Here is a 57,671-nt window from a genome sequence, read left to right as displayed (position 1 = left end):
CGCCACCAATGCCATCGGCCATATCAGTCAAACCATCTTCATGGAATGCGCCAGTGAGCATCAGGCTAAAACTCATCATCAAAAAGATCGCTACTGCACTCGGCAGTACCACATCAAGTAGCAAGAACACACCGCCACACAGAACACCAAGCAACAAACCAACCGTTGAAAAGTAGCGACCAGAACGGTTCATTCGCTCTGTAGAATAGGGCGTGTTTTTCGGCATTGGCAAGCGAGAAAAGAAACCCATCGCCAGCGCAAAAAGCTCCCACTGATAAGTAACTCGACCTTTCAACGATCTTTCTGGTGCATCACTCATTAAACCGTGACTCCAGCACTTTCGAAGCTCGCCATGTTGTTATAGAACTCGGCTGCCGCACGAATGATTGGCATAGCTAGCGCAGCACCTGTGCCCTCGCCTAATCTCAATCCAAGATCGAGCAGTGGCTCAGCGTCGAGCAGCTCTAACAGAATTTTGTGTCCTGACTCTTCAGAGCGATGGGCGAAGATCATATAGTCTCGGCAACTCGGTTCAATTAAAGTCGCGACATACGCCGCAACCGACACGATAAAGCCATCGACTAGTACAGGAGTTCTGTTTTGGTAAGCGCCAAGGAAAGCACCGACCATTTGCACTATTTCGTAACCACCGACTTGAGCTAAAATCGATTTAGGATCGAGTCCTGTGCAGCGTGCAACACCTTGCTCAACCACCTCGACTTTTCGTGATAACTGTTCGTTGTTGATACCAGTGCCTAAGCCTACACACTCTGCAGCAGTTCGGTTTGCTACCGCACTTAAAATCGCTGACGCGCTACTGGTATTGCCGATGCCCATCTCACCAAACATGATGATATTGGTGCCATTCGAAATAGTTCTAGATACAAGCTCTGAACCTAGTTCAATCCCACGTTCGACTGTTTCTAAACTCATTGCAGCTTCGTTGGCAAAGTTATTGGTTCGTGTACCCAAACGCTGGGAGATCAACATTGGGCTATCAGATTCGACTGGTAACAATATTCCCGTGTCGACTACCGTAATATCGATGTTGTTCACCGCACAAAAACAGTTAATCGCCGCGCCGCCGCTTAAGAAGTTCAATACCATCTGTTGTGTGACAGCACTCGGGGCAATACTCACACCTTCATCTGCAATACCATGATCACCTGCAAAAATGATGATGCTCGGCTTGTTCAATTCGATATGTTCAACCGCAGACTCTTTACCTTGGCTTTGAATCAGAGCCAGTTGATGGGCAATCTTTTCCAGTAAACCAAGAGCGCCTAACGGCTTAGTTTTTTGGTCAATGCGATGTTGGATGTACTGTGAGTATTTTGTATCTAGCATAAAATTAGTGGCACTTAGATTAAGGAGCGGGGTTTAACGATCTTATTCGCTGAAGTTAAATTGTTAACGCTTACTTAGGACGAGCGACAGAGAACACATTGGACAGCGTGGCGTATTCGCCTCCGCCTAGTCGAGATAAAGGATCAAGTGCTAGTGCATCAATCTTCAAGCGTTCGCTCTCTTTATCGATCACACCTTCAGAGATATACACCTGTTCAACTTGAGCAAAAATAAGGCTTTGCGGTACCTCACCGACTTCTTTAACTTCATACAATGTACAACCAAAAGCCACAGCGCACTCCTTCACTCTAGGTAAAGAAAAGCCTTCAAACTCAACCAACTCGATATTATTCGCGGTTACTTCAGACTCACCATGGTCGAGCGTGGCTGCTGTCGCCGTCATTACTTCTGCAGAACTTGCTGACGCGATATGAATGACCAACTTACCCGTTTCAAGGGCATTACGAGTGGTGTCTTTGATTTCGCCCGATGGCTTTTTCCCGACCGATAGCATCAGTAGCGGCGGATTGCTGGAAACAGGCGTGAAATAAGAGAAAGGCGCTAGGTTGTACTCTTGGTCAGAAGATTCCGTCAATGCCCACGCTATCGGGCGAGGAACGACGGTTTGTGTCATCAGGTGATAAATCTGAGTGGGAGCAAGAGTATCAAGCTTGAGGTTCATAGCACGTCCTTGGTCTATGTGAATTACGACTCAGTTTACGTGTTAAGCAAGGCTGTATCTATGGCTATGTGGCAGAAACCGCAGAGAGTGTTCTTAATTTAAACAGATCACACTGGTTTTTTCTCAGATTGACAGTCAAATTGACGAACCCTAAAACACAAATAATACTGATAATAGATTTATCAATAACTTACATTTTGGCATCGTTTATGCCTTATCTAAATTACTTATTAATCTCTCCATTGATAAGTACCCATACAGTGAATGCCCACAACACTGACGCTACACGAAGAAAGACAATCGATTGAAAGACAAAACAGAACAACGATTTAGGAGGTGTAATGATTCCAAATTCAAGTAAAAGAAAACCAAATAAATCAAGTAAGAAAGCTAGCAAAAAGGTAAGGAAAATCCCACTGTCCTTTACCTAGTAAGAAGCAAGAAAAGTAACAAAGCCCGTCGCCCAGCGGGCTTTGTTATGTTTAACGCCTAACTTAAGTTTCAAACCGCATTTATCTTTCCCACCGCCATTATGTTTCATATCGTACTTATGCTTCAGACCGTACTTATGCGTCGAGCCAAACTAAATCATCTCTTTTTCCATAAACAGGCGACTCCCCACATACTACTGACCACTCGTTTAACAAACTTTTATTCGCTTAAAATTCAAACACTGTTTATATTAAACAAGCACTTGTGGAGTGAAGAAGGGATTAAAATGAGCATTTCTGGAGACAAAACATCGGTCGTGGTGGCTGGTGCAACCGGGTTAATTGGTCATCATGTGATGAAGTTGCTCATCGATGAACCCGCCGTTGATCATATCTATGCCCTATCTCGCCGAGCGTTAGATTCACAGTTTGATTCCAACAAGCTCCACACACTCATTCACAGCGACCTGCAAGTTACCAGTTGGGATGACACGAATGCGACGCCTAATCTTGGCGTTATCTGCTTAGGTACGACTAAGAAAAAGGCAGGATCAAAAGAAGCGCTTCGCAAAATCGATGTGGAACTGGTTAGCCAAGTCGCACAGTCGATGAAGTTTCTTGGGGTTCAACGCGTAGCGGTCGTTTCTAGCTATGGCGCTTCACCAGATTCCTATTCGCACTACCTTCGCTGTAAAGGACAAATGGAACAAAATTTAAAACGTATTGGCTTCAAGCAGCTTTTCATCGCACGCCCTGGGCCTCTGGTGGGTGAGCGTGATGAACCTAGAGCTGATGAAAAACTCCTGCAAAGTGTCTTTCCTCTGCTGTCTCCATTTATGCTTGGTAAGTTCAAAAACCTACGCCCTATTCAGTCGGAAGACGTAGCCAAAGCAATGTTGTTCCGGTTATTCGAAAATAATTTCCAAAATATCGAAATTTACTCGTCAAGTGACATGCTCAATTTATTGGCAAAATATCGCTAAAAAGCTCACCTATTCATCACAATGTTGAATATCCACCCATCCTATTGAGTGGATATTACTAATCGTTCTAATAAATTACTTTTCCTTATTTTACGTTTTGTTACAGGTCGCTACTGTAGCTAACAGTATTTGCGCCCATATATCTAAGCGCCCTATCGATTTAAAGAGATTCATAAGGAAAACAAATGTCATTTTCAGCTATCGCTGCCTTAGCGGTATTCACTGGTATCCTCTTTTTTCTCTACGGACAGCAGAAAAAAGAAAACACACTTTCTCGCCTCGTTTTACTCGGTTTAGTATTTGGTAGCGCATTTGGTCTTGGTCTACAGCTGTTATTTGGTGAAGGCAATCCGGTCATCAACGAAACACTAGACTGGGTAAATATTGTTGGCCGTGGTTATGTTGGCCTACTGAAAATGGTGATCATGCCATTAGTATTGGTTTCAATGATTGCAGCAGTAGTGAAGCTTGAAAAAGGCGGCTCACTGGGCAAGATTTCTGGTATCACCATTTCTGTACTGTTAGCAACAACCGCGATTTCTGCGATTGTTGGTATTGTTGTAACGCAAGCATTCGGCCTGTCTGCTGAAGGTTTAACAGAAGGCGCTCGCGAAACAGCACGTATCGCAACACTTGAAAGCCGCATCGGTAGTGTTTCAGACCTAACAATTCCACAAATGCTGATCAGCTTTATTCCGACTAACCCATTTGCAGACCTAACGGGGGCTCGCTCTACGTCTATCATCGCGGTTGTTATCTTTGGTGTGCTAACGGGCATCGCTGCTCGTAAAGTGATGGCAGAGAAAGAAGAACTAGAATCTCCAATCCGTACTTTCGTTGAAGCGTCACAATCTATCGTTATGCGCTTAGTTAAGATGATCATGGCACTAACGCCATACGGCATCGCAGCGTTAATGGCGAAGGTAGTTGCAACATCAAGTGCTTCTGACATCCTCAGCCTACTGGGTTTCATCGTTGCATCTTACGTTGCGATTCTACTGATGTTCGTCGTACACGGTGTGTTGGTTTCTTTTGTTGGTGTAAACCCGAAAGAGTACTTCCAAAAGATCTGGCCTGTACTGACGTTCGCTTTCACGTCTCGTAGTTCTGCAGCAACAATTCCACTGAACGTTGAAGCTCAAATCACTAAGCTAAACGTGCCACCAGCGATTGCTAACCTGTCTGCCTCTTTCGGTGCGACGATTGGTCAAAACGGTTGTGCGGGTATCTACCCTGCAATGCTAGCAGTCATGGTTGCGCCTACAGTTGGCATCGACCCAATGGACATCAACTTCATTCTGTCTCTGATTGCTATTATCACAGTGAGCTCATTCGGTATTGCTGGCGTAGGTGGCGGTGCAACGTTCGCGGCGCTTATCGTACTTCCTGCTATGGGCCTTCCTGTAACGATTGCAGCACTGCTTATCTCTATCGAGCCACTTATCGATATGGCACGTACGGCGCTTAACGTATCTGGTGCTATGACAGCCGGTACGATCACAAGCCGCCTATTAGGCAAGAAAGACAAGCAACAAGATCTGGAACAAGCGAACGCTTAATGGGTTCGATTGATTCAAGCACTTGAGTCTCGTTAAACAAAAAAACCGATGCACATGCATCGGTTTTTTATTATCTGTTACTTCTAACTTCCATTACTTCACGAGCAACAGCTTAGAACACAAGTTGAATGACTTTTTCGGCAAGTGCTTCATCGTCGTCTTCACTTAATCCGCTGACACCAATAGCGCCAATCACCTGCCCATTTAATTCAATGGGAACACCGCCTTTAAAGCCAGTGATCTTTGGGTCAGTCCAGTAACTTAAGTCTTTACCAGTTTCTCTCGCCCAAGCACCTAAGTTACCGCTTGGCTGTCTATCTCTTGCAGATGTATAAGCTTTGTTCTGTGCTAACAATCCGGCTTGAGCACTCACATTATCCATGCGAATAAACGCCAGTAATTCACCGTGCGTATCACACACGCTCACCGCGATTGCTTGCTGATTACGCTCAGCAATATCGAGAGCATTAGACACCAATTGTTGCGCGATCTTTTGATTCAACATACTCATTCCTTATGGCAGTGCTTGACCACGTGAGTACACGTATAGGTTGTACCACTCTTCACGAGACAGGTTTATCTGAGTCGCGACTGCCGAAGCTTTGATTCGCTCTAGATTTGTGGTGCCAATTACAGGTTGGATACGAGCAGGGTGACGAAGCAAAAATGCCAACACAATCGCTTCACTTTCTACGCCATATTGGTTCGCTAACTGAGCCACGTAGTGCGCTGTCTTTTTCACGTTTTCATGTTCTGAATACAAACCTTGCTCAGCAAATCGGCCTTGTGCCAAACAGCCCCAAGCTTGCAGTTGGATTTTATTCAATTGGCAATGTTCAAGAGTGCCTGCGGCGAAGTCTGATTGATGGTGCCCTTGCGAGTTAATCATCACCCCATCATTCAACCAATCCAATTTGGCTAAGCTCATCTCAACTTGATTCGCGACGATGGGTTGCCCAAGCGCAGATTGCAGGTACTGAATTTGATGGCTGTTCATGTTCGACACACCAAAATAATCGACCTTACCTTGCGCTTTTAAGTTCTCTAACGTTCTTGCTAGCTCATCGAGTTCCATCAAAGGATCAGGGCGGTGCAATAACAGCACATCAAGCTTTTCAGTATTCAATCGATTGAGAATACCGTCTACCGATTGGCCTACCCAATCAGCCGAGAAATCATAACGACCAACATTGCCCTCGCCTTCAAAACGAATCCCACACTTAGATTGAATGAACATCTGTTCACGCAGATCAGGCGCTTGTTGTAATGCTTGACCAAAGGCTTGCTCAGCTTTGCTGAAGGTATAGATATCCGCATGGTCGAATAAGTTAATGCCCGATTCTAGTGCGGTGCCGATTACGCTTCGTGTTTGAGCAACATCCGCACTCGTCACTGGATTATCATTCCAGCCACCACCTAACCCCATGCAGCCATAGGCAATTTGCCCAACATTCGGTAGATAATTTGATAATGGGATACGTTTTTTGTCATTCGTTTTGTTTGTAGATTCAGTGCTGTTCGTCATATCGATTCTCGCTTAGAAGATTTGCTGACCAGAAATATGCCTCTATCATATTGTTCTTTTTAAAAAACAGAATATGCTAGTTACGAAATGATTGTTTGATATGACGAACAATAGATTGGTAGGAACGCGCGAATGAACGAACACAAAAGAATAGAACGACTGATCCTGTTTGTAGAACTTGCTCAGCAACTCAACTTTACCAAGGCAGCCGAAAAGCTCGGTATCTCTAAGAGCTACCTTTCTGAACAGATCAAACGTTTAGAGAACGATTTACAGTGCCCGCTTTTGGTCAGAACCACTCGCAGTGTTCGTTTAACCCAAGAAGGCGAACGCGCGTTACAACAAGGCTTAACGATTCGCTCGCAAGTCTTACAGCTTGAACGCAGTGTTTCTGAGCAACACGACATCGTCAAAGGCCTATTACGCCTCACTGCGCCAAAGATGTTTACTGAGGTATATCTATTCGATATCTGCCAACAGTTTAGGCAGCAATACCCTGAGATTCGTTTCGAGATAAACAGTAGCTACACCAACTTTAATCTCAATCAAGATGATATCGATATCGCGTTTCGTGCCACCAATACGCCACCTGACAACATGGTGGCGAAACACTTGATTAGCTATCAACATGATTTAGTCGCGACTCCCGGTTATCTTAACCAATTTGGTCGCCCTACCAATGTGAGTGACTTAAGTGATCATCAATGCTTAGCAACTCTGCACCAAACCGAGTGGCCTTTAAAATCGGTAAATATTGATGTGTCCGGCTGGCTTTCAAGTAATGACAACCACCTGCTTAAGCAACAAGCTATGGCAGGCAGTGGCATCATCCGTATTGCAAGTTACTACGTTGCGAAAGAGGTCGAACTGGGAGAATTAGAGCGAGTGCTGCCTGATGAATGTCTGCAACAAGGCAACAGTATTTATCTGTTCTATCCGCAAGTTATTTATCCGGCAAAGAAACACCAAGTGTTCGTTAAATTTGTTCAGCATTACTTTGAAAACTTGAGAGCTTGAGAGCTTGAGAGCTTGAGAGCTTGATAGTTTAAGATCTTGAAAACTGGAGAGCTCGATCATTTAAGAGCTTGAAGATTTGGTAGTTTAAGAATATGAAAGCTGAGTTAACGAGTTGAAGAAACGGAAACCGATGAACAGATAAATCAAATAACACGAAATAAGGTTTAAATAACCCTCTTGATTTATATACCTATATTTAAAATGGGATTATCGAACAATAATAAAGCGATTTTTCGAATGCTCTCATCGATGATTGTTCTTGATAGAAAGAAATCGTGCATTTGTTCAATAATACAATGAGTTACCTATGAATGATTAACATAACTGATATATGATGCACCGCTTCAGTATGTCACATCATCTTGGCACCAGTTCGATAACAGGATCCTCATGAGCTTTATTATATTATTACTTCTTCTGCTATTCGTAGGCTTTACACGTTTACTTCAGTGGCGAAAAACCTCTCTGTTTTTATCTCTTGTTCTTATATCGTCATTTGTGCTGATTGGTTCAGGTTTAATTCCTCGTTATTTACTGAACGATCTGCAAGCCGATTACGAAAATAAGCCTGATATCCAATGGTCTGACAATAACGCCATTGTTCTTCTGGGTGCGGGAACGCAGTTAATTAAAAGCACGCAAGAGTTTGAGCCAGCCTTTTTCTCTTTTGGCCGAATCAGTGAAACCGCCAGCCAATATAAAGATTGCGCCAAAACCCAAACCACATGCAAAGTGATCATCAGTGGTGGCGATGCACAAAATAACGGTGTTGCCGAAGCAGAAGTTTATCAGCAACAATTGCTGAGACTTGGCGTTCCGATGGGTGACATCATTCAAGAGCCAAATAGCGTCAACACTTGGAAGAACGCTCAGCTCACTAGTGACCTAATGAAGCATCATAAATTCGACAACATTGTGTTGGTTTCATCTGGCCTACATATTCGTCGTAGCGAGCTCTACTTCAACCACTTCGGCTTGAATGTTATTCCAGTGAGAGCCGACTATATGGCTGCTCAAATTTCATGGTTGCCATTGTGGTACAACTTTGCGGTCACAGATTTTGCTTTGCATGAACAGATTGGCTTTGCTCGTTACAACATTTACAACTTTATGGGTTGGAACAGCAAACGCGAAAAACCAGGTGATGCTTAATCTCTTCCAATTAAGTTAACTCGAACAATAAAAAATGCAGCAGCAATCGAACGGTTGTTGGCTGCATTTTTCGATCTTGCTTATCACAACATCCCTCCTTATTTGGCTTACTCAGTACTTCCCCCTCCTTTAAACAATAAACCTATCTAATCCATCTTGCTGGCCTAAATTTTCCAAGCCAACATACCAAATAACGAGGCTTCAAAAACAGAAACGTTCAACAATTAATCACCCATAGATTGGATTGTTGAAACTAATTGAAATCATCAAGATAAGTCTTTATCAAACAACAAGTTGATCAGTACAACCTCCTGATATCTATAAGTATTTATTTTCAATTCATTTCAGTATTTTTGGCATTGTTTTATATGACAAAGTACACCCCGCTAGAGCCCCTCGGCTTTAAATAATATCAATAAAATCTAATAACTCGATTCTAATAAAAAGAGCCAAATAATGGCATTTAGGAACTTATTCATGCTTAACGTCAGTAAAACCGTTCTATTTAGCTCTGCCCTCTGTTTCATCTCTTTTGCCACTCATGCCAAGATATATTCAGACCAAATCGTATTGGATAACCTCGGTGAAGATATCTGCCGTTCCGATTATCGTCCGCTCAGTAATACAGAAGCTCAAGAACACAAAACCGCCCTACTATCTCGCATGAATGTGTGGGACATTGCTGGCCTTAAAAATGACTGGGTGATCATGGGGTCTGGCTACCACGGGCTCATCAAACAAGGACAACCAAGTGACAATACTTGGTGCTACCCCAATACCCCAGACGCAGGCCTGCCTTACTACGAAGCGCAAGCTATCGAAACGAACAATAACCTTGATATTCAACGCGCCTTAGTCAGCGACAACACGAACTTTATCAGGCCACTGAGTTACTTGGCCCATAACCTCGGTTACGCTTGGGTTGGAGGCGATAGCGCGCGTTACGTCGGCCAAGACATGGCAATAAAACCGCTTAACAATGGTTGGGAGATTAAAGGCAATAACGATGGAAGCTGTGCCGGTGATCGCTGTGATGAGAAGACAAGCATCACTGTTGATAACTTCGCTTACACGCTCGATAACACATCGTTTTTACACGGTTCTATGACAGAGACCGACCAAGAACTGATTGAAACCGTCTCGGCTTATGCAATCAATGACGACGATCAGTCTAAACAAATCGTCGTTGACCTTCATTTTGAGCAATCCACACAATGGAGTAAAACCCAACGCTTCGACCTTGCTGATTCAGTCGTCATTGATGAAACCTTTCATTGGCCACAAGTTGGAAAGACAGAAGTAAGAGTAGCGCTAGAAGATGGCCAACGTTTCTCCGATACCAACAGTGGTGCTCGTTTTGAACCAACAGAACTGGAAGCCATCATCACCGTGCCTGCTCACTCAGTACTTCCTTTTCAAGTAGAGTTCTTACGCTCTACCATCACTTACCCATACCGTATCAAAACCAGCATGAGTTACGACGTGAACTTCACAGGTTTCCTTCGTTATAGCGGCAATGCGCTAAGCTCACACCCAACAAACCGCCCGACGGTCTCTCACACCTTTACCATGGGAACCACCAGCGAAGATCAAGCCAATATCCGCTACCAATGGGATCACCGTTATATTCCTGGAGAGATGAAATGGTGGGATTGGAGCTGGGCAATCAACACCAATGGTTTAAGTAGCATGCAGTACGCCGCAGGTGCCAGTGTCCGTCCTTTCTACACCTATGTTTCAGGCCAGTTTAGTGCGGAGTCACAATATTCTGGAATGATCGATATTGGTACCGAGCACTCTATTGATTCATTTAACGCCATGACACCTTCAGGCGATTACACACCCTACTACGCTGGTGACATCAAGGTTCTGACTGACTTCGACCCTGCAGCCCTAGCGCAACTGGGTTATAACAGCGCTCAGCTAACGCTTACCCCAATGCAGCCATAAGCCCATAGAAAGTTTCAGCTGTTATTCCAAGCCCGTTGCGTCTGCTCTGGGCTTGATTCGTCTTACATTTTCTCAGTCATACATCTGCATTAGCCGCTAAGTATTCACTTTCTGAATCGTTTTTCATTGACTTAAAAATGAAATCATAACGACACACTAATTTGCGTAACTTAGGGTGCAAATAGGCAATCAGATTACAGTGCCTATCAGGAGGGTGTATGAAACCAAATCGATCTACGGTACTCACTGGACATGTAAAACACTGCCCATGCTGCTCTACCGAACTGGTCATCAAAGACCACATTCACGTTTGCCCGCGCAATGAAATTGGCGACTGTTACTTCGATGGCTACGACCAACACGAACAGCGCGCTAATACCGATTTTATCGATCATGCAAGTGCCAATGATAGCCTTGTTTACGGCATGTCAGAGCACTGAACGTTAGATAAGATTTGCAGAAGTCATTTCGCGCAAAAAAAATGCAGCGCCAATCGAGTGATTGTTCGCTGCATTCTTAGATCCTGTAAACTTAGCTAACCATTAAAATGGAGCTAGGCAAAACGGATTACCACATTAGATCATCTGGGATCACGAAGTCTTTGTACGGGTCATCTTCGTCTACTTCGTCTGTGCTACCTGCCTGCGTATCAACGATAGATTCTTCGTCGCGCATAGCAATCTTGTTCGCTACTGCTGTTGGAATAACAACGTAGCTCTCACCTTGACGAGCAATACTTAGAATGCCTTTACTTAGTTGCTTTTGAGTCAGCTCTTCTACGTAAAGGTATTTAACTAGCGTACCGTCGGTGAAGTTGTATTTGATCTCACCGTTCTTCTGTTCGATCTTGTTCATCTCAATCAGTTGCTTCACTTGAGCTTTAATTTCTTTGCTCAACTGTTGTTCTTTCAACTGTTGGTTTAACTCTTTGTCTTTCGCTTGCTGCGCCAGTTTAGTTTCTTCTGCTGCCGCTTTTGCTTCACGAGACTGAACGCGAGACTTTTTAGAGCCTTTCTTCGCCTTCTTTAATTTTTTCTCATTTACCAAGCCAGCTTTAAGCATCTGCTCTTGGAGTGTTAACTTTGCCATGACTTTCCCAGTTCAGGATTAAAAACGGCACTATCATACCTGTTTTTGAGGTTTCTGTTTACTGAACAAGAGTAAATTACAGAACAATCGCAAAATTTATGCTGATAGCTCTAAGCTGTGTCCATATTCCCTTCTTGTTGCTCACAACCTCCACTTTACCGCGACACACAGTTTTCACTTAAGCACGCCAATATTGGCTGTTCCACCGACTCGAAAGCATTAACTGACCTTATTATTCGCGCGCGTACCACTTATCATTCCGATAAGACAATATGTTAATTTTCAATGGTTAATCAATTTTATAAAACCTTGGCATATATCTCATATTTGAATAAATGCCATAGAGTTATAACTCCAATGTCATAACTCTTGACTACGTTATTCTAGACATCAATCAATAAGGATAACGTAAACGATGAAAACTCAATGGACTTGGTTAGCTGCACTTGTGGCATCCACATCAATCGCTTCGACCTCTGCGATCGCAGACACCGACGTGTATCTCACCAATAACACCAATCAAGTGATGACCATTCAAGCCAACCACACTGGTACCGACCTGCTTCAACTCGGTGATGAGTGGCAACAGCATGTTGAACAGATTGGTCCTTGGGAGACGAAGAAGCTGATAAGTTTCAACCGCTGGACTGGTGTGAAATCTGGGAAGACCTATGAGTTTGACACTGTGGTATCAAACGCTGTGGGCGAAAGTGTCACGCTCAACCAAACCATGAAGGGACATTGGTATAACTCGACACTGCAACATGGTTTGAGTGCCGCAGACGTCAACCTAACATTGCATGACGATCGTAATATTCATCGCAGCACAACCGATGCGTTCGGGGTCAATGCAGAGCTAGCCCTCAAAGCCGATTCTACAGCGCGCTATGATGATATTTATTACACCATCACCCCACCAAAAGTGGATGAGCAACCAGAGCCGGATGCCAATACACTCAAGGTCATGACTTACAACATCTGGGCGCTGCCTGCCATCGCTTCACATATTGGTGACCGCTATGACCTACTCCCTCAATATGTAAAGGGCTATGACGTGTTGGCGCTTCAAGAGGTGTTTGCTAACGGCAGAGATGAGTTCTTGCGTGAGCTTGCGAAAGAGTATCCTTATCAAACTAAAATGCTCGATAAAGATGGGATTAACATATACGACGGTGGTGTGATCATTGTCAGCCGCTATCCTATCGTTAATGAAGCGCAGTATGTTTTCCCTGATTGCACGGGCACAGATTGCTTTGCTGATAAAGGTGTTAACTACGCGGAAGTTATCAAGAATGGTCAGGCTTACCATGTTTTCGGTACCCACACGGCATCATTCGATACGGACACCGCTCGTGATTACCGACAACGTCAATTCAAGCAGATGCGTGCACTGGCGCAGTCTCTGAATATCCCGGCATCAGAAACTGTGGTTTACAGCGGTGACTTCAACGTGAACAAGCTCAAGTTCCCAAGCGACTATCAACAGATGTTTGCTAACCTGCAGGCTGATGAACCAACATACTCAGGTTACACCGCTTCTACCTTTGACCCACGCATCAACAACTTTGCGGGAGAGCCTATGTCGGGTGGCGAGAACGTTGAGTATCTCGATTATGTGGTAGTGAGCTCAGAGTATGCCGCTAAAGCGCATAACTACAATCGCGTGGATGTCCCAAGATCAACAAGCAGTGAGTTATGGAAGCACTACAACCTTTCAGACCACTTCCCTGTTAGCGCCGTGATCAAGTAACTCGGTGAACCAATAATGCATCGAGTTATATTAATCCTAATGCTCGTCTTAACGGCGAGCATTATTTGCTATTCGTGGTCATCAAAAACGAACGAAACAGCGCTATCTTCTGCTCAACACACAGAACCTAAGCCGCGTGTTTCTACGACAACTAATGACGATAATTCCACGCCTACTGCAACCGCTAGTTCGGAAAACTCCGCATCGCACAGCAATCAAGCCCAAGCCGGAGCACTGGACGGTAAAATTCTTGCTGAAAACTTGAGTGAGCTTGAAGGCAAGGCTTTGTTCGATGAACTCGATGGGTTCTGGAAGCTTTGCCAACAACGCGATGACTGCGCAGAGCAACTCGCACGATTGAAATCAGAATTGCCGGGCATATGGTTTGAGTTACTGAGCGACTATCCGCAGCTATCGGCTGACTGGCAATTAACACAAAGCACTATCCCACTTGAATCCATAGAGACTCTTGAAGATCGTGTTGCCTTATTCAAGCAATCTGCACAACAAGTATGGGGAGAGTTGGCCCACCAGCTATTCGCTGACCAGTTTGCTCATCTGGATTTTACGCTTGACGCTAACACCCTTGAAAAGAACGAAGCGAGCCAGTTTTTGGCCAACTATCAAGATTTGCTTAGTGAATGGCAAAACAATACGGGCACGTTAAACGCCGAAACACAGCTTCAAAAATATGAACTGGCAGTATCTTTGATACCCAGCAGCTATAGCCCTGCTGAAGTAGCATCAGTCAAAGCCGACCTTCAAGATGCCTACTTAGATGAAGCGCAGGCCAGCAACATTGCCGCGCGAGAACAACAAGTCGCACAACAGCAACAAACCGTGATGAGTTATCACGAGCAACTGGATCAGCTCAAAGCGACCTTAGACTCTCAGCGCTCATCAAGTTATGCCACTTGGACTCAACAAGATTGGGACAGTTATTATCAACAGCAAGTCACCGATTTCAGGGAGCAGTTCTTTAGCAAGTAACGCCTTAACTTAAACCATCACGAAACTGAGCGGGCGTTTTATTGAGCCAACCTTTAAACGCCCTTCTGAAATTTGCAGGGTCGCTATAACCGAGCCTTTCACCGATGTCATCAATGCTCATGGTTGTGCCGAGTAATAGCTCTTTGGCCAGCTCCACTCGAACTTCGGTAAGCAATATTTGGTAACTGGATTCATGGGTCACTAGCTCTCGCCTGAGTGTACGAGAGCTACAACCAAACTCATCCGCGAGTTGTTCAATATTCGGGAAACTGCCTGCGGTTTGATAAAAGATCGTTTTGATCTGGTTAGTCAGCAGATGCTCAGAGTCCAACGTTTCCATTATCGACTGGCAAGACGCAAGATAGCGCTTCAGTGTCGCTGCATCATGAGTCAATAAGGTTTGCGACAAAACCGATACATCAAAACGCAGTTCACAATGGCTCTGCTCAAAAACTACAGGGCACTGGAAACGATCGTCATAGAGCTTGGCGTAATTAGTGCGTGTATAAGGCAAAGCCAAAGTATGAATATCCAACTCATGACCAGTCAGTTCTTTGAACAAAGAGACGATTGAACTCAAGAAATACTCACTGCAGAAAGGCAGCAGATCGCCCACTTCCAAGGTGTTCTCAATCTGAATCACTGCTTGATCGGAATCTAGAAACAATTTAACCGAGAAAATAGGACCGTTCAGGCGCAAATACTTGAAGCCCGACTTGATGGCCTCCCCGACATTTTGACTGGTCGATAGCGCATAACCCAACACACCAAAGTGGCTCAAGCTAGCGTGTTCCCCCAGCCAAAGCCCTAAGCCATCGTGAGGAAAGCTCTGATTCGCCACGCTAAATAACGCTAGTTTATCAGCGTAAGTCAGCTTTCCATTCGGGTCTCGCCAATCTATGTTCGGCAAACCCACATCATTGAGTAGCCTTTCAATATCGATACCTCGTTGCTCTAGCGTATTCAACAGCAGCGCGATATCTAATGTACCCAACTGGTGCCTATGTCCGGTTGGCTTATACTCCGCGATAATCTCCAATCGTCTCTCCTTATATCGAGCCCTTTCCCATCAACATGACTACTCAGCCTTAACAACACATGCTGACAAAATCGTGATTGGTAACGCGCTCTTGTCCGAATATGACCTCCCAATTCTACGCTACTCATCGCACAATGGCTTTAGTTGTTAAAATAATGTGAACCATCGCAATGATAAAAACCAACCCAGCCCCACACAGTTTGATTAATTCTAATGGTCAGCCGATCATTGGGCATTTCGATGGCATCCTTAAACACCTAAACATCAAGAACTTTGACTACCGAAACTCGATGGATTCAAAAGCAAACCCTTGGCAGAAGCACTTCCACTATAAGCAATTCCAGTTTGTCAGCATCGTCACCGACACACACATTATCGGCGTCGCTATCGCGGATATTCGCTACTTAGGCTCGGCATTTTGTTATCTGTACGACATAGAAAACAACCATCTGCAAGAGTCATCTTGGTTGAGGCCATTAGGGTTTGATAAGCATGTAACGCCTTCACCATTTGAAGGAAAGACAAGCATTGCAGATCAAAGCATTGCTTTCTATATCGAGGGCGGACAATGGCGAGTTCGCTTGAATACGAAATTCATCAAGGCCGATATTTCTTTAGAGCCTGAAACCGACAGCTTGCCCATGGCGATGTGCAGCCCAACGGGTTATTCAGGTTGGACTTACACCCAAAAGCACAATGCTTTGCGCATCAGCGGTGAAATCCAAATAAAGGGAGAATCACTCGTTCTCGAACAAGCTCGTGCCGGTTATGACTTTTCAGCGGGTTACATGAGACGTGAAACCAGTTGGCGCTGGGCAAGCATCAACACGCAATCCAATGGGACAGATATTGGCTTGAACCTCGCAGCAGGCGTCAATGAAACCGGAGGCTGCGAGAACGTTTTATGGATCAATGGAACTCGGCACTTACTTAACCCGGTACAGTTTGCGTTTAGTCGCCAAGACACCAATTTACCTTGGCAGATAACATCACAAGATGGACGTATAAACCTGACCTTTACGCCCTTAAATAATCGCAGCGAAAAGCTCAATTTATGGCTGTTAAAAAGTAACTTTCGTCAGTTCATTGGTCACTTTTCTGGCTCGATTGAAGACAACAATGGAGTGACACATCAACTCGATGGTGTTCTTGGCCTAACAGAAGATCACTTTGCTCGCTGGTAGCGAAATTCTGCTGACTGAATCTCAGGCGAGCAAGTCTAAGTAAACTTGATACTAAGAACGCGTATGGCGTCTCAACAAGGATAAAACATGAATATCGACGCATTAATCAATCACCCAGAATGGCTACTGCTGGTATTAGCGCCCTTATTCGTGGTGTGCATGTTGGCTGAGTATTTTATCGGTCAGAAGCAAGGTCGATTGCCAGATAATTCCAGCTATAAACTTTCAGAAGTGATGTGTAACTTCACGCTTGCAGGAATGCATCAACTCTCCGATTTGATCACCGGGTTATTGGTCGTGCAGTTGTATCTCTTGATGTTTGGTTGGCGTTTAATGGACATTGAAATGGGCGTGCTGAGTTTCATTGTGTTGATGGTGTTGCAAGACTTTTGCTATTACTGGTTCCATAGAGCAAGCCATCGTGTTCGCTGGATGTGGGCAGCACACGTCGCGCACCACAGCTCAGAACAGATGAACTTCAGTACGGCTTTCCGTCAAAGTTTAATGTACCCCATTGCGGGAATGTGGCTGTTCTGGGTACCGTTAGTCATCATAGGTTTTGACCCTAAATGGGTCATCTTTGTGGTGCTTCTGAATCTAGGTTTGCAGTTCTTTGTCCATACACAATGGATACGAAGCTTAGGACCACTTGAATACATCTTTAACACCCCATCACACCACCGTGTACATCACGGCAAAAACCCGCAATACATTGATAAGAACTACGCCGGCGTTCTTATTATCTGGGATAAGTTATTTGGTACATTCGAACCTGAAGTTGAAACTGTACGTTATGGCGTCACCAAACCCGTGAACAGTTTTAATCCGATAGTGGTCACCTTTCAAGAATGGAAGGCCATATTCAAAGATTTGAAGAACCGAGAGTTAACCATGAAGCAGAAAGTCCAGTTGATACTCTCGCCTCCATCGGATTAAACGGACGATAGACAGATTGTATTAACTAAGAAACCGCCTCAATTGGTTTCAAAACCTTCCCCACTGACTCGATTGAATAGTAAAGCACCGTTTTCCGGCAATTTATTTGTGATCTGGGTTGCACGCGTACCGCATACTATCAGATACTGAACAAAACTAACCTTCAGCCACAGTAAACGTTCCGCGCTTGCTGTTCAGGAAATTCAATGAGTTCAGATAATCAGCCAACCTACTTCTTTTTCGATTACGAAACATGGGGCGTTAGCCCAGCAAAAGACCGTCCGAGTCAGTTTGCGGGTGTTCGTACCGACCAAGATTTCAATGTTATTGGAGAGCCTCTGGTTATCTATTGCCAACCTCCCGCTGATTACCTCCCTGCGCCTGAAGCTGCACTGATCACCCGTATCACACCACAAAAAGCGGCTTCACAAGGTCTCCCTGAGCCAGAGTTTATCGCTAAGATCCATGCTGAGTTAGCGAAACCTAACACCACAAGCCTTGGCTACAACAGTATTCGATTTGATGATGAAGTAACGCGTTACACCTGTTACCGAAACTTCATCGACCCATATGCGTGGAGCTGGCAGAATGGCAACTCTCGTTGGGATTTATTAGATGTAATGCGCGCTGTTCACGCACTGCGCCCTGAAGGCATTGTTTGGCCAGAGAACGAAGAAGGTTATCCAAGCTTCAAACTGGAACACCTATCTGTGGCAAACGGCATTGAACATGAGAACGCGCACGATGCGATGGCCGATGTTATTGCGACCATCGAGTTAGCGAAGAAGCTGAAAGCTGCGCAACCTAAGATGTTCGATTACCTTTACAACATGCGTCATAAGCGTAAGCTGAATGATCTGGTTGATATCGTAAACATGACACCATTAATGCACGTTTCAGGCATGTTTGGCCGTGACTGCAACTACACCAGCTGGATTGTGCCTATGGCTTGGCACCCAACCAATCAAAATGCGGTTATCGTGGTTGATTTAGCCAAAGATCCAAGCCCACTGTTAGAACTGGACGCTGATGAACTCAGAGAAAGGCTCTATACCAAACGCAGTGAACTGGGTGAAGACGAACTACCCGTACCCATCAAATTGGTTCAGCTAAACAAGTGCCCTATTCTTGCTCCAGCCAAAACGCTAACGGCTGAAAATGCTGAAACCATCGGTATCGATCGCCAACAATGCCTGAAAAACTTGGCACTGCTGCGCGAACACCCAGAGATCCGCGAAAAACTGATCGGCCTGTATTCACAAGAGCGCGAGTACGAAAAGAGTGATGATGTTGATACACACCTTTACGACGGTTTCTTTTCACCTGCTGATAAAACAGCGATGAACATCATTCGCGAAACTGACCCGAACAACTTGGCGGCTTTGGATATCACCTTCAGTGACGAACGAATTAAACCGTTACTGTTCCGTTACCGTGCGCGTAACTTCCCATGGACGCTCGACGAAGCTGAGCAATTGAAATGGGCGAACCATTGTCGTGAGTTTTATGAGTGCCGTTTAGAAGAGTACATGCTCAACCTTGAAAACCTCGCGCACGAACATGAAAGCGACGAGAAGAAAATGGCTATCTTGAAGGCGGTTTATCAATACGTAGAAAAGTTAGCTAGCTAATTCCACTATCAAGAGACGTAACACTTTGAAAGAAAGATTGATCCAACTGGTTTACTGCTTAATCTCCTTCACCTTAATCATAGGTGCTCTTACAGCAGGTAACGCGTTACAGCACTTTTTGGATACCTCAATCCCAGGCAGTATTTTTGGCATGTTGATTCTGTTTGCCGCCATGGTGATTGGTATTGTTCCTTCGCACTGGGTACAACCCGGTGCAAGCTTGATTATCCGGCTAATGATCTTACTGTTTGTTCCGATCAGTGTTGGGTTGATGGATCACTTCGACATGCTCATCGCGAACGCATTGCCAATTATGGCGAGCGCCGTTGGTGGCACGTTACTGGTGTTGGTGTCCTTATCATGGTTCTTAGACCGCATGCTATCGAGAGGTAACTGATCATGTGGATTCTACTCACCATCGTGGTATTCCTGTTTGCTCGCTGGGTAAGTCAAAAAGTAAACTCGCCGCTGTGTAATCCCCTGCTGATCAGCATTGGTATCATCATTCCGATACTCACGTTCTTCAAAGTACCGTTTGAGACTTACTATGCAGACAACACATGGATTACCTACATGCTGCAGCCTGCGGTTGTTGCCCTTGCTTACCCGCTTTACGAACAGTTACCTCAAATTAGAGCCAACTGGCGCATCATCACCTTTGCTTGCACGCTAGGCAGTGTGATGTCGATGACAACGACAGCATTAATCGCAGTGGCTTTTAAAGCTGACTTAACTTTGATTGCGAGTTTATTAGGTAAGTCAGTCACCACACCAATTGCGATGGAAGTATCGAGCCATTTAGGTGGTGAAGCAGCGATTGCGGCAATACTGGTATTGATTGTTGGTCTATTTGGGGCAATTTTTGCTTATCCAATCTACAATCTCATTGGTATTAAGAGCCCTATTGCCCGAGGTTTAACCATGGGTACCGTGTCTCACGCTTTAGGTACGGCAACTTGTGCTGAAAAGAATCAGGAAGACGCAGCATTCAGTTCTTTGGCGCTTGTGCTCTGTGGCGTCATTACCTCGATTATCGCGCCGAGTATATTTTCGCTTGTGGTTTGGTTCTACTCTTAACCTAAACGATCACTACGCGATTCAGCCCAACCAGAATGCTGTTTATTACAGTGTCTGTTTGGGCTTTTTATTCGCATTTATTTGGCAATAGCAGTCAAGTCACGGTCTTTTACGAGCAATAAGTGCGATATCAGCTGTATAAATGGCTCTTGCAATCGATTTCATCTGTGACTTCACTCTAATTATGCAAGCCAATGTAACAACAACAACGCAATAGTGATCATTGTCACAGACAAATCCTGAGCATTGCATAGAATTAAAGCCTAAGGTCAATTAAGGATTCAACATGAACAGTCGTATTACCCTGGCGCTGGAAAGTGCTCCATCATCAATGAAAGCGCTTTTGAGTGACATCGTATTAGCAGACAACTTTGACGCGACATTGTCTCCAGAACAATTTGCTAGCCTACTGCAAGCAAGTGGTCTAGCGGATGACGAACTACGTATTGCGCTACTTCCTTTTGCCGCAGCGTATTCTTACGCTCCGTTATCTGACTTTTATGTTGGTGCAATCGTGCGTGGTTTGTCTGGTACTCTGTATTTTGGTGCAAACCTTGAAATCGCTGGTGCTCAACTTGGTCAAACCGTTCACGCTGAGCAATCTGCAATCAGCCACGCTTGGATGAAAGGCGAACTCGGTATCTCAGATATCACCATCAACTTCAGTCCTTGTGGTCACTGTCGTCAATTCATGAACGAACTGACAACAGCAAAAGAACTTAAAGTTCAGCTTCCACAACGTGATGAAATGTCTCTGCAAGAGTACTTACCAGACTCGTTCGGCCCTGCTGATTTAGGTGTGACAACTGGCCTAATGACAAAGCTTGATCATAAGTACACGACCGAAGAAACAACGCCTATTGTTGTAGAAGCGCTAGCAGCACTAAACCGCAGCCATGCTCCTTACACCAAAAACCTAAGTGGTGTTTCACTACAACTGACGTCAGGTGAAATTTTTACGGGAGCTTACGCTGAAAATGCAGCGTTCAACCCGAGCCTACCACCTCTGCAAGTCGCGTTAATTCAACTTAAACTGGCTGGCTTCGATTTCGAACAAATTGAAAGTGCTGCTTTGGTTGAAATCGCAGAAGGTAGCATCAGTCACCTAGCGGATACGCAATCTACATTAGAAGCGATTAATCCCGACATTCCAGTGACTTACTTAGCAATCTAAGTACATCTGATTAACAAAAATTTAAATAAGCAGCCCTATTTAACAGGGCTGCTTTTTTTATGCCTGTAATTAAAGCAACAACTTGCGCAAACGTTTGCTTTTGTCATTGAAATAAGTATGATCACCCCGTTTTCAATCAATCGTTCAAAAGATCGGAAGGAATTTCTATGTTTGGTACTGCTACTCGTGAAAATGCTACTCGTGTACTTCTATTAGGTTCAGGTGAACTCGGCAAAGAAGTTGCTATCGAGTGCCAACGTTTAGGTTTGGAAGTTATTGCTTGTGACCGTTATGCAGACGCACCAGCGATGCAAGTTGCGCATCGTAGCCATGTATTAGACATGTTAGACGGCGATGCACTTCAAGCGATCATTGAACTAGAAAAGCCAGATTATGTGGTTCCTGAAATTGAAGCTATTGCCACCAGCAAGTTGGTAGAGCTAGAAGCGCAAGGCTTAAATGTCGTTCCAACTGCGAATGCGACCAAGCTAACGATGAACCGCGAAGGTATCCGTCGTCTAGCGGCAGAAGAACTCAAACTGAGCACTTCACCTTACCGCTTCGCAGACACCTTTGAAGATTTCGCCGCTGCTGTTGAGTTCGTAGGTATGCCTTGCGTTGTTAAGCCGGTAATGAGTTCTTCAGGCAAAGGCCAAAGCGTTATCAAAACCGAAGAAGATATCCAGAAATCTTGGGACTACGCACAAGAAGGTGGCCGTACTGGCGCGGGTCGTGTAATCGTTGAAGGCTTCATCGACTTTGATTACGAAATCACGCTTCTAACCGTTCGTGCTGTCGACGGTGTTCACTTCTGTGCACCTATCGGTCACCGTCAAGAAGACGGTGATTACCGTGAATCATGGCAGCCACAGGTCATGTCTGACAACGCACTTAAAGCGGCGCAATACACGGCAGAGCAAGTGGTTAACGCATTAGGCGGTCACGGCATCTTTGGTGTTGAACTGTTCGTTAAAGGCGACCACGTGATCTTCAATGAAGTCTCCCCTCGCCCACATGATACTGGCTTGGTTACTCTGATGTCTCAAGACTCATCGGAATTTGCACTACACGTACGCGCATTTACAGGTATGCCGATCAAATCAATTACTCAGTATGGCCCTTGTGCCTCTGCCGTAATCCTTGGTCAAGGCACATCAACGAATATCCGCTTTGAAGGCCTTGCAGAAGCGCTAGACGCACCACAAACGCAAGTTCGCTTGTTTGGTAAGCCTGATATCGATGGTCGCCGTCGTCTTGGTGTGGCGCTTACTCGTCGCAACAGCACTGAGACAGCGATTGAAGATGCAATTGAGAGCGCGTCAAAAGTAAAAGTGATTTACTAACCTGCTATTCAATTCTGAACAATCACGAGTTCAAATCTGAACCATAAAAAGACGGGCTATCGAGCCCGTCTTTTTTATTGAAGCGGTCTTTTCGCTAGAGAGCTCACTGCGCTTAAGCGTCTGACTCAATCAAGTACACTTCTTCACTAAATCGAGACAAGCCTTTTTTGGCAATCTTCGGATGTTCATCGTCTGCGATGTCCTGATTCAACAATGTGATCTTATAACCTGCGAACAACTGATCGATTTCTAGCTTAGGCACGCTAAACGGAGGCCCAGCCATTTCGTTTTGGTCGTAATCCAGTGTTACCAAAAGAATCTTACCACCCGGTTTCAGTAGTTGTTTCAAACGCTCGACATACTGCACTCGCATCTCTTCAGGCAATGCCACTAAAGAAGCTCGGTCATAAATAATGTCAACAGGCTGAATAGGCGCTGTGAAGTAGTCTCCCGTGTAAACACTCAATTCATCGAATTGGTAGAGCTCGTGCTGACCGCTAATTTGAGTCACAGTCGGGGTATAAAGGTGCTCTGCAAAAAATGCGCGAACCGCAATCTGGCTTAACTCGACACCTTGAACATCTTCATGCTTTGAAGCTAGCCAAATCAGATCTTCACTTTTGCCACAAAGTGGAACAAACACACTCTTCTCGTAGCTAGGCTCAGTATTTTCCCAAAATTTAATCAGAAGTGGGTTTACATCTTCGAGGTGGAAACCAATTTGGTTGGCTGCCCATTTATTGTGCCAAAATTCAGGATTATTCATCTTTCGTTCATGTTAAACAGTCATAATGCAAGGGTACAGTATAGAGAGGTAAGAGCAACCTTAGCTTGGTTTAAAGTACTAAATTGATTTCGATAAAATCAGAAACTGGCTAAGTTCAAAGTTCTGATAATTGCGGAACTAACGGTTGGGTTATTTGGCTATATCTTCACATTTTAAAGCAATATTAAACGTTAGAATTGGTTTCTGTCTTAGCTAGCCTCATTTAATATGTAGTGAAATTAGTTAAGCTGTTTTTACTCTTGTGCGTTACTGGTTACCCCTTTTGACTACCCGTTTTTTGTAACCTTGTATTTTGGAGTTTGAATGAGTGTATTTCTCCGTACGACGGCCCTAATGCTTTTGGTATTGAGCCGAGCGCCTGCATTCGCAGCAGCACCTGTTTCAACAAGTTCAACAGATCAAACGCGCACTCCTGCGCAAAACCAAGTATCTTCAAACGTATTCCGTCATAGTTTGAGCGGCCTTTACGGCATCAAGGCCTTCGACTCACGCCCGACTCAGCCTTACACCGACTTCGATATTTTGTACAGCAAAGCGCATCAAGGCCAAGCTGAACTAGAAACTATCTGTAAAAGTACTGCCCTACTCACCAATTCTGAAGCGCTATTTGCTGGCGTTAAATCTCAAGCTCGCGCAGAAGAAAAAATCGCCCTTGAGCTTGATGGTGATGTGACAAAAATTACCGACTTAGCCCGTGCAACTATCATCGCGAACGATGTAGAGAGCTTGGTTGAAGTTTACGAAGCGCTAAGCCGTGAAGCAGACGTTGTTAAGCTGAAAAATAAGTTTAAATCGCCGGCTGACTCTGGTTACCGTGACCTTAACTTGTTGGTTCGTTTGCCTAAAACCAACATCATTGCAGAGGTTCAACTTCACTTAAAAGCGATTGCTGATGTGAAAAGTGGTCCTGAGCACGAGCTGTACGAAATTATCCAAGGTATTGAGCGTCACGCAATTGCAGAACATCGCCCAATCAACGATATCGAAGCGGCACAAATCAATAGCCTACGACGCCAATCTTTAGAGCTTTACCAACAAGCATGGCAACCGTACATTACAACGCACATTAAAGCGGCTTAACACATAGATAGGCTATTCCAATAAACATCACAAGGGCTGCACTCGCAGCCCTTTTTAGTACTTGTTGAGTAGCCTCTCCACTTCCTATCCCAAATAATCAGATCGTTTAAATTTAGATCTCAGTCTCTTTTCTCCGTCGAACATTTCTGTTTCTATAGCGAATAAGCTTCTGACAAGAAAAGGAATTACGTCAATGCAGAATAACAAATCCATGCTTTCCATCGCGCTACTTGCTGCGTTTTCTGTACACGCTAGTGCTGACGAATGCGGAAAGATCACCATTGCAGACATGAACTGGAACTCGGCGAGCCTATTGCTCATGTCGACCAATTCCTTTTGAATAACGGCTACGGCTGTGAAGCGGACTTAATCCCCGGTGATAGCGTCCCTACGGGCACGTCAATGATTGAAAAAGGTCAACCTGATGTTGCGCCAGAGCTTTGGACTAATGGCATCAAAGAAGCGTTGGATAAGGGTGTTGCGGATAAGCGTCTACGTTACGCGGGCAAGTCTTTGGTCAACGGCGGTGAAGAAGGTTTCTGGGTACCAAACTACCTTGTTGAACAGTACCCAGAGCTTACAACCATTGAAGGTGTGATTAAAAACGCAAAGCTGTTTGAACACCCAGAAGATGATGAGAAGTTTGCATTTTATAGCTGCCCTGCGGGTTGGACTTGTCAGATTACCTCCGGTCAGCTGTTCGATGCGCTTAAGTTAGAAGATCACAATTTTGAAATGGTTGATCCCGGCTCAGGCGCCGCTTTAGCAGGTACGATAGCGAAAGCTTACGAACGCAAAAAAGCATGGTTTGGATATTACTGGTCGCCTACGCCTGTGCTAGGTAAGTATGAAATGGTGAAGGTTGATTTCGGAAGTGGTACTGACATTGAGGAATTCCGTAACTGTACGACACAACCTGATTGTGAATCTCCTAAAGTGACCATGTATCCACCAGCACCGGTTCACACAATCACCACAGAAGCCTTTGCTAATAACGAACCTCTTGCCTACCAATACTTTGAAAAGCGTGGTTTTACCAATAAACAAATGAGTGAGTTGCTGGCCTGGATGGAAGACAACCAAGCCGACGCCGAAGAAGCCATGTATTACTTTCTAGAAAGCTCACCACAGGTATGGAAGCCTTGGGTGTCTGAAGACATCGCAAGTAAGGTTCAACAAGCCCTTTAGAGTGAAGATTCAAAGTCAGAGGCCTAGCCTCTGTTTTCGCATCTAAAGCAAGTTCTTACCGGACAGTAAATAGATGGAGTTTGAGAAAGGTTACTAAAAATTAAAGAAATGCGTTTAGCTTAAACTCTATGCAGATACAAAAAGACCACGCTAGGCGTGGTCTATTGCTTGGCTACTTCTCGATTTTAATATTTTCGACACGGGCCTTTAGTTTTTGTCCCGGTCTAAAAGTAACAACACGTCGAGCAGAAATTGGAATGTCTTCACCAGTTTTCGGGTTACGACCAGGTCGCTCGTTTTTCTCGCGAAGATCAAAATTACCAAAACCAGACAGTTTTACCTGTTCGCCATTTTCGAGCGCTTTACGAACTTCTTCGAAAAACACTTCCACCGTTTCCTTGGCATCCCGCTTGCTGTATCCGAGTGTCTCAAACAGGTTCTCAGCCAAATCGGCCTTCGTGAGTGCCATAAAACTTTCCTCAAAGCTATGTTAAACATTGCTACCATCGCCAGTAGCGCCAAAGCATTTACCCTATTCAATCAATGAGATAAGGTCATTTACTAGGAAAGTGTATGCCAAGCTTCTGATTTTCGCCAACTTTTTTATCTTAACTATTTAATTATTCTTTCAAATCAGAAAGATAACTCGCTTCAAATTTCACATATATAGCTAAAAACCATCTACTCAACAGTAACGAAATGGCGTTATATTCCATAAAAACAACCATTAATAGAATTTAAAACTTTAGCGAACTAAATAATAATTTTTGAGACTTTTCTCCGATACCCAATAAAATCAGCCACTTGATTTGATATGGGACTCAACAGAGGTTACTAAATAAGCGTTATTAAATATAAGATTTGTATCATTTCAGAATTTAATTCGAATTCACTTATAAAAGCCTATGTTCTTTTGAGGTTTTCGGTTACAACTTAACAGAGGATGGCTTGACGGAATCAGAATTCGATGAGTGTATCGAAATCAGAATAGAAATGATCGGTCTAGAAATAGACGATGATCTTGAGAGCCAGTTACTTGCGTGTATGGTTAGTTGATTGCTTAGTAAGTTGGTTATTTAAATAACTTCACTTCTTCGACATAGAATAAGACCTCACAAGTGCGAGGTCTTATTTGTCATTCAAAGCTGCTCATGCAATATCAGCTTTCTTCAATCATTTTTGTTCAGCAAGTGTTTGTGTCGCTTTGGTATTCGTTACATTCGCAGGTTTCACAATCAAACCAATTCCGACAAGAAACAGTATTGATGCAACAACCTGAGCCACAGACAGCACCTCATCATACATAAAGTAACCGCTAATCAATGCGAAGATAGGCACTAACAAGGTTAACGGCGCGGTCGTACTTAACGGGTATTGGATTAACAGCTTATTCCATACCCAATAACCAAATAGCGTGGTTGGGTAAGCTTGAAACAGCACCGCAATCGTCGTGTTCCAATCCCATTGTTCGATGCCCTGCCAGATTATTTGGTCACCGTGTAACATCACGGCAAATAACACTAATGGCACTGGAGCAAACAGCATCCCCCAGACATTGAACGCAAAAGCTTGAGTGGTTTTCGATGCCTTAACAATCACGCCCATCAAGGTCCAACTGCACGCCGCAATCATAATCAAGATCACGCCATTAACGGTGACATTGCCCGTAGCTGCAGATACCAATACCGCCAATGCACACATAGCTAGCATCGCACCCAATAATTTACGAATAGAAGCACTCTCCTTGAACAACCACACGCCAACCGCCATGCCGATTAATACGTTGGTTGAAAGCAAGACCGATGAAAGCCCAGACGATAAACCAGCAGTGATCGACCATGAAGCCATACCCCAGATACCCACACCGAACACAAAGCCATAACTGACTAAGTAGCGCCAAGCAACAGGCGATCAGCATGTCGACCGTGGTGAGCTGCTACCAAAAACTGGAATCACAAGGTTGGATTCATTCTCGACCGCAAGCGGGATATTTTGTTTCTCCTCATAAACCTGCTCACTCAACCCCAGAGTGGGCACAGTTTGAGAGTAAGGTGTCCAGTGTTAGGCAAACCTCATCGACTCACAACTCAATCAATGGGCCTTTAGGGGTTTCGAGCACCACTAATGATGAGCAGTCGATCGTTGAACTGGAACGAAGTTTTCGTCGCGCTATTAGGCGTATGGGAAGTAGGCTCAACCATTACCCAGATACACAAGGTGAGCCGATGTTGCGACAGGCATTATCCACTTACTTTGCCAAGCTCGATGTCCATTTTTCACCTGAAGAGATGGTGATCACCGCAGGCTGTATGTCAGCGATTAAAGCTGCACTCGAATCGTGTACCAAAGAAGGCGACACCATTGCGATTAGCTCTCCTTGTTTCAATGGAATTCTGGAGTTACTCGGAAAGATGTCACGCCAGATCATAGAAATCCCATCGCTCGATGATGGTGTCGACTTGCAACAACTGGAAGCGCATTTGAAGAACAAGCGAGTCGATGCCGCGATCTTTTGTACTTCTCATATGAACCCTCAGGGGATCAATATGTCGGCAAGTCAAAAACAGAAGCTTGCCGAATTAGCGAATCAATATCGAGTACCGATCATTGAAGATGATGTGTATCTTGAACTGTCCTACTCCTCACACACACCACTCCCCGCGAAATACTACGACAAAGGCGGATATGTCTTATGGTGTGGATCAGTATCGAAAAGTTTGTCACCGAGTTACCGTTTGGGATGGTGCTTGCCGGGCAGGTTTATCAACGAATACAAGGCTCAGTTCTCAGCTGCGAGCTACGGCGTTGCCCTGCCCACTCAGCTTGCGGTTGCTGACTTTATTGGATCTGGCCAATACGCTAAGCACGTGAAGAGAAGATGCACTCAGATCTTGTCTTTGCGCCAACAATACCTAAGTTATTTGGCTCAGCACCTTCCTCAAGATGTGAAGATAAGTAATCCACAAGGTGGCATGGTGCTTTGGCTGCAAATCCCAAGCTTGAACCAGTCAGCCTTTGCTCAGGGCATTACCGAGAAGAACATTGATATTAGGCTTGGACACCTGTTCAGCACTCTCGACCTTTACAGCAATTGCTTACGCCTCAATATTGGGTATCCGTTAGAGGATGAAGCCAAGCAGCAATTGGATGCCTTAATCGAGCTTATCCATATTCACAGCTAACAGCACGTAGCACGTAGCACGTAGCACGTAGCCTTTCAAAATCCGCTTTTTTAAATGCCTTCGAATGCCGAATTCTAATAGCCTTTTGTCATAAAAAAGAAGGCTATTATTCCTATCTTAATTCGGGTAAAGCCCCAAACCGTAAGGAAACCCACTCGCCTCAAAACCCTTAAATGCTGAGTTTGCAAGCACCCACAAAATTATGCAACTTGGCTAATGACACATCACTTTTTATCGTCAATATACAGCCGTCAGCGCTGGCGTTTTCCTGTATTTGAAGAGAACTATTATGAGTGATAAAACAAAAAACAAACCACTACCTTCCTTTATCGAAGAACGCTTGAACTTCTATATTCAAGACCTGATTACCCAGAACCAAAGCCAAAAGCATTTGGTATTGGGTAAACGCCCCCAGCGCAGTGCCGTTGTGATGCAGAGCAATGATTACCTAGCGCTGTCACACAACAAACAGATCCAACAAGCCCATCAAGCGGCGATCTGTGAGCACGATGACAACGTGGTGATGTCTGCGATTTTCTTACAAGATGAGCAGTCTAAACCTGCGTTCGAAACTGAGCTTGCGAACTATGTTGGAATGGAGAGCTGTTTGCTTTCTCAATCGGGCTGGGCGGCCAATATTGGGCTATTGCAAACCATCTGCCCACCGGGCACACCTGTGTATATTGATTTCCTTGCACACATGTCGCTATGGGAAGGGATTCGGGCTGCCGGCGCAGTTGCCCATCCGTTTATGCATAACAATATGAATCACCTACGCAAACAGTTAGAGCGCCACGGCTCAGGTGTCATTGTTGTCGACTCGGTTTACAGCACAATAGGCACCATTGCCCCACTGTGCGACATCTACGAAATGGCGCAAGAGTTTGATTGTGCGGTCGTCGTTGATGAATCCCATTCACTGGGTACACATGGAGAGAATGGTGCAGGCTTAGTGCAAGCATTGGGGCTCACCAACCAAGTCGACTTCATCACCGTTAGCTTGGCAAAAACCTTTGCTTATCGCGCTGGGGCAATCCTTGGCCCTAAACAACTGTCTAAAACCTTGCCGTTTGTGGCGTACCCTGCGATTTTTAGCTCAACAGTGTTACCACAAGAAGTGGTTCGTTTAGAGAAAACGTTGGAGGTGATCAAAGGTGCGGAAGACAAACGAGAAGCCTTATTCAATCGGGCTAAGTCGCTGACTACGGGGCTAAAGCGAATTGGCTTTAATATCCGCAGTGAGTCTCAAATTGTAGCGCTAGAGTGCGGCAATGAAAGAAACACGGAGCGTGTGCGAGACTTCTTAGAAGAACGTGATGTGTTCGGTGCGGTATTCTGCCGCCCTGCGACTGGCAAGAACAAAAACATCATCCGTTTTTCAGTGAATGCCGATATGACACCAAGAGACATTGACCATGTGCTCACGGTTTGTCACGAAGCGTACCATCACCCCGAGTTAGAGTTCGTGTAACCTTTTTCGAACCATATTTATAACCAACACCAACGGCAGGACTGAATGGACGCTATCATGTCGCGATACAAAAAGAGCCCAGCAATTCGCTGAGCTCTTTCTTGAATCTATGTCTACCCAATGGCCGTGAACTTCAGACTATTACACCCGCTAAATCCAGTGAGCAATTTTATCAAACAGTCGGTTTTTATCGGCAGGTTTAACAATAAAGTCCGACATGCCTGATGATTCCATCTTTTCCAAGGTAACGGGAGAACTGTCACCCGTGTGAGCAATAATCGGCACCGAAGAGTATTCTTTGTCGGCACTGCGAATTCGGCGAGAAGCTTCAACACCGTCCATGATTGGCATTTCAATATCCATTAGGATCAAGTCGATTTCGTCGGTATCAACCGCATCTAAGGCTTGTTGTCCGTCTTCTTTTTGCACAACATCAAAGCCCTGTTTTTCCAATAACATTGCCGTAAATCGGCGTAGAGATTCATTGTCATCGACCACCATAATCGTACGTCTAGTGGTGGCCTCTAGCGGTTTTACAGCAACCGATGGCATCACGTAGTTGGAGTCAAACAGTAAACGGTCAATGGTCGCTTCAGTATTTAGTAGCCAGACTTGTGTTTCCACCCAAATAGGCTCGAAAGAAATGTTACGTACACGCTTGATAGGATGACGCTCATACAAGTAAATGATTCGCGCCTCAGTGAACGAAAGTAACGATTCAATCTTATCGAGGCAACTAGCTCTTAAATCCAAGCTCTCCATATCAACGAAAATCAAGTCGAACTCAAATTGATATTCCTTATTCTGAAGCGCTGATGCCACATCCAAAATCTCTAGGTCAAAACCCATAAAGCGAGAGATTTCAGTCATTTTACTGGAAAGCACTGTCTGATCACTGATCATCAGCACCGTCTTGAGTTTAGTCAGTTCGCTCTTGATTTCCTCTACCGAATTGGAAGTCAAAGATGGGAAAATCATCGTGAACTGTGTCCATTGATCCACTTCAGACTGGCATTTAATCTCACCACCAAACGAGCGCATGACCTTCTGACAAAATGGCAAACCTAAACCGTAATTACCCGACTGGCCTGTGGTGTAAAAGTCTTGGAAAATACGACGAATGATATCGCTCGAAATACCAGAGCCGTTATCCGTCACCATTATCTGGTTCGTCACTTCATCACTGAACATGGTGACATGAATATGAAAATCTTCAGGGCTACGATGATGGAACGCATTCTTGAACAGATTATACATGGCGTATTTCAACAAGGTGTCGCTACCCAAGAACTCAAAGTTACTCTGCACATCCAAGGAGATTGCTGACTTATCAGCAGAGCGCTTGTAATTGAAACTGTCTATCGCATCCTCAACCACCGCTTGCGCTGAATGCTTCTTAAACGTAGATCGAGAGACTCGGTTTTCATCAATTGAAGTCAGTAACAGATCTATCGTTTCGTTACCGGAATGAATGATCTCCATCGCTTCATCGCCCACTTCACGCAACTGAATCACTTCTTCATTGCTTAACGCATATTGCCCTTTTTGATCGCCACTTTTAGGGTTCGGCAATATGGACTGCATGACATCAATAGAGGTAAGTAATCCGCTTAGAGGATTTCGCATCTCATGGGCAATACCCGCACCAAAAGACTTCGCCAATGACACCTTGTTTTCATGTTCCACCTGATTGCGGAAGTAGAACAAGTTGCCGAATAAGTAGATAAACAAAAAGATTGGCACATGCGTCCAATCCATTGTGAGTTCGAGGTAGAAGCCTTGTGCAATCCAAGCGCACAAGGTAGCAATCCCAATACCGGCAAAGGTTTGTGCAAACATCACTCTCGTCACGTGCACCAATAAAATATGGAGGAAAATAGCCGACATGAATGACATAACCCAAACGTTGGACCAATTATTCATTAGCAGCATGTAGAAGAAGAAACCTGGCAAACAGATAGTTACGGCAACTTGATAATAAGCCGGAAGGTATTTTCGCCATTCAAATGGGACGCGATTGCGAAATATAATGCCAAAGAACAATACCGAGCAAAACAGGCGAAGCGCTAAGTTTTCGTAGGGTTGCGGGAACAAAAACTCCCACACAATGTAGTAAATTGGAAAGCCGACAAAGCCCATCCAACCCACGAGGGTTAAATTCGGTTCTGCGTACTGGTAAACTTTACGAATCGCGTTCATACGAAATACTTTGCTCTCTAAGCCCTGACGTTTATTAATTCTATGATTTGGTTTTTATACTTATATTTTGGCGCCGATTATATTACACATCACGTCCGAGCAGTGAGGTTTCAATCAAATATGTACCAACGCATTTGTTTTTATTATTAAGCGTAGATGAATGATGCACCCTGCTGACGCTTAAATTTAAGTACGAGTGCTTGGTTCAGGGATGGGCATGCGCGGTGTTCTTTTGATAACTGTGTTCAGCTTACTGCTATGTCACTGTTACTCGATGCATTTTTCTTGGAGTATCCCCGTAATCTATCACTGCGTAATGTTGCGTTACCCTGTTATCCCAGATCGCCATTGAGCCGTTGTCCCATTTGAAACGAACTTGAAACTCAGGGCGTCTCGCAATTTCAAACAGTTGGCTGAGTAAAACATCACTCTCTTTGCGGTCGAGTTCGTTGATATAACGAGTAAACTGTTCATTGATACAGAGCGTTTCTTTATCCGTTTCAGGATGAACTTGAACAACAGAGTGAACCACTGGCGGATTCTCCTGTGCTGTTTTAATCAAGGATTTGTGCCAATCGAGATCAATGTCTTCTGATTCTATACCTTCAAAGGCCACAAGCGAATGAGTCGCCGACAACCCTCTCAACTTAGCTTTCATATCTTCATGTAGAGATTCAAAAACCGCAGTCATAGAACACCAGATAGTGTCACCACCAATGCTTGGAATGTGTTGAGCATGCAACAGGGAAGCTTTCGACGGCAAGCTGCGCCACGTTAAGTCGGTATGCCAATAACTTTCCTTTGGCGCATTGCCACGGGTTGTTTCAATCACACTCACCTGTGGCGCACTTTCCACGCGAGGGAAGAAAGGATGTGCAGGTTCTAACGTTCCAAAGCGCTGTGCAATCATCAAGTGTTGTTCTGGAGACAAAGTCTGCCCGTCGAGAAAGATCACTTGATGGGCAATAAGTGCCTGATACACCTTATCGAGTTCATCAGCACTGCATGTAGAAAGCTCTAGTTCGTGAATACGAGCGCCGATGTGAGGAGTAATGGGTTCTATTTTCAACATACTTTCGCTTATTGGTGATATTGAGTTGCAGGGCGGATCTGGCTACTAGGCTAATCTGACTACTAACTGTAAACCGGGTAAATGCTGATTTTCTTTCTCACTTGAAATAGAAAGTCGTCTCTCCGAAACAAAAAAAGAGCTCCTAAGCTGGAGCTCTTTTCGTTTTTTGATACTTCCTGTATCCATAGACAAGTCCAATCTGTAGTACTTTCACTGAAAGCCAGATCATCGATATCTCCAGTTGTGTATCACCAATAAATCTAGCATACAATCTTCAGACTGTTCTGGGACACAACCGAGATAATCAACTCTAGTGCCAAGCCATTTCGCCGCTTAGCACTTTCGCGCCAAGTTCTAAATCGCCTTCCGTAGCCTCAAATTTCGGGTAGGCTTTCTTCATGTAATCACTGATCTCGACCGATGTTGGATTACTTTTGCTCGCCAACGCTTTTTCAATATCAGCCACATAATCCTTCGTGAAGTGAACTGCATTTATTCCTGTTGGCATTTCACCTAAATAGTGACCCGGAATTACAACCTCTGGCTCTAGTGCTTTCATACGCTCCAACGATTGTGACCACTGGCTACGAATCTCTTTCGATGCAGTATCTGCCATCCATACATGCACACCGCTATACACCGACACGCCACCAAACACCGTTTTTTCAGACGGAACCCATAGGTAAGCTTGGTGTGTATTTATCTCTTTCACTTCGATGGTTTCACCTTCGATGCTTAATGTTGTGTCGTTCATCACCATTGGAACAATCACCTTAGAGGGCGCGTTGCCTTCTAATATAGGCCCCCAGTATTCAAGCTTTGCATCTTTGGTGCGTTTGATATGCGCGACAACGGCTTCACTGGCAACGACTTTAACGTTAGGAAATGCCGAAACTATCGGTTCCAAACCAAAGTAGTAATCTGGGTCGCCGCTGCTGATGTAAACCATCGATAATTTTTTGCCTGTGGCTTTGATTTGCTCCACCAAATTTTGTCCGTCTGCGACACTGAATTGTGCGTCAAATAGAATCACTTCTTTCTCACCCGAAACCAATACCGAGCTTGCAGGGAATATCGCGTTCTCACCGGGGTTATAGTGAGTGATGTTCAGATCCACAGCTAAAGCAACACTTGATGCCAGCACGGTTCCTAGGCTTATGGTTCCTAAAAGCATGCTTTTTAATAACAGGTTTTTCGATAACGTATTCATGGCTTTATTCCGATACTTGGAGTTGAACACCTGCCAACTCGTTGAATGTCCAAATATCTTATTTGATTGTTTTTAGATGAAATAGACATCAAATTGACTTTAACTATTGCAGTTTTCGGACATATACTGAGGTCGGTTTAATTCTCTAGGCAATAAAACAATGGATAAACTCGAGGCAATGAATGTCTTTGTCACCATAGTGGAACGTGGCAGTTTGAGCGCAGCGGCAGAGCACCTTGATCTCTCACGAACCAAGGTCACTCGTTATTTGGGTGAGTTAGAAACATGGATGGACACACGCTTGCTTCACAGAACAACACGAAGCTTGAGTTTAACCAGCGCAGGTAAAGAAACACTTGAGGTCGCCAGAGAACTTTTGGCACTGGAAACATCCCTAGCTGGGATCAGAAACCAAAACCGAGAGCATTTAAAAGGTCAGCTGCGTATTACTGCGAGCTACTCGATTGTCGATAGCTTCTTGATGGAATCAATTAGTCGCTTCATCGCCAAATGGCCAGAGGTTTCTATCGACATTATCTCGACTGATCAGACCGTCAACCTGGTTGAGTCACGCATCGATTTGGCCATTCGCATAACCAACGAACTGACGCCCAATATTGTCGCGAAGCAGATCGGTGAATGCCGCTCCGTGATTTGCGCATCGCCTCAATATCTAAAAGAGAAAGGCACACCCACAGAAGCCCAAGATCTAGCGCACCACAACTGTTTATCGTTCAGTTACTTTGGCAAAACCGCTTGGACGTTCAATGGCCCCAATGGGCTCGAATCGGTTCCGATTAAAGGGAATATCAGTGCAAACACCTCAGAGGTTCTGCTTTCTGCCACACTCAAAGGCAACGGTATCTGTTTACTGCCCTTCCCTTCAGTGGAAACCTTGATGCGTGATGGTCTATTAGTGCCACTGCTTTCTGAATGGCAACCTAAAACGCTCGGTGTGCATGCTATTTATGGAACACGTAAACAAGTCACACCGCTGTTAAGAGCCTTTATCGACCATTTATCTGACGAGATGGAACAATCGACAAGTTGGTAGAAGTACGATGCCATCACTAAGGAGGAAAACTTGCCATTAGTAAAACTGATGCAGAATTAAAATCATTAATTTTACTTAACTGTCAGTTGCTTCTATCGTGACTGCATACATCATCAATTAGCTTATTAACGCAGGGAAACTGACTATGACTGCCATTACCGATTTAGACATTTTGTTAAAGTCCATGTCACCAGAACTCATTGAAGGCAACTATGTTTTCTGTACTGTCGACGGAGCGTTAACAGACTATGTTCAGCTCAATCCAATCTCAACTTTTCGTGAGAAAGAAGGTTTAACGCTGGTTCTGGAAGAAGACGTTGCGACCAAAGCTCAGCTAAACTTCGACGGTGTATTTAGCCTTATCACTTTATCGGTACATTCGAGCCTTGAAGCGGTTGGATTAACGGCGGCGTTTGCGACAAAGCTTGGCTCTTACGGCATTAGCGCTAACGTGGTTGCGGGCTACTATCACGACCACATCTTCGTTCAAAAAGACAAAGCAGAAGCTGCAATGAGTGCGCTGAAAGAGTTTTCAGAAGTAGATTAGTAAAGAATTCGATTACTCACAAATACAAAAAAAGCGACGTAATCTACGTCGCTTTGGCTTATTGCTTAACGTGCACTCACTGATCAGGCATCAGTGAGCGAACCAGTTAAGCAAGCTTAAAAGTCGCCACTTTGTCACTTAAGCCAGCGGCTTGGCTCTTAAGTTCGTTCGACTCAGTTAAGCTGTCCTGTGCGCCCACAACTAAGTGGTCGGTAACATCTTTAATGGTCGTCACGTTCTGGGTAATTTCACCCGTCACATGTGTTTGCTCTTCAGCAGCCGTCGCGATTTGAGTCGCCATATCGCTGATCAAAGCAACTGCAGTATTGATCTCTTCAAGCGCATGCGAAGCTCGATCGGCATCTTCTACTGAATGTATTGCCAACTTAGAACTGCTCTCCATCAGCTCAACCGCTTGCGCCGTTGTACGCTGCAGGATATCAATTGTTGATTTGATCTCTTCCGTTGAAGAGTGGGTACGCTGTGAAAGCACACGTACTTCATCCGCTACCACAGCAAATCCACGACCTTGTTCACCAGCACGAGCCGCTTCAATCGCTGCATTCAAAGCAAGTAAGTTGGTTTGTTCTGCAATGCCTTGAATCGTTGCGAGTACAGTCGAGATCTCTTGAGCATGCTTGTTAAGTTCGCTAATCACACTACCCGCTTCATTAACTTCATTGGCTAGGTTATTGATTGAACCTTTGGTATCCACAACCAGAGCGTGACCACTGTTAGTGCTTGTCGCTGAATCTTGCGCCGCTTTTGCTGTTTGCTCGGCATGCGATGCTATCTCTTGCGTGGCGCTCGCCATTTCAGTTACGGCCGTCGCGACCATAGTGATTTCTTGCTGCTGATGATTAAGCTCATCCACCGAACGGTTCGCACGTTGAGTACTTTGCTCTGACTGGCTGTTTAGCTGTTCTGACTGCCCACGGATATGGCCAATCAACTGCTGTAAGCTTCCAACAAAGGTATTGAAGTTATGAGCCAACTCGCCCACTTCATCTTGGTTTTCAACATGAATGCGTTGAGTTAAATCACCACTACCATTCGCGATTTGCGCCAGTGCTTGAGAAACGTGGTTCAACGGGCGGAATAGAATAGTACACAAAAGGTTAAACAGTATGGTACATACGATCACCACAAGTAGCGTCACCAACACTTGACCAATCACTGCATCAAATAGTGGCGCAACCAGAGAGTCATGGTTAACAACGCTCACAGTAATCAGGCTCGTTCCATCAATCGCACGTGCGTACAGAACATAGTCGCTGCCATTCAACTCGATAGAAGTGTCTTTACCGCTAGTCAGCGCCTTTTGTACGTCCGCAAAATCTAACCCAAGTGAGCTGATGTTTTTGTTCAGTAACTTAGTGTCAGGGTGCGTATAAACCGTGCCCTTATTGGTCGCGATGAACATGTAACCTTCACCTGGAAGAATCACCTGCTCTAGACTGTTTAAGATGTCTGTAATTTCTACATCAGCACCCAACACAACCTGTTGCCCATGCAGTTGCATTGCTGTTCCTAATGAAACAACGTTCGCCCCAGTTGCTGCAGCAACCGTTGGGTTATCCATGAACACCTTGCTTGGGTTCGCAACCGCATTGGTGTACCAACCCCATACGCGTGGATCATCATTGCCCGGTGGCAACACAACACCGTTCGCGTTCTTTTGCGAACCATCAGGAAATGCCAAGAAGACATTATCAAAAGAGGCTGAGTCACGAACCTGTTTTAGATGAGTCACCAAGCTTTCTTGTTTGGACTCTTTCGAAAGAGAAGTAAGCGCACGCTCTTTGGATAAGATCCAATCCGATACATATTGATTGTACGAAGCCGATGCGCCCTCTAAGCGCTGTTCAACTTCAATATCCAACCTTTGCAGTGAAGCACGAAAAGACAATGCCTCGACCAAAATCCCCCCCAGGATAATGGCCATACTGGCTGAAATCGCCAGCTTATTTTTAAGCGAGAGTTTCTTGAACATAGGAAACCTATAATTTGGAAGTAATAAACCGTGGCGAACAAATTGATTGCCAAAGCGGTTTGCAAGCGGGATATATTTTACGCTTTAAAATAAATTAAGAAACCGATGAGGAACTGAAATATTGATATATGTGAGTAAGTGCACGCATCGTAACCCATTGATTTAGAGAATGGTAAACTCTAAATTTTGAATTAATGTGTTAAACATGGTCAGCTGATGAGTGTCTCTGTTTGAGAGTAATAACGGCACAGATCGCGCTATACCGTTAGATCATTAGGAAGGTATTTAAACGTGTTGAACGTCTGAATAGAAACAGGTTGCGGACAAAGTAGTCAAAAGTTGATCAACCAAAGTCCAACGTTAACAGCAATCGTGTTTCGTCAGATGAAGTGACTGGTGAACGGTGAACAAGGCCTCTACTCTCATTGCCACTCCAACGCTCCCCTTTTAATAACGCAACATCACCACTGGCCATTTTCTGGATGTCAGATTCGTCGTTGTACAGGCCTGAAACAGAATCAGGCTGTCCGTTAGCCCCTAGCCCTAGCTTAGAACGGTCGACTAAGTCGTTTGGCAACCATTGAGTCGCAACACCATGATAGGTTGCCACTAAGCGGCAAGGCACTTGGTCAAAATGAAAACGAGGACACATCGCTTTATTCAGAACGGCTAAACGCAACCCGACTTCTTCAAGCTCAAACAAACAACAGAACATATCCACCAGCTCTGCCATGTTTTCTAACAGCGCTTTAGAGGCGGTGCCATCGGTGGCAAATTCCAACTTATCGAAAGCATTTTCAGGTGACACGCTAACAGACTTACTAAAGTTTGGATTCAAGGCGATAAATTCACTAATTGCCGTCGTTAAGCCTTCATCAAACTGTCGCTGCCATACCGCTATATTAATATCACTTTGGTAGATATCCGCTAATACCGTTGGCTGCTCAGAAGCACTCAAGCTTGGCTTGTGATTTGCCTTATCCTGAATACTCACAGCTGAACTAATGTTGAGTGGCTGGCTGCTATTGGTAGCCAAAGGCTTGGTTAACACGGCATTCATTACGTCGTCTCCTTGATACATGCTCATCGCTTCCCTTTTACCAACAGAATAATTATTCTTGGCAAGAGTGATTTTGGTTATGTTATAACATAACCAAAAATAAACAAGTCACTTCGTCGATCATGATTCCAGTAATACAGCGACGCTCTTCTTTTCCTGCGGTAATTTTTCGAATGCTGAACTAAGCTTCTCTCAATCACTCTTTCCAAAAAGTCATTTTAAAAACGTACGACTCAAGAACGTAAACCTGTGAATTCATCAATCTGGTGACAACTTATGAAAAAACTAATCTCTACATTCGGCCTCCTATGCACCGCTATCTCCGCTCAATCTTTCGCGGAGTCGGGCTACACATTAGATCCGAAGTTATCGAACATCACATTCGCGACCATTAAAAAGCAGTTTGTTGTCGAGCCCGCATCCATCAAACCTATGTCTGGAGGGCTTACCGAAGAGGGCCAGTTTTCAATAGTATTGGACTTGAAAAGCGTGAGCACCGGAGTCGCTATTCGTGACCAGAGACTGAATGAACTCTACTTTGAATCGATGACTTTTCCTGAAGTGAAGATCTCTGGGAAGGTTGAACCGTCGATGCTATCTGGTGATCCAAAAAGAACAACAGTAGCAGCGGAAGTTACTTTACACGGCGTAACCAAAACGATCGATTTCCCAGTTGTGGTGGTTCCATCCTCAGGGTTTGTCATGGTTAGCTCAGCTTCGACAATCATCGTCAACGGCGCTGATTTTGGGATATCGACAGAGAATCTAAACAAACTTTCAGCGACCGTGGGTGGATTAGCGATTTCCGACCAAATCCCTTTAAGCTTTAACCTACTTTTCGACCAATAATGGACTTATAACTATTCCTTTCTATTCTCCCTCATTTCACATTCATCAATCGTTTGAGAGCGGTGAATGTGAGTAAGAGTACGCGACAACGCAATAAACTGAATTAGGTTTGAATAAACTAAACCAAAATTTCCACTCGATTTCCCCAAGTCGGCCAGATAAACATCCCTCACAAAGTATTAAATTGAGCGTTATATAGGCTCAGAGATGTCGTTGATGTCACATGTCGTTACACAGCATGACGCCTTAAGGCTTTACATCTTGGGCGAGGTAAACAACAATCCCTGAGAATAAATCCATAACATAATGTATTTAGAAATTATGAGTAACACAGAAAACAAAAAATCGAGTCCTCTTTTCGAAGTCGTGTTTAACGTCTTTCTTCCTTCATTCATTTTAATGAAGTTCAGTGGAGATGAGCTTCTCGGAACAGGCTTAGCATTACTTGTCGCACTAGCCTTCCCTATTGCTTACGGTGGCATGGAGTTGATCCGCAACAAGAAGTTCAACTTCATAGCGGCGCTTGGCTTCGTCAGCGTGCTATTAACGGGCGGTATTGGTTTCTTTGAGCTAGACACTCGTTGGTTAGCACTAAAAGAAGCATTAATCCCTGGTCTAATTGGTTTGGCGGTTCTTGGCTCTACCTTCACCCGCTACCCGTTTATCCAGAAAGTTATCTTCACACCGGCCCTGTTAAATATCTCTCTTATTGAAGAGCGCCTAAAGCAGCTCGGTAACCAAGCAAAGTTTGATCGTTGTCTAATGACATCCAACTACCTATTCGCGAGTACTTTCGCATTTTCTTCAGCTATGAACTACTTCCTAGCGACTTGGATTGTGACTAGCCCTGCTGGCACCGCTGCCTTTAATGAAGAACTTGGCAAGCTGACACTTTACAGCTACCCAGCAATCGCCATCCCAAGCATGCTGATGATGTTAGGTATTTTCTACTACATTTGGCGTCAAGTTCGCACGATGACATCACTAGAAACAGAACAAATTTTTATTACTAAATAGTTCTGAATTAACAAATCGCTCTGACAGCATAACATGAAGCCCAGCAATTAAGCTGGGCTTCTTTGTTTTTACTCTTTCGTTATCAACGTGATAGATGACAGCTTCGATTTGGATTATGAATCGAATGGGCAACCCTAATGCTCTTTTCTCAAGTAAATTTGGGCAACATGTCTATAAACCAATAATAATCAATGAATTGCATTGATTGAACCGACAGATGCTTTTATAGTCAATTCTGTTGGTTACTTTACAAAGCTCTACCCGCTCACTGACATTATTTCAATTGCTGTTGATAAGATCGCATAAGCTAGGTGCTAAAGGTAGACGCCAGCCGTACTCAATAAGGAATATAGATAATGAAAAAATCTCAATTAGTTGAACACATCGCGACTTCTGCAGACATCTCAAAAGACCAAGCAGGCACAGCACTAAATGCGCTAGTTGAAGGTATCTCTACTTCGCTTGCGAACGGTGATGACGTATCGATCCTTGGATTTGGTAGCTTTAAAGTTAACTCTCGAGCTGCTCGCACTGGTCGTAACCCGCGAACCGGAGAAGAGATTCAGATTGCCGCATCAAAGACGCCAGCATTTAAAGCGGGCAAGGCACTAAAAGAGACGTGCAACCTGTAACACAAAAAACACAAGGAAGATTACGATGACGACTAAGGAAAAAGCGAAAACGAGCCGAAGCAAAAAAGCAGGCAAGTCGACTAAAGCGCAAGCCGAAACGCCTAAGACTCGTCAACGCATTGAAGAGCTTCTCGAAGAGCGTGAACTGGCTAAACTGTTAGAACTTTAGTTTATATAAGAACTAAAGTTTAGGTTTAAGCAAGGTGATAGTTTGTTATCGTTCTAATGCCACTGCAGATTTGTAGTGGCATTTTTGATTTAGGAGCAAGCGCCTCTAATAAATAACATTGATACCCCTCCCCACTAAAGCGACAAACACATCTGTCCAAAATCTGAACGCTAAGTAACTGATTGAGTTACATAGCTATACATATCCATACTTACCCAAATCACCTTTTTCACTATCATCATTTTCTTGTTATTGGTGAGATTATTGGAAGGGTTCATGACACGACTATGTTCGAGCAATCCTTCTTCTTTGAGGTGATTATGAATGTCGTTCGCATGGGGATTGAAGCAAATACCCATAAAAATAAGGGTAAGTACAAAGCGATAGTTAAGTTTACTATTCGAGCCCTGTTTTATTATTCAGCTACTCGAAAAATGAGTAATAATTTCAACTCTGAAGAGAGAAAGTTATTATTTATCAAGCAACCCAACTTCCTTTCTAAATTTGTGACTCCCTACTTATGTACTGGCTTTAGCAATAAAGAAAAGACCGATATCTTATCCAAACACTACGACTGGTTTGAAAACACCTTCGCAACAGAAGCTAGACACCAAATCTATAACGAAAGGCTCAATCTTTTAAAACTTGAGATAGATGACAACGTTTATCTGGTTAATCTCAGCTTCGAAAGAAACGCGAGAAAAGAAGGTGAACTGACAATTTCATTGACCAACTCTCAACTCGAAAAAATGTATACCATTTCGTTTACTGTTTTCGACAACAACATCTACATCGGCGGTATACAGGGTGGCGCCAATGACAATGGATTTAGCCGCACATTCACCAAAGCTTTTTACGGTTTAAGACCTAAATCCTTCATGGTAGAAACACTACGACTGCTCGCTATTAACTTGGGTATCGACAATATCTATGCGGTAAAAGAGTCTGGTCATGTCTCGAACTCATTACGCTACGGTAAGAAAAACAAAGACATCAGCCTTAAATACGACAGTCTGTGGGAAGAGCACGATGGACAGGTGCATGATAACTATTTCTATCGTCTCCCGACAAACCCGAACAGGAAAGATCTTGAAGCTCTAAAACGTCAAAAGCGTAAGTTGTATCGCGAGCGTTATGCCTGGCTAGATCTGTATGAACAAGATCTGAAGAACGTAATCAGTCAGCACATCCATGATCCTGTTCATTATGCTCATGACAGTTAATTTGGCTAACCTGTACTCGACTCGCTAACGCGTATTACCTTTACTAGCGTGCTTTAGTCTAATCACAGCCCTTGGACCAAACGCTCAATCCCGAGGTGATAGCTTTAAAATAAATATTAGACAATGCTAATTTACATCTTTATAGTATCTAGGTATTTCGAAAACTACTCAATCGCCGGCGACCAGCCAGTACTGATCATTAAGAAGATACAAGCTCTATGCTCGGCAATTTGTATAGTTAAACTTAGAGACAGTAATAGGTAAACGTATGACTAAAATTGTAATCATCGGTGGCGTAGCTGGAGGTGCTTCAGCTGCTGCACGCGCTCGTCGTCTTAGTGAAGAAGCCGAAATCATAATGTTTGAACGAGGACCATTCGTCTCTTTAGAAAAGTAAATAATAAACCACTTTTTTACAGAGAGTGGTTTATTAAGTACTTTCGATTAAATTTGGAGTTAGGTAATGACAAAGATTCTTATTGTTGGTGGCGTTGCTGGTGGAGCATCAGCCGCAGCACGTGCTCGTCGCTTGAGTGAAGATGCAGAAATCATCATGTTCGAAAGAGGAAGTTTCGTCTCGTTCGCCAATTGCGGCTTGCCATACCACATAGGTGGCGACATTAAGGATAGAAGTAAGCTCCTCTTGCAAACTCCAGAAAGCTTCTTAGCTCGATTTAACGTTGATGTTCGTGTTATGAACGAAGTCATATCCATTGATCGACACAACAAGCAGGTTACTGTTAAGAACCTATTAGATAATAGCGAGTATACTGAAAGCTACGACTTCTTGCTCCTTAGCCCAGGCGCAGGCCCTATCGTACCGCCAATCCCTGGTATTGATAACCCACTAACCCATTCGCTGCGTAACATCCCAGACATGGATCGTATCATTCAAACGATCCAGATGAACAAGCCAGAGCACGCAACGGTTGTCGGTGGTGGATTCATCGGTCTAGAAATGATGGAAGCCTTCCACCAATTGGGAATTAAAACCACGCTAATTGAGATGGCGGATCAGGTGATGACACCTGTCGACCGTGAAATGGCGGGCTTTGCTCACGCTGAAATTCGTCAAAAAGGTATTGACCTTAAACTAGGCGTTGCTCTTCAAGCTATCGAGTACGTGCCGAACGAGCATATAGCCAGCATCGGCTCTGGTGAAGATACCGAACACCTGCATATTGAAGGTGAACTAAATCTTACTCTAAGCAATGGTGAGTCACTAACTACTGACATCTTAATCATGGCTATCGGTGTGCGCCCTGAGACTAAGTTGGCAAAAGAAGCAGGGCTTCAAATTGGTGAACTAGGTGGTATCTACACCAATGAAATGATGCAGACCAGCGATCCTAGCATTTACGCTGTGGGTGATGCGGTCGAAGAAAAAGACTTTGTCACAGGTGCACAAACTTTGGTGCCGCTTGCTGGCCCTGCTAACCGTCAAGGTCGCATGGCTGCCGACAACATGCTTGGACGCAGTGAAACCTATCAAGGTACACAAGGCACCGCTATCTGTAAGATATTTGACCTCGCGGTTGCTTCAACGGGCAAAAACGAGAAACAACTTAAACGTGATGGTGTTGAGTACGAAAAGGTCTACGTTCATACCGCTAGCCATGCTAGTTACTACCCTGGTGCCGAGATTGTATCATTCAAGATGTTGTTCGATCCTAAAACAGGCAAGATCTTTGGTGCGCAAGCGGTAGGTAAAGATGGTGTCGACAAACGCATTGATGTGATGGCGGTTGCCCAACGTGCGGGTATGACTGTTGAACAACTCCAACACTTAGAACTCACTTACGCGCCGCCGTATGGCAGTGCCAAAGATGTAATCAACCAAGCGGCATTTGTAGCAAACAACATCATTAAGGGTGACGCCACTCCGATTCACTTCGATGAAATGGATTCACTGACAGACGAGCAAGTTCTTCTTGATGTACGTAATCCTGGCGAGCTTGAAAATGTTGGCTTTATCAAAGATGCGATCAACATTCCTGTAGACCAATTGCGTCACCGTATGGACGAGCTACCAAAAGACAAAGAGATCGTTATCTATTGTCAAGTTGGGTTACGCGGTAACGTTGCATACCGTCAGTTAGTTAATAACGGCTTCAAGGCCCGTAACCTGATTGGCGGTTATCGCACTTACAAGTTCGCCAGCGCTTAAGTTAAGCTAAACACTGCACTTTTCCTTTAGAGCACTCTATGTGCTCTTTTTTTGATTGTAACAATCAGTCAGTCTCTTGATGCGCACATCTCCAAGAAAATGGTGTAGCAAATGGATATTTGAGCCTAGATTTTAAACGCCACAATGGGCGAAATGTTGTGAGAATCAAAGCTATCTGCATAGTCACTAGGCTAGGCATACTAGTTATAGGCTAAAGGCTAGCCATATCTGACATCGCTGTTCTGCAAGCTAAGCAACACAACAACACAAACTCGAAACATTCGCCAACGGTGGAAATATGAACTCTTACGTTTCTTTCTGCCATTAAAATACCCCACTCTAACTCTATATATTGCTCCTCAACCCTTGAGCTAACATTTGTTAGCGCATCTATGTAACTTGACTAAATTAATTTACTTTGCATTAAGTTAAACCCCACAAACAACCATTTTCATGAAATGGCTTTTCTAACATAAGTATATTCCACTTTGTTAATTGCTCATATTTACTGATGAATTTTTGTGTGTAACCAACATAAAACAAAAAATCAATTAATCTACCAGAAAATAATATATATGTCAGTTGATTAGTGTCAATAATAACCTTAACATATATACATGGTCATAAATAAACACCCCAACCGCTCTTTAGAAATTTAAATAAACATCACACTCATTTAGTACGGGCCGATACTTAACAATAAGGTCATCGCACTCAATAAATATCATGCAACAAGCCAGTACTGATATTTTCTCGTTCCTCGAAAATCCCAGTTGCTTGCTCTGCGAGGCGTCCTCGGCTACGCCTGTGGTGCTCGAACCTTACGGTTCTGCGCTAAAAGCCCTACCAAAAATAATAATAAAGGTTACAAAAATGATTAAACTAACTTTCGAAGAGCTTATAGCTCGACTCAGCAAAAAAGAACTTGAACAAATGCGAACTGACACTTTTCAAAGTGAAGAAATGAGTAATACAGAAAAGCTCGAACGCATACAACTAATAGAAATCGCAATTAAAAAACGCTCCAAGCGTGGTCGACCTACAAAAAGCAAAGAACAGAAGCAGACAAAAAAGATTACTGCGAATGTGACCCAAGCTGAGCAGAAGCTATTGAGAGAAAAAGCAAAGCGCCTCGGCTACAAGCATATAAGCGACTACTTAAGGCACATCTGCTTCAATTTAACTCCGCAACTTAGAGTAAAAGAGACAAGTCTGCCCAATACCGCTTCTGAACAGTTCTTTTCAGACACCATGAGTGAGGTCGTCAGCCTTCTTCAGTACTCGTTAATGCAAGAGAAGCTAAATAACGAAGAAGTGATGAACATTTTCAACTTTCTGCAAGACATTCAAAATGTCGTCACAGAACATCGTCAGCAGCGAATTGGAGAGTTCGATGAACAGACAGCTATCGTTATCGCAAATCAGTTCCTTAGCGCAGAGCAGCTCCAGGAGCTCGCTGATAACAAAGCACTAAATGACGAGCTATCAATTCAATAAAAACCGTAAGCTACTACAACTAAAGCAAACTTGATTTGCAAGCAAATCAAAAGCAAGTCGAGTTTTCCTTTCCTACTCCATTTACCACCAAAAATAATAATAAAGGTAACTAAGATGATCAGAGTAAGATTCAAAAACGTGCCCAAGGATAATGGCGCAACCCAGAAGGGCGAAGACCGCGCTAGTTATATTGCTGGCACAACTAAAGACCTCGACCAGCTTGACGGCTTAAACAGGGCAAACTATGTAGCTGGCAAAACAAAAGACCACAACGACCATGACCCGCTTTGCTCAAAGACGGAGTTCCTGACTTGCGGCAATATCGCCTCTCCACTGCCAACCTTAATGACCCCCTTCCTCCCCCATCATCAAATGGATTGGTCGCAAATTGGTAGAGAGATTGGCTCCGTTAAAAGCATGAAGGGCTTAGTAAAAGACCCTGTACATGAAATGATTAGCCTTCGCGAAGGCGAACACCTAACGCGCAAACAGTGGCTTGAGCTTGTCAGAAACTACGTTAAACAGATGGGGCTGAGCGGTGCCAAATACATCTCGTTCATCCATAGGGACACTAAAAAAGAGCACTGTCATCTCGTGTTTAGCGGCGTTGATGCCATCAGCAAAAAAGTCATCAATCATTGGCAAGATCAGAAGACGGCCACCAAGTTGATGAGAAAGTATGAGAAGAAATACAGCCTTGAAGCAGTGGCAAACCCAGGCGACAAACTGTACCAAGATGCCACCGAAAACTATACCGACAAAAAGAAATCTGGAAAGAGCAAGCACGCAAGGGCAACCAGCGATAAAGCAAGGATTGCACGAGCCATCGACAACGTCATTGACCAGAATCATAAGCTGGACTACAAACCAACCCTGCTTGAGTTTTTAGAACAGCTAGAGCTCGCGGGAGTCGCATCAAGCCTCAGCTACAAGAAGCTTGGCGACAAACACCCAGCAGGCATTAGCTTCCGACTTTCTAGGAACGCGAAAAAGAGCCTATCTACCAATAATGGCACTAACAGTGGCAAGGATGACACTAAGACTGCCAAGAATGGCATTAACGCTGCCAAATACATCCCAGGTAGCAAAATGGGTCACGGCGGCGTGTACAAGTTTAGTTCACTGCTAGAGACAGGATGTTTTGCTCTTAACGATAAAGAGGCTTCCGTGGTTCGCCAGATGAACATTAAAGAAAGTGCAAGGAAGTTTGGCATAAGTCCCGACCCAGACGTTCAGCTTGGCTTTAATCAACCCATCGAGGATAACGCCTATTGCAACGTCGTGTGCCGCTACAAGCTCAAGGATGAAGCCAGGGTCAAAGCAGCCATCAATGCCGTCAGCCTGCCTGTCTACGAGAGACTGTTTAACCAATCTGGTGAGAAAGACTTCCTGAGGTTCAACCCCAAGCTTCGCGCCTTCGTTATTCGTGTAAAAGCAACCAAGCGCCGCTGGCATAAGTTTGAGTACAACCAGCAATGGTCAAGCAACAAAAAGATGACTAAGGGCGAGTTCAACGCTCTAGTTAATAAGCGTATGGCAGAAATGCTCATTGAATTCATAGAAAAGATACTACAAATGTTCGGCATTGTTGGAGTGGAAATGGACACGCATGCGGGCGACTATCAGAAGCAGGATGATTTCAAGCTTAAGCACAATGCGCAGCCTCAGATACTCCATGAGGACGATTTGGAAAATATACTGAGCCGTATTGGTGGCGGTGACATCGACGCCCTTACCAAAAACCATGACTTGAGTTCAAGCCTCTCCCTCTAACTCCAGCCACCTGCGGGTGGCTTTTCTTTTGCCATCAACTCATCATAAGTTATTGATTTAAATTGAAGTATAATTAACTTAGAGCCTTTCTTCTATTTGCATAAATAATATTAGCCATTATATTTGATATTCCGAAAAACATGCTATTTTATTTTCCCAGTCTGACATTAATTAATTTTCATACATATTTGGACTCCCAATCTATAATCAATAATTAAATTTAATCAACCAAACATATTTCTCTGCACGTTTTTCCAATATTCAAAAATCCTTAAATATTATTTTCCAATAAAATAGAATATCAATTAATATTATTTTGTCAGATTGTTAAGTATTTTATTGACGCATTTTTGAATACATGTGAATATATACACACACTAATTAATAATAATAATAAACGGTGAAAGTATGAATATCGAAGAGCGTATTCTAGCCACAAAACAAAAAATAGAAGCATCCCAAAGTAAGAAGGAAGATACAATAAGGATTACCTACGACAAGGTGTTTCCTTCCGTCAAAACAATTGAAGAGATATCGGCCAGGGATAAAAAGAGAACAACTTTGCATGTACGCGCAAAGGTTAATGGCGGCAAAAGCAACTCGATCATCAAGATTAAGCTTCATAAGCTAATTACTGCTCCAACCAGCAAAAAAGAAGTGATTGATAAGTACGCAACTGAGTACTTTTTGCATGAGCACATGTATCTCAAAACTGACTACTTTGAGAAGCTGAAGCCGCTTTGCGAGCTTGCTGTTTTGCACAACCAACTGGCAGCACAAAAGTTCGATAGGCGCAGAGAGAGGTTTGAGCACAGCGATGGCAACATCATTTACAGCAGCGCCAAACCAATACACGACCTTTGCGAGTGGATTGGAGAAATTGAAGAGAGGGGTGTTGCAGAGCTGAGGGCCGACGAGGCGCAGGACATCCAGCAGGCGGCTGCTAGGCTTGAATCCATTCTCACCAATCTAGGGTACGAGTCAAACAGCTTTAACACAGAAAAATACAAGAACGACCAAATCGCTGAAAAGATTAACAATAAGTACGGAATTATAAATAGAAGAAATAGAGACAGCGCAGGAAAGACTAAGGAGCAGAAGCAAGCCGAACTTGATCGAGATAGGGCAGCTCGATTTGGAAACTGCGATGAGAGTCTGCTTGAGCCGATTCCAAGCACAGCGACGAAAAGCAATGTATCCCCATGCCGCCAAGCTTACGAGCTAAAATGTGGAAGACCAGTAAAAGAGCCTGAGTCGAAAGCAAGGAGGCAAAAGAAGTAACCTCGCCCCCTTCGCCAGCGGCGGCACAGAATTGAAAACAAACACGGAGGGCCATCGGCCCTCTTCCTTGTCAGAGCTTAAGGCTTAACGCTTCCATATAGGGCATCATTACATTAGTCATTCGGTAACGTTTAGCGCATTCCCAAAGCCGTTCTTGATTCAGCCTGTTGGCCCGCTTCGCTTCTGCAAGAGCCTCAATGGCAACGTCAATGCCAATTTTGTTGCGGAACTTAAAGCAATCAATGATTGTTCGCTCGATATCTGTAACTAGCACAGGAACACCATCAATCTGTGTGGATATAACCCCAAAATCTTCAGTCTCTCGACTGCGAATGATTCGAATGCTTGGGTATTTAATGCTTGGTGCCCTATCGCCTTTTTTAATGCATAGCCATACTTGGAAAGGAGCTTGGGTAGTAAGATTGTGGTATCTGAGAGCGGACAAAAGGCAAATAATCCCATTCTTCACTCTAGCACTAACCACTGCGAAAGACTGCATTTCTGACTCTTCTCGACCAATATATCCATACAGCCCTCTTTGCAGTTTTTCCAAATGTCCTTTTTCCACTGCGCGACCAAGAGCTGCACGCGTTATGCCAAATTTTGTGGCATCGGATGTGGTAAATATTGATAGTTCTTTAAGCTTATCTAGGTGTGATGGTTTCATAAATAACGATACGTTTTGACATACTTTGTATTCATTGTAATTCAAAACGTATCTTTCATTCATCTGTCAATGTTGGGTTTAGTCAGAAATCACAGTTAAGAGACATCAATGTTCGACTATTTAACCTACAGCACCAGTTAAGTATCTCGCTAACGCCAATAGTAATTTGACTGAATCACTGGAGCTCGCCATCAAAGCGCTAGATTAGATTTTGCTGAGATATTGGGCAAACAATTCACACACACTTGCCAAAATGACTTTTCCACACCAAAATAACACTGTCTATTTATACAGTGTTATTTATGAAAGTTATTCCAATTAGCGCACATGCTGGCATCACTGGATTTGAGTCTCCAGCTACCGAGTACACTCAACTCTCTTTAGATCTAGATGAACTGCTAGTAGAGCATCCCAGTGCAACCTTTATTGGGCGTGCATGTGGTGACTCTATGCAAGGCCTTGGCATATTTGATCAAGATTTGCTGATCGTTGATCGACATGTGGATGTGAAACATAACGACGTTATCGTTGCGAACCTTAATGGTGAATTCATATGTAAGCAGATTGATATCCATCGCAAGCTGCTACTGTCAGCAAACAATAAATACCAACCAACCCTGATTACGGAATGTGATTCCTTCTCTTTAGAAGGTGTGGTCATCCGATCGATACGTTGTCACAGACCAAGTCACCTGCTGAGAACAAAATAATGTATGCCTTAGTAGATGCGAACTCATTTTATTGTAGCGCTGAACAAGTCTTTCGCCCTGATTGGCGCGGTAAACCCATCGTTGTTCTCTCCAACAACGACGGGTGCGTGGTGGCTGCAAATCGACAGGCCAAAGAAGCGGGCATTGAAAAGTTCAAACCATTCTTCCAAGTTAAAGCGCTTTGTGAGCAGAAAGGCGTAATCGCCCTATCTTCCAATTATGAGTTATACGCCGACCTATCCTCTAAAATGATGCAAGTAATTGGGCGGTACGCCCCAGAGCAGCACATCTACAGTATTGATGAATCGTTCCTATCATTCGAACGCTGTTACCCTGCCATTCCGTGCCTAAATACGCACGGAATGAAGCTGAGACGAGCTGTATGGCGAGAATGTCGCTTACCCGTTTGCGTCGGCTTTGGCCCAACTCTTACACTAGCAAAAATCGCTAATCATGCCGCCAAGAAAATACAAGGATATAACGGGGTCTGTGTACTCGATAGCGAACAAGAGCGTAGAACCATACTGTCTAAGCTCAGTGCAGGTGACGTCTGGGGCATTGGTAAAAAGATTCAAGCTCGATTGAAGTTTATGGGCATCAATACAGCTCTAGAACTCGCTGACTATCCACCAGCGCTCGTTCGTAAAGAGTTTAACGTCGAAATCGAACGCACTATCCGTGAACTTAACGGCCAACCATGCAAAGCTTGGGATCAATCGCGGGCCGACAAAAAACAAATTTACTCTACAAGGAGTGCTGGTGAGCGCATTACCGACTTAGAATCATTACGCCAGGCTTTGGCAAAGCATGCGAATATAGCCTCTTCAAAGGCGCGTCAGCAAAACAGTCTGTGTAAAGTGATGTTATGCTTCGCCAATAGCTCCCCCTACGATGAGAAGGCTGTAACGCGTAGAGCGATACATAGGTTTGCCTACCCTACTTCAGATGTCACACAGATCACCAAAGCTGCCACTTTACTCGCAGAAGAACTATTTTGTGAAGATGTTCGCTTTTACAAAATTGGCGTCGGATTGTTGGATTTAACTGATGGGAAGAACGAGCAGTCAGATCTATTTAACCCCATGCCCAACGACCCAAAACTCATGTCTGTTTATGATTCGTTGAACCAACGCTATGGTTCTGACACCTTATTCCTAGGAGCACAAGGAATAGGGCAGAAATGGGGCATGCGGCGTGAGATGCTAACGCCCCACTACACAACTAAGTGGCAAGACTTGCCAGTCATCAAGTGCGGGTAGAGTCATAGTTAATGCTCTGGGGATTTAAATGCTTTGCCTATACTACCTAGCTATCGTGTCTAGCTCGGGACTGGCTCATTATGTTCTAGAACATTAGCCGACTGTAAATGCTGATTAGCGATACATTTTCTAATATCTTTACGCATGGCGAACTACAAATTTCCAGGCCAACTTTCCCAGTTAGGGTAGGCTTTAGAAGGGGCTTGAGGAATATGAATTTGTAGTTCGTGCCCATTAATTAATGCGTAGAAATCCGCGTATTCTTGCTCGTTTTTGAGTTTGCTCATCAGCAAGAAGCTAACAAAGCTGAGTTCTGGTAAGAGTGAATTGCTTAAAGAATCTTTTCGCGTGACAAGCGATGACAAGTTTTCTAGGCACGTTTCAATATAATCCGTACTGAAATCGCTTGTATTCGGCTTTGTCAAGTTGTCGTAAAAGCCGTTTAGTTGCCAATCATCATAGTCTTTGATTGGATCTTTCGGAAAGTGAATAGCTAATCCATCGTCTTTCACTGCATCTAGAAATTCAAGGTATGCTTCGTAAGTGCCAAGTTCAGCTTCGTTTAAAAACTTCACAAACCTTCCCTTGAGCATGATCAAGTCTTTCTCAAGTTCGTTAGTAGAAAGTAAGGACTCAAAAATATCGAGCTTTGAAACGATATCTTCAGGATATTCCTCATCAAACTCTTCTTCATCTTTAGTCTCACTATATTTCGCTCGCTCTAATATCTCTTTCCAAGTAACGCCGTAGATATGTTCAGGTGCTTCAGGCATATCAAGTGAGATTACAGCTCCCCAAAGGTTTTCATCAAACCATTCTACATAATCTTTTTGAGATTCAATTTCTCGCTCAACGCAAACTTCAATGAACTCACTAAATGAACAGTAGTCTCGCTCATCCATAGAATCTGGCATTTGATTCACAGAGAGTTCTTGTGACTCCCTCCAGATATCGCTCCAGTCTTTTTTGTAAAAAACTGTCGGTTTATCAGGTAAGAGATAATTCTTCAGATTTTCGTAGTGTTCTTCCAACCAAGATTCGTATTGCAATAATGACTGAATATTTTGAAAGTTTACGACCTGTAGAAACTTAGAGTAACTGCACTTTTCTTCTATGTGGTCGTCTTCTGTATCTTCATGTTTGATGTTGTCATGAGCTAAGAGGCCGCCACCTGTTCTATTTGCGATCAGCTGCCCCAAAGTTTCTTCATAGCAATCAACCTCAAGAGCAAGTATTGACTGCGACTCTTCATCTAATTCATCAAACCGAACTAGACCAAAGCCAATTCGATCTAACATGTTATTGAACTTTTGATCTGCCTCAGCAAGATATACTGGATCCCAATTGAAGCCATTTCGAAATTCGTGAATTAAATCTTTCTTGTATCTTCTTAATAAGCGTTCTTTAACAGTGAAAAATCGGTCATTGAATAGCGGAAGCAGATCGTTGCTGAGGATTGAATTACATTCCATGCATGACACAACAAGGATGAAATCGATATCTTTTCTTGTGGAATAAAGTTGAGCGGTTGTAAGCGCAGGTACATGGTCGACAGATAGGTCGACATCAGTGCCACAGTATTGGCAGATATCAGCTTCAATAACAGGGTATTTCTTTGTGTAGAGTTGATGATAAATGGCATGTGCTTGTTTTCGATCCATTTTTTAACCGCTCCAGTGATAATGAACACTCGACTAAGCGAGTTATCATACTATTAGTTAATTCATGCTTTTCTAAATTAGAAAAGACGCAACTCAGAATTATCCACTTCCGAGCTACAGCTCCAGTAAGCACGGCCACGTAGCTCTCACTGCTTACTACCTTTAGTCACGAGTCTAAACTCCAAACCAGATTGCTTCGATTGACGTGTCGAGTAACGGTTAGGGAACTTGTCGAAAAAGTCAGACAGCTTCTTCAGGCCATAATTACGCGGATCAAAGTCAGGTTTCAAACGTTTGAGGTACTGTCCTACTTCACCTAGTTTGGCCCAGCCAGATTCATCACGGTAGTTTTGCCATGCGCGGTGCATCAGTTGCCAAATTTCTTTCTCTACGCCATTGATTTGCGTGGATTGTTGAGGTGGTTGCGGGGACTCTTCCTGTGGCTTATCCCCGTTGAGGTTTTCAATGGCGACAAAGTCATCACAAGCATTTTTAAACGAAGCGGGTGTCATTGCCTTACCGACCCCTATCACAAACATTTCAGACTCTCTCAGCCTTGTTGCAAGGCTAGTGAAATCACTATCACTTGAGATTAGAGCAAATGCATCAAATCGTTGGCTATAAAGAAGATCCATCGCATCAATGATCATGAGAGCGTCAGTCGAGTTCTTACCCGTTGTGTATGCAAACTGCTGCTTCGCTTGAATAGCAAGCTCATTGAGGGGCTGTTTCCAGTTTTTGAGTTGCTCAGTTGAGAAATCTCCGTATGCACGTTTGACGATTATTTGGCCGTAGCGTGATAGCTCTTCGATGATAGAGCTCAATTTAGAATGTGGCGTGTTCTCTGAATCAATAAGAACAGCAATTTTACGACTTCCCATGTACCGTTTCCTTTTTCTATTCATAGGAATAGTATCCAAGTCATCACTCAAATGCCACTGCATGCGTATGAGGTTAAATGAAAATTGAAAGAACAGGAATCCCATGGGCTAACGCCCATGAATCTATCGAGTTATTCAAAGCGGCAGCTTTGGGTAAAGAAAAGGCCACTTTAACTCTTTTGTATATAAATAGAGAAAGTGGCCTATAGATAGAGAAATGTTACTAGCGCTCTTAAGTTCATCAGCTAGGTTGTTTTCGCTGTTCTCATATTGAACTATGACAACCGAAAGACAAGTATATGCCTCTCGGCTTTCGACTCACTACTCTCCCATTTTCCACATCAGCGTCTTCTTCGCTAATTTATGCGGAACTTTCTGCATCCATCGACTCATTTGGGCTTCACCATTTGAATAGCTTCTTAGTTGTTTTTTCACAGCATTCATTAGATCTCGAGACAACCCTGCTGGCATTGTTATTGAGCGTAACCCCCTCAAAACGTTGGTAGAAGAGTCAACAATATGGATTTCAATACAATATCTTGATTCTGGTGTAGTCAGTTCTTCCATCGTCATGTCTGGGATCAACCTCGCGTCAAAAGGGCTATCAAGTGTCGCTACCTTCGTCTTGCCATCTCGGAACTGCCAAAGCAACAAAATAGCGCCATCCTTTTCAAGTAGACCGCAATGCAACTCACCACGACGTAAGATGCTCTCTTCATATTGAGAGATATCAGGCATAGTAACTATCAGCCTGTTACCAGATGGTCGCATCAATTCTGCAATGGCACCTTGTCCGTGTACGGGAAGCTGAATTGGATAGCATTGACCTACCGACATCATATCTACTTCATTCATAATAGATTACCTTTATTTTTAATTATTAGTGGTGTGAAGAAGCCAGCCGCACTGCTTACATGCAGCGAGCTTCCAGTAATTTCTATGACTATTTGATTATCTTGACGTCAAACCGATCGTCTTGATGTATCTCAAGGATCGCTGAAGGTACTTGTAGACGAAGTACGGAGTCTTCGTTGAGGATAGTCGCCCAATTCTTATGCGAACCACCCGAAGTTGCATAACCAGATATGAGCGCAATATCACTATCAATACGAGCACCTGAATCACGCCCCAAAGCTCTACAAAGTGGCCGACCTAGGAACTCAATACCTTTACCGTATTCGCGAATTTCTTCGATTGCGTTAATCTCTACCGTGGTGGGTGCGCTATTGTAGATTTCGTCCAACTCTTCTACCTCGTCAGAGACAAAACCAGGAAATATCCATGCGTTTTGCTCTTTGTCCCATGTGCCACCTAACCAACGGCATTCCTCGACAAGAAGAGAGTTGTAATCTGACTTGAGCGACACTATACCCTGCTCTGCTTGAGCCTCCGCACTAACGCTAAGTTTATAAATTAAGTCGGTTCCGTACTTAGATCGTACAGAGATATCTTCTACTGCGAGGCAGTGTTCACCAAGCTCTAAGTTTTCAGAATTCGAATCAATAAGCAGTTTACATTTGTGTTTGCTTGCCGTTTCTGCGGCGAAATATTTGCGGTTTCTTTTTATTATATTGAGAATCATTATTTTTCCTTTTTATTTATTAATCATAGTGTTGCATTCCCCTTAGTTTTTGAATTGATGCCCTACGAATAGAGCTTTGTTAATTAATCCTGTATGTCAGGACAAACGATCCTTTGCGTATCACGAGTGATTTTGTAAGCAATTTGCTCCTTGTACTTCTCTAGATTGTGGATCTGGATATCTGCTGGAATCCCCGTATCACGACGAACGCCCACCAATTTCCAGCCTTTAGTGTTCCGAACTAAATCGACGAATGTGGCCTGTGGCACACCATTATAGGCACTAGCGACCTTGGTATAGACTGTAATACTAGCCTCGATACCTCGCTGATCATGCTTGTACAGTACGTCATCCAAAGTCTGTTGAAGCGTACTGACCTTCTCGTAAAAATTATCCAGTGATAACGTTCTGGCTCGTGACCTTGATTGCGCTTTCTCTAGCTCTTCCCTTACGTTACGGATCTCTGTATTTGATTTTTTTGTCATTGCAAAAAATCCTTTATATTGTTGTGATAGTTGTCTTTTTATTATTGTTTTTGCCTTCGACAGGAATAGTAACTCCAAAGAAATAGACACTTCAAGTCATTGATTTAATTGAAAAT

The 57,671-nt window shown here is 43.9% G+C and carries 51 protein-coding genes and 5 pseudogenes (1 of these 56 running past the window's edge); 35 read left to right on the top strand and 21 right to left on the bottom strand.

The window, feature by feature from the left end; translation table 11 throughout:
• From AB4493_RS08525 to AB4493_RS08515, 3 genes are all read right to left on the bottom strand, one after another.
• A protein-coding gene (locus AB4493_RS08525; protein ID WP_372154849.1) for an adenosylcobinamide-GDP ribazoletransferase crosses the window boundary here: on the bottom strand, positions 1-319 show its 5' portion. The gene continues 488 nt to the left of window position 1, outside the view; 319 of the gene's 807 nt are visible here — the first part of the coding sequence; the start codon lies at positions 317-319; its stop codon lies off the left edge, out of view.
• Positions 319-1,347 (bottom strand): nicotinate-nucleotide--dimethylbenzimidazole phosphoribosyltransferase, encoded by a 1,029-nt coding sequence (gene cobT, locus AB4493_RS08520; RefSeq protein WP_372154848.1) that lies wholly within the window; start codon positions 1,345-1,347, stop codon positions 319-321. The genes AB4493_RS08525 and cobT overlap by 1 nt, the downstream gene beginning before the upstream one ends.
• Positions 1,348-1,417: 70 nt before the next feature.
• Positions 1,418-2,029, bottom strand: coding sequence for a flavin reductase family protein (locus AB4493_RS08515; RefSeq protein WP_372154846.1), 612 nt, complete (start codon positions 2,027-2,029; stop codon positions 1,418-1,420).
• A 718-nt stretch (positions 2,030-2,747) separates the two neighbouring features.
• Here AB4493_RS08515 and AB4493_RS08510 point away from each other — a divergent pair.
• Positions 2,748-3,443 (top strand): NAD-dependent epimerase/dehydratase family protein, encoded by a 696-nt coding sequence (locus tag AB4493_RS08510; protein ID WP_017059149.1) that lies wholly within the window; start codon positions 2,748-2,750, stop codon positions 3,441-3,443.
• 185 nt (positions 3,444-3,628) lie between these two features.
• Complete coding sequence (locus AB4493_RS08505) at positions 3,629-5,002, top strand: L-cystine transporter (RefSeq protein ID WP_017059148.1); 1,374 nt, start codon at positions 3,629-3,631, stop codon at positions 5,000-5,002.
• Between the two features lie 112 nt (positions 5,003-5,114).
• Here the strand turns inward: AB4493_RS08505 and AB4493_RS08500 are convergent, their stop codons facing one another.
• A complete protein-coding gene (locus AB4493_RS08500) occupies positions 5,115-5,507 on the bottom strand; it encodes a heme-binding protein (protein ID WP_372154845.1) in 393 nt (130 codons plus the stop codon).
• Positions 5,508-5,516: 9 nt separating this feature from the next.
• On the bottom strand, positions 5,517-6,527 hold the full coding sequence (locus tag AB4493_RS08495) for an aldo/keto reductase family oxidoreductase (RefSeq protein ID WP_372154844.1): 1,011 nt from the start codon (positions 6,525-6,527) through the stop codon (positions 5,517-5,519).
• Between the two features lie 132 nt (positions 6,528-6,659).
• Between AB4493_RS08495 and AB4493_RS08490 the strand changes: the two genes are divergently transcribed.
• From AB4493_RS08490 to AB4493_RS08475, 4 genes are all read left to right on the top strand, one after another.
• Positions 6,660-7,544 (top strand): LysR family transcriptional regulator, encoded by an 885-nt coding sequence (locus tag AB4493_RS08490; protein ID WP_017059145.1) that lies wholly within the window; start codon positions 6,660-6,662, stop codon positions 7,542-7,544.
• Positions 7,545-7,934: 390 nt separating this feature from the next.
• The gene (locus AB4493_RS08485; protein ID WP_017065514.1) at positions 7,935-8,696 is read left to right on the top strand and encodes a YdcF family protein; all 762 of its coding nucleotides are present in this window, start codon (positions 7,935-7,937) and stop codon (positions 8,694-8,696) included.
• A gap of 477 nt (positions 8,697-9,173) precedes the next feature.
• Positions 9,174-10,646, top strand: coding sequence for an aerolysin family beta-barrel pore-forming toxin (locus AB4493_RS08480; protein WP_372154879.1), 1,473 nt, complete (start codon positions 9,174-9,176; stop codon positions 10,644-10,646).
• Between the two features lie 218 nt (positions 10,647-10,864).
• On the top strand, positions 10,865-11,086 hold the full coding sequence (locus AB4493_RS08475; protein WP_017059142.1) for a hypothetical protein: 222 nt from the start codon (positions 10,865-10,867) through the stop codon (positions 11,084-11,086).
• A gap of 127 nt (positions 11,087-11,213) precedes the next feature.
• Here the strand turns inward: AB4493_RS08475 and AB4493_RS08470 are convergent, their stop codons facing one another.
• On the bottom strand, positions 11,214-11,735 hold the full coding sequence (locus AB4493_RS08470; protein ID WP_010441213.1) for a DUF2058 domain-containing protein: 522 nt from the start codon (positions 11,733-11,735) through the stop codon (positions 11,214-11,216).
• A gap of 415 nt (positions 11,736-12,150) precedes the next feature.
• On the opposite strand from AB4493_RS08470, the gene AB4493_RS08465 reads away from it, so the two are divergent.
• On the top strand, positions 12,151-13,485 hold the full coding sequence (locus AB4493_RS08465) for a sphingomyelin phosphodiesterase (protein ID WP_137002063.1): 1,335 nt from the start codon (positions 12,151-12,153) through the stop codon (positions 13,483-13,485).
• 39 nt (positions 13,486-13,524) lie between these two features.
• Entirely contained in the window at positions 13,525-14,475 is a 951-nt protein-coding gene (locus AB4493_RS08460) for a hypothetical protein (protein ID WP_017065511.1), read from the top strand.
• Between the two features lie 4 nt (positions 14,476-14,479).
• On the opposite strand, the gene AB4493_RS08455 is transcribed toward AB4493_RS08460, so the two are convergent.
• The gene (locus AB4493_RS08455; RefSeq protein WP_372154843.1) at positions 14,480-15,514 is read right to left on the bottom strand and encodes an AraC family transcriptional regulator; all 1,035 of its coding nucleotides are present in this window, start codon (positions 15,512-15,514) and stop codon (positions 14,480-14,482) included.
• Between the two features lie 170 nt (positions 15,515-15,684).
• Between AB4493_RS08455 and AB4493_RS08450 the strand changes: the two genes are divergently transcribed.
• The 7 genes from AB4493_RS08450 (at position 15,685) to purT (ending at position 22,859) form a co-directional block, all read left to right on the top strand.
• Positions 15,685-16,698, top strand: coding sequence for a DUF2804 domain-containing protein (locus tag AB4493_RS08450; protein WP_372154842.1), 1,014 nt, complete (start codon positions 15,685-15,687; stop codon positions 16,696-16,698).
• Positions 16,699-16,785: 87 nt separating this feature from the next.
• Entirely contained in the window at positions 16,786-17,634 is an 849-nt protein-coding gene (locus AB4493_RS08445; protein ID WP_372154840.1) for a sterol desaturase family protein, read from the top strand.
• Between the two features lie 206 nt (positions 17,635-17,840).
• Positions 17,841-19,265: an exodeoxyribonuclease I gene (gene sbcB, locus AB4493_RS08440; protein ID WP_017070926.1), complete on the top strand. Its 1,425-nt coding sequence runs from the start codon at positions 17,841-17,843 to the stop codon at positions 19,263-19,265.
• Between the two features lie 25 nt (positions 19,266-19,290).
• Positions 19,291-19,662, top strand: a complete 372-nt coding sequence (locus AB4493_RS08435; RefSeq protein ID WP_372106241.1) for a CidA/LrgA family protein — start codon at positions 19,291-19,293, stop codon at positions 19,660-19,662.
• Positions 19,663-19,664: 2 nt separating this feature from the next.
• A complete protein-coding gene (locus AB4493_RS08430) occupies positions 19,665-20,342 on the top strand; it encodes an LrgB family protein (protein WP_004734865.1) in 678 nt (225 codons plus the stop codon).
• 286 nt (positions 20,343-20,628) lie between these two features.
• Complete coding sequence (cdd, locus tag AB4493_RS08425; protein WP_017059133.1) at positions 20,629-21,516, top strand: cytidine deaminase; 888 nt, start codon at positions 20,629-20,631, stop codon at positions 21,514-21,516.
• 167 nt (positions 21,517-21,683) lie between these two features.
• The gene (purT, locus tag AB4493_RS08420; RefSeq protein WP_372112758.1) at positions 21,684-22,859 is read left to right on the top strand and encodes a formate-dependent phosphoribosylglycinamide formyltransferase; all 1,176 of its coding nucleotides are present in this window, start codon (positions 21,684-21,686) and stop codon (positions 22,857-22,859) included.
• Positions 22,860-22,971: 112 nt separating this feature from the next.
• On the opposite strand, the gene AB4493_RS08415 is transcribed toward purT, so the two are convergent.
• Entirely contained in the window at positions 22,972-23,625 is a 654-nt protein-coding gene (locus AB4493_RS08415; protein WP_372074015.1) for a thiopurine S-methyltransferase, read from the bottom strand.
• Between the two features lie 324 nt (positions 23,626-23,949).
• Here AB4493_RS08415 and AB4493_RS08410 point away from each other — a divergent pair, with 324 nt between their 5' ends.
• Positions 23,950-24,726, top strand: coding sequence for a RelA/SpoT domain-containing protein (locus AB4493_RS08410; RefSeq protein ID WP_017059130.1), 777 nt, complete (start codon positions 23,950-23,952; stop codon positions 24,724-24,726).
• A 193-nt stretch (positions 24,727-24,919) separates the two neighbouring features.
• Positions 24,920-25,914, top strand: a pseudogene (locus AB4493_RS08405) (ABC transporter substrate-binding protein).
• A 172-nt stretch (positions 25,915-26,086) separates the two neighbouring features.
• On the opposite strand, the gene ihfA reads toward AB4493_RS08405, so the two are convergent.
• A complete protein-coding gene (gene ihfA, locus AB4493_RS08400; protein WP_004734853.1) occupies positions 26,087-26,383 on the bottom strand; it encodes an integration host factor subunit alpha in 297 nt (98 codons plus the stop codon).
• Positions 26,384-26,832: 449 nt separating this feature from the next.
• Here ihfA and AB4493_RS08395 point away from each other — a divergent pair.
• Positions 26,833-26,970: pseudogene (locus tag AB4493_RS08395) on the top strand (GTP-binding protein); the annotation flags it as partial.
• 117 nt (positions 26,971-27,087) lie between these two features.
• On the opposite strand, the pseudogene AB4493_RS08390 reads toward AB4493_RS08395, so the two are convergent.
• A pseudogene (locus AB4493_RS08390) lies at positions 27,088-27,819 on the bottom strand (DMT family transporter); the annotation flags it as partial.
• Here AB4493_RS08390 and AB4493_RS08385 point away from each other — a divergent pair.
• Positions 27,810-29,096, top strand: a pseudogene (locus tag AB4493_RS08385) (PLP-dependent aminotransferase family protein); the annotation flags it as partial. The pseudogenes AB4493_RS08390 and AB4493_RS08385 sit on opposite strands and share 10 nt — an antisense overlap.
• 289 nt (positions 29,097-29,385) lie before the next feature.
• Entirely contained in the window at positions 29,386-30,567 is a 1,182-nt protein-coding gene (cqsA, locus tag AB4493_RS08380; RefSeq protein ID WP_017059125.1) for an alpha-hydroxyketone-type quorum-sensing autoinducer synthase, read from the top strand.
• A gap of 150 nt (positions 30,568-30,717) precedes the next feature.
• On the opposite strand, the gene AB4493_RS08375 is transcribed toward cqsA, so the two are convergent.
• The 3 genes from AB4493_RS08375 to AB4493_RS08365 form a co-directional block, all read right to left on the bottom strand.
• A complete protein-coding gene (locus tag AB4493_RS08375; protein WP_372154839.1) occupies positions 30,718-32,766 on the bottom strand; it encodes a response regulator in 2,049 nt (682 codons plus the stop codon).
• A gap of 256 nt (positions 32,767-33,022) precedes the next feature.
• Positions 33,023-33,838 carry a TauD/TfdA family dioxygenase gene (locus AB4493_RS08370; protein ID WP_017059123.1) on the bottom strand — a complete coding sequence of 272 codons (816 nt, stop codon included), beginning with the start codon at positions 33,836-33,838 and terminating at the stop codon, positions 33,023-33,025.
• Positions 33,839-34,148: 310 nt separating this feature from the next.
• Positions 34,149-35,048: a Vmh family MBL fold metallo-hydrolase gene (locus tag AB4493_RS08365; protein WP_102393121.1), complete on the bottom strand. Its 900-nt coding sequence runs from the start codon at positions 35,046-35,048 to the stop codon at positions 34,149-34,151.
• Positions 35,049-35,208: 160 nt separating this feature from the next.
• Here AB4493_RS08365 and AB4493_RS08360 point away from each other — a divergent pair, with 160 nt between their 5' ends.
• Together AB4493_RS08360 and AB4493_RS08355 are read left to right on the top strand one after the other, a co-directional pair.
• Positions 35,209-36,102: a LysR family transcriptional regulator gene (locus tag AB4493_RS08360; protein ID WP_017059121.1), complete on the top strand. Its 894-nt coding sequence runs from the start codon at positions 35,209-35,211 to the stop codon at positions 36,100-36,102.
• 145 nt (positions 36,103-36,247) lie between these two features.
• Positions 36,248-36,649 (top strand): ACT domain-containing protein, encoded by a 402-nt coding sequence (locus AB4493_RS08355; protein WP_017069835.1) that lies wholly within the window; start codon positions 36,248-36,250, stop codon positions 36,647-36,649.
• A 106-nt stretch (positions 36,650-36,755) separates the two neighbouring features.
• Here AB4493_RS08355 and AB4493_RS08350 read toward each other — a convergent pair whose 3' ends face one another.
• Both AB4493_RS08350 and AB4493_RS08345 read right to left on the bottom strand, forming a co-directional pair.
• Positions 36,756-38,642, bottom strand: a complete 1,887-nt coding sequence (locus AB4493_RS08350; protein WP_136974851.1) for a methyl-accepting chemotaxis protein — start codon at positions 38,640-38,642, stop codon at positions 36,756-36,758.
• A gap of 343 nt (positions 38,643-38,985) precedes the next feature.
• Complete coding sequence (locus tag AB4493_RS08345) at positions 38,986-39,702, bottom strand: DUF1826 domain-containing protein (RefSeq protein ID WP_372154878.1); 717 nt, start codon at positions 39,700-39,702, stop codon at positions 38,986-38,988.
• A 276-nt stretch (positions 39,703-39,978) separates the two neighbouring features.
• On the opposite strand from AB4493_RS08345, the gene AB4493_RS08340 reads away from it, so the two are divergent.
• From AB4493_RS08340 to AB4493_RS08295, 10 genes and pseudogenes are all read left to right on the top strand, one after another.
• Positions 39,979-40,551, top strand: coding sequence for a YceI family protein (locus AB4493_RS08340; RefSeq protein WP_136974850.1), 573 nt, complete (start codon positions 39,979-39,981; stop codon positions 40,549-40,551).
• A 321-nt stretch (positions 40,552-40,872) separates the two neighbouring features.
• Positions 40,873-41,568: a VC0807 family protein gene (locus AB4493_RS08335; RefSeq protein ID WP_136974849.1), complete on the top strand. Its 696-nt coding sequence runs from the start codon at positions 40,873-40,875 to the stop codon at positions 41,566-41,568.
• A 356-nt stretch (positions 41,569-41,924) separates the two neighbouring features.
• Positions 41,925-42,200: an HU family DNA-binding protein gene (locus AB4493_RS08330; protein WP_372154838.1), complete on the top strand. Its 276-nt coding sequence runs from the start codon at positions 41,925-41,927 to the stop codon at positions 42,198-42,200.
• Between the two features lie 25 nt (positions 42,201-42,225).
• Positions 42,226-42,369 (top strand): hypothetical protein, encoded by a 144-nt coding sequence (locus AB4493_RS08325; protein WP_017059112.1) that lies wholly within the window; start codon positions 42,226-42,228, stop codon positions 42,367-42,369.
• A 320-nt stretch (positions 42,370-42,689) separates the two neighbouring features.
• Positions 42,690-43,592, top strand: coding sequence for a VirK/YbjX family protein (locus tag AB4493_RS08320; protein WP_372154877.1), 903 nt, complete (start codon positions 42,690-42,692; stop codon positions 43,590-43,592).
• Positions 43,593-43,860: 268 nt separating this feature from the next.
• Positions 43,861-43,977 (top strand): annotated as a pseudogene (locus AB4493_RS08315) (pyridine nucleotide-disulfide oxidoreductase); the annotation flags it as partial.
• 78 nt (positions 43,978-44,055) lie between these two features.
• Positions 44,056-45,759: an FAD-dependent oxidoreductase gene (locus AB4493_RS08310; RefSeq protein ID WP_372154837.1), complete on the top strand. Its 1,704-nt coding sequence runs from the start codon at positions 44,056-44,058 to the stop codon at positions 45,757-45,759.
• A gap of 726 nt (positions 45,760-46,485) precedes the next feature.
• Complete coding sequence (locus AB4493_RS08305) at positions 46,486-47,256, top strand: plasmid mobilization protein (RefSeq protein ID WP_372154836.1); 771 nt, start codon at positions 46,486-46,488, stop codon at positions 47,254-47,256.
• Between the two features lie 114 nt (positions 47,257-47,370).
• Positions 47,371-49,029: a relaxase/mobilization nuclease domain-containing protein gene (locus AB4493_RS08300; RefSeq protein WP_372154835.1), complete on the top strand. Its 1,659-nt coding sequence runs from the start codon at positions 47,371-47,373 to the stop codon at positions 49,027-49,029.
• A 408-nt stretch (positions 49,030-49,437) separates the two neighbouring features.
• The gene (locus AB4493_RS08295; protein ID WP_372154834.1) at positions 49,438-50,310 is read left to right on the top strand and encodes a hypothetical protein; all 873 of its coding nucleotides are present in this window, start codon (positions 49,438-49,440) and stop codon (positions 50,308-50,310) included.
• 70 nt (positions 50,311-50,380) lie between these two features.
• On the opposite strand, the gene AB4493_RS08290 is transcribed toward AB4493_RS08295, so the two are convergent.
• Complete coding sequence (locus AB4493_RS08290) at positions 50,381-51,022, bottom strand: type IV toxin-antitoxin system AbiEi family antitoxin domain-containing protein (protein WP_372154833.1); 642 nt, start codon at positions 51,020-51,022, stop codon at positions 50,381-50,383.
• A gap of 257 nt (positions 51,023-51,279) precedes the next feature.
• Between AB4493_RS08290 and AB4493_RS08285 the strand changes: the two genes are divergently transcribed.
• Positions 51,280-51,687 (top strand): LexA family transcriptional regulator, encoded by a 408-nt coding sequence (locus AB4493_RS08285; protein ID WP_031812582.1) that lies wholly within the window; start codon positions 51,280-51,282, stop codon positions 51,685-51,687.
• A complete protein-coding gene (locus tag AB4493_RS08280) occupies positions 51,687-52,946 on the top strand; it encodes a Y-family DNA polymerase (RefSeq protein ID WP_372154831.1) in 1,260 nt (419 codons plus the stop codon). The genes AB4493_RS08285 and AB4493_RS08280 overlap by 1 nt, the downstream gene beginning before the upstream one ends.
• 152 nt (positions 52,947-53,098) lie before the next feature.
• Here AB4493_RS08280 and AB4493_RS08275 read toward each other — a convergent pair whose 3' ends face one another.
• Both AB4493_RS08275 and AB4493_RS08270 read right to left on the bottom strand, forming a co-directional pair.
• Positions 53,099-54,607 carry a hypothetical protein gene (locus AB4493_RS08275; RefSeq protein WP_372154830.1) on the bottom strand — a complete coding sequence of 503 codons (1,509 nt, stop codon included), beginning with the start codon at positions 54,605-54,607 and terminating at the stop codon, positions 53,099-53,101.
• A gap of 146 nt (positions 54,608-54,753) precedes the next feature.
• Complete coding sequence (locus AB4493_RS08270; RefSeq protein WP_230768476.1) at positions 54,754-55,488, bottom strand: NYN domain-containing protein; 735 nt, start codon at positions 55,486-55,488, stop codon at positions 54,754-54,756.
• A gap of 77 nt (positions 55,489-55,565) precedes the next feature.
• Between AB4493_RS08270 and AB4493_RS08265 the strand changes: the two genes are divergently transcribed.
• Positions 55,566-55,697 (top strand): hypothetical protein, encoded by a 132-nt coding sequence (locus AB4493_RS08265; RefSeq protein WP_372128003.1) that lies wholly within the window; start codon positions 55,566-55,568, stop codon positions 55,695-55,697.
• Positions 55,698-55,809: 112 nt separating this feature from the next.
• Here the strand turns inward: AB4493_RS08265 and AB4493_RS08260 are convergent, their stop codons facing one another.
• The 3 genes from AB4493_RS08260 to AB4493_RS08250 all read right to left on the bottom strand — a co-directional run bounded on the left by AB4493_RS08260 (position 55,810) and on the right by AB4493_RS08250 (position 57,555).
• The gene (locus tag AB4493_RS08260) at positions 55,810-56,343 is read right to left on the bottom strand and encodes a hypothetical protein (RefSeq protein ID WP_372154829.1); all 534 of its coding nucleotides are present in this window, start codon (positions 56,341-56,343) and stop codon (positions 55,810-55,812) included.
• An 88-nt stretch (positions 56,344-56,431) separates the two neighbouring features.
• Positions 56,432-57,070 carry a hypothetical protein gene (locus tag AB4493_RS08255; RefSeq protein WP_372154827.1) on the bottom strand — a complete coding sequence of 213 codons (639 nt, stop codon included), beginning with the start codon at positions 57,068-57,070 and terminating at the stop codon, positions 56,432-56,434.
• 83 nt (positions 57,071-57,153) lie between these two features.
• Positions 57,154-57,555, bottom strand: coding sequence for a hypothetical protein (locus tag AB4493_RS08250; protein WP_123924941.1), 402 nt, complete (start codon positions 57,553-57,555; stop codon positions 57,154-57,156).
• Positions 57,556-57,671 lie beyond the last annotated feature (116 nt).

This window comes from Vibrio sp. 10N.222.55.A1, from assembly GCF_041473835.1.
Classification (GTDB): domain Bacteria; phylum Pseudomonadota; class Gammaproteobacteria; order Enterobacterales; family Vibrionaceae; genus Vibrio; species Vibrio crassostreae_C.
This window is presented reverse-complemented; position numbering and strand designations above follow the sequence as displayed.

Excerpts from the sequence above, each read along its gene's own strand:
- AB4493_RS08295 (WP_372154834.1), top strand. The coding sequence starts at position 49,438 with ATGAATATCGAAGAGCGTATTCTAGCCACAAAACAAAAAATAGAAGCA.
- AB4493_RS08445 (WP_372154840.1), top strand. The coding sequence starts at position 16,786 with ATGAATATCGACGCATTAATCAATCACCCAGAATGGCTACTGCTGGTA.
- AB4493_RS08265 (WP_372128003.1), top strand. The coding sequence starts at position 55,566 with ATGAAAATTGAAAGAACAGGAATCCCATGGGCTAACGCCCATGAATCT.
- AB4493_RS08285 (WP_031812582.1), top strand. The coding sequence starts at position 51,280 with ATGAAAGTTATTCCAATTAGCGCACATGCTGGCATCACTGGATTTGAG.
- AB4493_RS08430 (WP_004734865.1), top strand. The coding sequence starts at position 19,665 with ATGTGGATTCTACTCACCATCGTGGTATTCCTGTTTGCTCGCTGGGTA.
- AB4493_RS08330 (WP_372154838.1), top strand. The coding sequence starts at position 41,925 with ATGAAAAAATCTCAATTAGTTGAACACATCGCGACTTCTGCAGACATC.
- AB4493_RS08325 (WP_017059112.1), top strand. The coding sequence starts at position 42,226 with ATGACGACTAAGGAAAAAGCGAAAACGAGCCGAAGCAAAAAAGCAGGC.
- cqsA (WP_017059125.1), top strand. The coding sequence starts at position 29,386 with ATGAGTGATAAAACAAAAAACAAACCACTACCTTCCTTTATCGAAGAA.
- AB4493_RS08410 (WP_017059130.1), top strand. The coding sequence starts at position 23,950 with ATGAGTGTATTTCTCCGTACGACGGCCCTAATGCTTTTGGTATTGAGC.
- AB4493_RS08450 (WP_372154842.1), top strand. The coding sequence starts at position 15,685 with ATGATAAAAACCAACCCAGCCCCACACAGTTTGATTAATTCTAATGGT.
- AB4493_RS08320 (WP_372154877.1), top strand. The coding sequence starts at position 42,690 with ATGAATGTCGTTCGCATGGGGATTGAAGCAAATACCCATAAAAATAAG.
- AB4493_RS08415 (WP_372074015.1), bottom strand. The coding sequence starts at position 23,625 with ATGAATAATCCTGAATTTTGGCACAATAAATGGGCAGCCAACCAAATT.
- AB4493_RS08370 (WP_017059123.1), bottom strand. The coding sequence starts at position 33,838 with ATGTTGAAAATAGAACCCATTACTCCTCACATCGGCGCTCGTATTCAC.
- AB4493_RS08300 (WP_372154835.1), top strand. The coding sequence starts at position 47,371 with ATGATCAGAGTAAGATTCAAAAACGTGCCCAAGGATAATGGCGCAACC.
- AB4493_RS08495 (WP_372154844.1), bottom strand. The coding sequence starts at position 6,527 with ATGACGAACAGCACTGAATCTACAAACAAAACGAATGACAAAAAACGT.
- AB4493_RS08470 (WP_010441213.1), bottom strand. The coding sequence starts at position 11,735 with ATGGCAAAGTTAACACTCCAAGAGCAGATGCTTAAAGCTGGCTTGGTA.
- AB4493_RS08500 (WP_372154845.1), bottom strand. The coding sequence starts at position 5,507 with ATGTTGAATCAAAAGATCGCGCAACAATTGGTGTCTAATGCTCTCGAT.
- AB4493_RS08335 (WP_136974849.1), top strand. The coding sequence starts at position 40,873 with ATGAGTAACACAGAAAACAAAAAATCGAGTCCTCTTTTCGAAGTCGTG.
- cobT (WP_372154848.1), bottom strand. The coding sequence starts at position 1,347 with ATGCTAGATACAAAATACTCACAGTACATCCAACATCGCATTGACCAA.
- AB4493_RS08355 (WP_017069835.1), top strand. The coding sequence starts at position 36,248 with ATGACTGCCATTACCGATTTAGACATTTTGTTAAAGTCCATGTCACCA.
- AB4493_RS08510 (WP_017059149.1), top strand. The coding sequence starts at position 2,748 with ATGAGCATTTCTGGAGACAAAACATCGGTCGTGGTGGCTGGTGCAACC.
- cdd (WP_017059133.1), top strand. The coding sequence starts at position 20,629 with ATGAACAGTCGTATTACCCTGGCGCTGGAAAGTGCTCCATCATCAATG.
- AB4493_RS08275 (WP_372154830.1), bottom strand. The coding sequence starts at position 54,607 with ATGGATCGAAAACAAGCACATGCCATTTATCATCAACTCTACACAAAG.
- AB4493_RS08260 (WP_372154829.1), bottom strand. The coding sequence starts at position 56,343 with ATGAATGAAGTAGATATGATGTCGGTAGGTCAATGCTATCCAATTCAG.
- AB4493_RS08305 (WP_372154836.1), top strand. The coding sequence starts at position 46,486 with ATGCAACAAGCCAGTACTGATATTTTCTCGTTCCTCGAAAATCCCAGT.
- AB4493_RS08365 (WP_102393121.1), bottom strand. The coding sequence starts at position 35,048 with ATGAATACGTTATCGAAAAACCTGTTATTAAAAAGCATGCTTTTAGGA.
- AB4493_RS08250 (WP_123924941.1), bottom strand. The coding sequence starts at position 57,555 with ATGACAAAAAAATCAAATACAGAGATCCGTAACGTAAGGGAAGAGCTA.
- ihfA (WP_004734853.1), bottom strand. The coding sequence starts at position 26,383 with ATGGCACTCACGAAGGCCGATTTGGCTGAGAACCTGTTTGAGACACTC.
- AB4493_RS08345 (WP_372154878.1), bottom strand. The coding sequence starts at position 39,702 with ATGAATGCCGTGTTAACCAAGCCTTTGGCTACCAATAGCAGCCAGCCA.
- AB4493_RS08465 (WP_137002063.1), top strand. The coding sequence starts at position 12,151 with ATGAAAACTCAATGGACTTGGTTAGCTGCACTTGTGGCATCCACATCA.
- AB4493_RS08475 (WP_017059142.1), top strand. The coding sequence starts at position 10,865 with ATGAAACCAAATCGATCTACGGTACTCACTGGACATGTAAAACACTGC.
- AB4493_RS08515 (WP_372154846.1), bottom strand. The coding sequence starts at position 2,029 with ATGAACCTCAAGCTTGATACTCTTGCTCCCACTCAGATTTATCACCTG.
- purT (WP_372112758.1), top strand. The coding sequence starts at position 21,684 with ATGTTTGGTACTGCTACTCGTGAAAATGCTACTCGTGTACTTCTATTA.
- AB4493_RS08490 (WP_017059145.1), top strand. The coding sequence starts at position 6,660 with ATGAACGAACACAAAAGAATAGAACGACTGATCCTGTTTGTAGAACTT.
- AB4493_RS08350 (WP_136974851.1), bottom strand. The coding sequence starts at position 38,642 with ATGTTCAAGAAACTCTCGCTTAAAAATAAGCTGGCGATTTCAGCCAGT.
- AB4493_RS08485 (WP_017065514.1), top strand. The coding sequence starts at position 7,935 with ATGAGCTTTATTATATTATTACTTCTTCTGCTATTCGTAGGCTTTACA.
- AB4493_RS08270 (WP_230768476.1), bottom strand. The coding sequence starts at position 55,488 with ATGGGAAGTCGTAAAATTGCTGTTCTTATTGATTCAGAGAACACGCCA.
- AB4493_RS08310 (WP_372154837.1), top strand. The coding sequence starts at position 44,056 with ATGACAAAGATTCTTATTGTTGGTGGCGTTGCTGGTGGAGCATCAGCC.
- AB4493_RS08255 (WP_372154827.1), bottom strand. The coding sequence starts at position 57,070 with ATGATTCTCAATATAATAAAAAGAAACCGCAAATATTTCGCCGCAGAA.
- sbcB (WP_017070926.1), top strand. The coding sequence starts at position 17,841 with ATGAGTTCAGATAATCAGCCAACCTACTTCTTTTTCGATTACGAAACA.
- AB4493_RS08480 (WP_372154879.1), top strand. The coding sequence starts at position 9,174 with ATGCTTAACGTCAGTAAAACCGTTCTATTTAGCTCTGCCCTCTGTTTC.
- AB4493_RS08505 (WP_017059148.1), top strand. The coding sequence starts at position 3,629 with ATGTCATTTTCAGCTATCGCTGCCTTAGCGGTATTCACTGGTATCCTC.
- AB4493_RS08375 (WP_372154839.1), bottom strand. The coding sequence starts at position 32,766 with ATGAACGCGATTCGTAAAGTTTACCAGTACGCAGAACCGAATTTAACC.
- AB4493_RS08280 (WP_372154831.1), top strand. The coding sequence starts at position 51,687 with ATGTATGCCTTAGTAGATGCGAACTCATTTTATTGTAGCGCTGAACAA.
- AB4493_RS08340 (WP_136974850.1), top strand. The coding sequence starts at position 39,979 with ATGAAAAAACTAATCTCTACATTCGGCCTCCTATGCACCGCTATCTCC.
- AB4493_RS08360 (WP_017059121.1), top strand. The coding sequence starts at position 35,209 with ATGGATAAACTCGAGGCAATGAATGTCTTTGTCACCATAGTGGAACGT.
- AB4493_RS08460 (WP_017065511.1), top strand. The coding sequence starts at position 13,525 with ATGCTCGTCTTAACGGCGAGCATTATTTGCTATTCGTGGTCATCAAAA.